General features: G+C 34.2%; 53 protein-coding genes, 1 tRNA gene, 1 other RNA gene and 1 riboswitch (2 of these 56 running past the window's edge). Of the genes, 15 read left to right on the top strand and 40 right to left on the bottom strand.

Going from position 1 to position 57,671, the window contains the following annotated elements; all coding sequences use genetic code 11:
• Window positions 1–200, bottom strand: the start of a protein-coding gene (locus CACET_RS07075; protein WP_044823680.1) for a hypothetical protein. The gene continues 637 nt to the left of window position 1, outside the view; 200 of the gene's 837 nt are visible here — the first part of the coding sequence; its start codon is at window positions 198–200; the stop codon falls past the left edge of the window.
• 189 nt (window positions 201–389) lie between these two features.
• Between CACET_RS07075 and CACET_RS07070 the strand changes: the two genes are divergently transcribed.
• Window positions 390–674 (top strand): hypothetical protein, encoded by a 285-nt coding sequence (locus tag CACET_RS07070; RefSeq protein WP_044823679.1) that lies wholly within the window; start codon window positions 390–392, stop codon window positions 672–674.
• A gap of 29 nt (window positions 675–703) precedes the next feature.
• On the opposite strand, the gene hutH is transcribed toward CACET_RS07070, so the two are convergent.
• From hutH to CACET_RS07040, 6 genes are all read right to left on the bottom strand, one after another.
• Complete coding sequence (hutH, locus tag CACET_RS07065; protein ID WP_479722658.1) at window positions 704–2,236, bottom strand: histidine ammonia-lyase; 1,533 nt, start codon at window positions 2,234–2,236, stop codon at window positions 704–706.
• Window positions 2,237–2,453: 217 nt separating this feature from the next.
• A complete protein-coding gene (locus tag CACET_RS07060; protein WP_044823677.1) occupies window positions 2,454–2,696 on the bottom strand; it encodes a YkuS family protein in 243 nt (80 codons plus the stop codon).
• Between the two features lie 64 nt (window positions 2,697–2,760).
• A complete protein-coding gene (locus CACET_RS07055) occupies window positions 2,761–8,157 on the bottom strand; it encodes a diguanylate cyclase (RefSeq protein WP_044823676.1) in 5,397 nt (1,798 codons plus the stop codon).
• A 348-nt stretch (window positions 8,158–8,505) separates the two neighbouring features.
• Entirely contained in the window at window positions 8,506–9,396 is an 891-nt protein-coding gene (locus tag CACET_RS07050) for a diacylglycerol/lipid kinase family protein (protein WP_044823675.1), read from the bottom strand.
• 53 nt (window positions 9,397–9,449) lie between these two features.
• On the bottom strand, window positions 9,450–10,925 hold the full coding sequence (gene pdxR, locus CACET_RS07045; RefSeq protein WP_044823674.1) for a MocR-like pyridoxine biosynthesis transcription factor PdxR: 1,476 nt from the start codon (window positions 10,923–10,925) through the stop codon (window positions 9,450–9,452).
• A 114-nt stretch (window positions 10,926–11,039) separates the two neighbouring features.
• Window positions 11,040–11,231 (bottom strand): hypothetical protein, encoded by a 192-nt coding sequence (locus CACET_RS07040; RefSeq protein WP_044823673.1) that lies wholly within the window; start codon window positions 11,229–11,231, stop codon window positions 11,040–11,042.
• Between the two features lie 365 nt (window positions 11,232–11,596).
• Here CACET_RS07040 and CACET_RS07035 point away from each other — a divergent pair, with 365 nt between their 5' ends.
• The 4 genes from CACET_RS07035 to CACET_RS07020 all read left to right on the top strand — a co-directional run bounded on the left by CACET_RS07035 (window position 11,597) and on the right by CACET_RS07020 (window position 17,658).
• Window positions 11,597–13,345, top strand: a complete 1,749-nt coding sequence (locus tag CACET_RS07035; protein ID WP_044823672.1) for an ABC transporter ATP-binding protein — start codon at window positions 11,597–11,599, stop codon at window positions 13,343–13,345.
• Between the two features lie 14 nt (window positions 13,346–13,359).
• A complete protein-coding gene (locus tag CACET_RS07030) occupies window positions 13,360–15,387 on the top strand; it encodes an ABC transporter ATP-binding protein (protein WP_044823671.1) in 2,028 nt (675 codons plus the stop codon).
• 165 nt (window positions 15,388–15,552) lie between these two features.
• The gene (gene arcA / locus CACET_RS07025) at window positions 15,553–16,770 is read left to right on the top strand and encodes an arginine deiminase (RefSeq protein ID WP_044823670.1); all 1,218 of its coding nucleotides are present in this window, start codon (window positions 15,553–15,555) and stop codon (window positions 16,768–16,770) included.
• 78 nt (window positions 16,771–16,848) lie between these two features.
• On the top strand, window positions 16,849–17,658 hold the full coding sequence (locus CACET_RS07020; RefSeq protein WP_242846884.1) for a histidinol-phosphatase HisJ family protein: 810 nt from the start codon (window positions 16,849–16,851) through the stop codon (window positions 17,656–17,658).
• A gap of 114 nt (window positions 17,659–17,772) precedes the next feature.
• Here CACET_RS07020 and CACET_RS07015 read toward each other — a convergent pair whose 3' ends face one another.
• The 3 genes from CACET_RS07015 to CACET_RS07005 form a co-directional block, all read right to left on the bottom strand.
• On the bottom strand, window positions 17,773–18,465 hold the full coding sequence (locus CACET_RS07015; protein ID WP_242846883.1) for a beta/alpha barrel domain-containing protein: 693 nt from the start codon (window positions 18,463–18,465) through the stop codon (window positions 17,773–17,775).
• Window positions 18,466–18,579: 114 nt separating this feature from the next.
• Window positions 18,580–18,822 (bottom strand): hypothetical protein, encoded by a 243-nt coding sequence (locus tag CACET_RS07010; RefSeq protein WP_044823668.1) that lies wholly within the window; start codon window positions 18,820–18,822, stop codon window positions 18,580–18,582.
• A 142-nt stretch (window positions 18,823–18,964) separates the two neighbouring features.
• Window positions 18,965–19,591 (bottom strand): GGDEF domain-containing protein, encoded by a 627-nt coding sequence (locus CACET_RS07005; protein ID WP_044823667.1) that lies wholly within the window; start codon window positions 19,589–19,591, stop codon window positions 18,965–18,967.
• A 173-nt stretch (window positions 19,592–19,764) separates the two neighbouring features.
• On the opposite strand from CACET_RS07005, the gene CACET_RS20405 reads away from it, so the two are divergent.
• Complete coding sequence (locus tag CACET_RS20405; RefSeq protein WP_158385995.1) at window positions 19,765–19,929, top strand: hypothetical protein; 165 nt, start codon at window positions 19,765–19,767, stop codon at window positions 19,927–19,929.
• Complete coding sequence (spoVB, locus tag CACET_RS07000; protein ID WP_052661247.1) at window positions 19,926–21,476, top strand: stage V sporulation protein B; 1,551 nt, start codon at window positions 19,926–19,928, stop codon at window positions 21,474–21,476. The genes CACET_RS20405 and spoVB overlap by 4 nt, the downstream gene beginning before the upstream one ends.
• Before the next feature lie 61 nt (window positions 21,477–21,537).
• On the opposite strand, the gene polX is transcribed toward spoVB, so the two are convergent.
• The 10 genes from polX to CACET_RS20395 form a co-directional block, all read right to left on the bottom strand.
• The gene (gene polX / locus CACET_RS06995; protein WP_044823665.1) at window positions 21,538–23,253 is read right to left on the bottom strand and encodes a DNA polymerase/3'-5' exonuclease PolX; all 1,716 of its coding nucleotides are present in this window, start codon (window positions 23,251–23,253) and stop codon (window positions 21,538–21,540) included.
• Window positions 23,254–23,450: 197 nt separating this feature from the next.
• Entirely contained in the window at window positions 23,451–23,885 is a 435-nt protein-coding gene (locus tag CACET_RS06990; RefSeq protein ID WP_044823664.1) for an MOSC domain-containing protein, read from the bottom strand.
• A 12-nt stretch (window positions 23,886–23,897) separates the two neighbouring features.
• Window positions 23,898–25,820 (bottom strand): molybdopterin biosynthesis protein, encoded by a 1,923-nt coding sequence (locus CACET_RS06985; RefSeq protein WP_044823663.1) that lies wholly within the window; start codon window positions 25,818–25,820, stop codon window positions 23,898–23,900.
• Between the two features lie 16 nt (window positions 25,821–25,836).
• Window positions 25,837–27,063 carry a molybdopterin molybdotransferase MoeA gene (locus CACET_RS06980; protein WP_044823662.1) on the bottom strand — a complete coding sequence of 409 codons (1,227 nt, stop codon included), beginning with the start codon at window positions 27,061–27,063 and terminating at the stop codon, window positions 25,837–25,839.
• Window positions 27,064–27,140: 77 nt separating this feature from the next.
• A riboswitch (molybdenum cofactor riboswitch) is annotated at window positions 27,141–27,259 on the bottom strand.
• A 107-nt stretch (window positions 27,260–27,366) separates the two neighbouring features.
• Window positions 27,367–27,546: non-coding RNA, 6S RNA (gene ssrS, locus CACET_RS19805), on the bottom strand.
• Between the two features lie 214 nt (window positions 27,547–27,760).
• Window positions 27,761–29,536, bottom strand: coding sequence for an ATP-dependent metallopeptidase FtsH/Yme1/Tma family protein (locus tag CACET_RS06975; protein ID WP_044823661.1), 1,776 nt, complete (start codon window positions 29,534–29,536; stop codon window positions 27,761–27,763).
• A 215-nt stretch (window positions 29,537–29,751) separates the two neighbouring features.
• Window positions 29,752–30,099 carry a hypothetical protein gene (locus CACET_RS06970; RefSeq protein WP_044823660.1) on the bottom strand — a complete coding sequence of 116 codons (348 nt, stop codon included), beginning with the start codon at window positions 30,097–30,099 and terminating at the stop codon, window positions 29,752–29,754.
• Between the two features lie 64 nt (window positions 30,100–30,163).
• The gene (locus CACET_RS06965; protein WP_044823659.1) at window positions 30,164–30,364 is read right to left on the bottom strand and encodes a hypothetical protein; all 201 of its coding nucleotides are present in this window, start codon (window positions 30,362–30,364) and stop codon (window positions 30,164–30,166) included.
• A 393-nt stretch (window positions 30,365–30,757) separates the two neighbouring features.
• A complete protein-coding gene (locus CACET_RS20400) occupies window positions 30,758–30,904 on the bottom strand; it encodes a hypothetical protein (protein ID WP_158385993.1) in 147 nt (48 codons plus the stop codon).
• Between the two features lie 76 nt (window positions 30,905–30,980).
• Window positions 30,981–31,121, bottom strand: coding sequence for a hypothetical protein (locus CACET_RS20395; protein WP_158385991.1), 141 nt, complete (start codon window positions 31,119–31,121; stop codon window positions 30,981–30,983).
• Window positions 31,122–31,328: 207 nt separating this feature from the next.
• On the opposite strand from CACET_RS20395, the gene CACET_RS06960 reads away from it, so the two are divergent.
• Window positions 31,329–31,404 (top strand) — tRNA-Ala (locus CACET_RS06960).
• A gap of 69 nt (window positions 31,405–31,473) precedes the next feature.
• Here CACET_RS06960 and CACET_RS06955 read toward each other — a convergent pair.
• On the bottom strand, window positions 31,474–32,385 hold the full coding sequence (locus CACET_RS06955; protein WP_044823658.1) for an RluA family pseudouridine synthase: 912 nt from the start codon (window positions 32,383–32,385) through the stop codon (window positions 31,474–31,476).
• A 266-nt stretch (window positions 32,386–32,651) separates the two neighbouring features.
• Here CACET_RS06955 and CACET_RS06950 point away from each other — a divergent pair, with 266 nt between their 5' ends.
• Complete coding sequence (locus CACET_RS06950) at window positions 32,652–33,458, top strand: NAD(+)/NADH kinase (protein ID WP_044823657.1); 807 nt, start codon at window positions 32,652–32,654, stop codon at window positions 33,456–33,458.
• A 57-nt stretch (window positions 33,459–33,515) separates the two neighbouring features.
• On the opposite strand, the gene CACET_RS06945 is transcribed toward CACET_RS06950, so the two are convergent.
• A complete protein-coding gene (locus CACET_RS06945) occupies window positions 33,516–34,664 on the bottom strand; it encodes a dicarboxylate/amino acid:cation symporter (protein WP_044823656.1) in 1,149 nt (382 codons plus the stop codon).
• 372 nt (window positions 34,665–35,036) lie between these two features.
• Window positions 35,037–35,516, bottom strand: coding sequence for a YbaK/EbsC family protein (locus CACET_RS06940; protein ID WP_044823655.1), 480 nt, complete (start codon window positions 35,514–35,516; stop codon window positions 35,037–35,039).
• Between the two features lie 407 nt (window positions 35,517–35,923).
• On the opposite strand from CACET_RS06940, the gene trhA reads away from it, so the two are divergent.
• Together trhA and cspD are read left to right on the top strand one after the other, a co-directional pair.
• On the top strand, window positions 35,924–36,574 hold the full coding sequence (trhA, locus tag CACET_RS06935; protein ID WP_044823654.1) for a PAQR family membrane homeostasis protein TrhA: 651 nt from the start codon (window positions 35,924–35,926) through the stop codon (window positions 36,572–36,574).
• 218 nt (window positions 36,575–36,792) lie between these two features.
• Window positions 36,793–36,993: a cold-shock protein CspD gene (gene cspD, locus CACET_RS06930; RefSeq protein WP_044823653.1), complete on the top strand. Its 201-nt coding sequence runs from the start codon at window positions 36,793–36,795 to the stop codon at window positions 36,991–36,993.
• Between the two features lie 173 nt (window positions 36,994–37,166).
• Here cspD and CACET_RS06925 read toward each other — a convergent pair whose 3' ends face one another.
• From CACET_RS06925 to CACET_RS06850, 16 genes are all read right to left on the bottom strand, one after another.
• Window positions 37,167–37,610, bottom strand: a complete 444-nt coding sequence (locus CACET_RS06925) for a PPC domain-containing DNA-binding protein (RefSeq protein WP_044823652.1) — start codon at window positions 37,608–37,610, stop codon at window positions 37,167–37,169.
• The gene (locus tag CACET_RS06920; RefSeq protein WP_044823651.1) at window positions 37,607–37,957 is read right to left on the bottom strand and encodes a cupin domain-containing protein; all 351 of its coding nucleotides are present in this window, start codon (window positions 37,955–37,957) and stop codon (window positions 37,607–37,609) included. Before CACET_RS06920 ends, CACET_RS06925 begins: the two co-directional genes overlap by 4 nt.
• A gap of 118 nt (window positions 37,958–38,075) precedes the next feature.
• Window positions 38,076–39,860 carry a methyl-accepting chemotaxis protein gene (locus CACET_RS06915; RefSeq protein WP_044823650.1) on the bottom strand — a complete coding sequence of 595 codons (1,785 nt, stop codon included), beginning with the start codon at window positions 39,858–39,860 and terminating at the stop codon, window positions 38,076–38,078.
• A gap of 306 nt (window positions 39,861–40,166) precedes the next feature.
• Window positions 40,167–40,868, bottom strand: a complete 702-nt coding sequence (locus CACET_RS06910) for an ATP-binding cassette domain-containing protein (protein WP_044823649.1) — start codon at window positions 40,866–40,868, stop codon at window positions 40,167–40,169.
• The gene (gene modB / locus CACET_RS06905; protein ID WP_044823648.1) at window positions 40,865–41,545 is read right to left on the bottom strand and encodes a molybdate ABC transporter permease subunit; all 681 of its coding nucleotides are present in this window, start codon (window positions 41,543–41,545) and stop codon (window positions 40,865–40,867) included. The genes CACET_RS06910 and modB overlap by 4 nt, the downstream gene beginning before the upstream one ends.
• Window positions 41,546–41,592: 47 nt before the next feature.
• Window positions 41,593–42,375, bottom strand: coding sequence for a molybdate ABC transporter substrate-binding protein (gene modA / locus CACET_RS06900; RefSeq protein ID WP_044823647.1), 783 nt, complete (start codon window positions 42,373–42,375; stop codon window positions 41,593–41,595).
• Window positions 42,376–42,510: 135 nt separating this feature from the next.
• Entirely contained in the window at window positions 42,511–42,819 is a 309-nt protein-coding gene (locus tag CACET_RS06895; protein ID WP_044823646.1) for a 2Fe-2S ferredoxin, read from the bottom strand.
• A 23-nt stretch (window positions 42,820–42,842) separates the two neighbouring features.
• On the bottom strand, window positions 42,843–44,084 hold the full coding sequence (nifB, locus tag CACET_RS21220; protein ID WP_044823645.1) for a nitrogenase cofactor biosynthesis protein NifB: 1,242 nt from the start codon (window positions 44,082–44,084) through the stop codon (window positions 42,843–42,845).
• Window positions 44,085–44,120: 36 nt separating this feature from the next.
• On the bottom strand, window positions 44,121–45,488 hold the full coding sequence (locus CACET_RS21215) for a nitrogenase component 1 (protein WP_044823644.1): 1,368 nt from the start codon (window positions 45,486–45,488) through the stop codon (window positions 44,121–44,123).
• Window positions 45,485–46,849, bottom strand: a complete 1,365-nt coding sequence (gene nifE, locus CACET_RS06880; protein WP_044823643.1) for a nitrogenase iron-molybdenum cofactor biosynthesis protein NifE — start codon at window positions 46,847–46,849, stop codon at window positions 45,485–45,487. Before nifE ends, CACET_RS21215 begins: the two co-directional genes overlap by 4 nt.
• Before the next feature lie 68 nt (window positions 46,850–46,917).
• Complete coding sequence (gene nifK / locus CACET_RS06875) at window positions 46,918–48,282, bottom strand: nitrogenase molybdenum-iron protein subunit beta (protein WP_044823642.1); 1,365 nt, start codon at window positions 48,280–48,282, stop codon at window positions 46,918–46,920.
• Window positions 48,276–49,883, bottom strand: coding sequence for a nitrogenase molybdenum-iron protein alpha chain (nifD, locus tag CACET_RS06870; protein ID WP_044823641.1), 1,608 nt, complete (start codon window positions 49,881–49,883; stop codon window positions 48,276–48,278). Before nifD ends, nifK begins: the two co-directional genes overlap by 7 nt.
• A 21-nt stretch (window positions 49,884–49,904) precedes the next feature.
• The gene (locus CACET_RS06865) at window positions 49,905–50,291 is read right to left on the bottom strand and encodes a P-II family nitrogen regulator (protein WP_044823640.1); all 387 of its coding nucleotides are present in this window, start codon (window positions 50,289–50,291) and stop codon (window positions 49,905–49,907) included.
• A 15-nt stretch (window positions 50,292–50,306) separates the two neighbouring features.
• Window positions 50,307–50,633: a P-II family nitrogen regulator gene (locus tag CACET_RS06860; RefSeq protein ID WP_044823639.1), complete on the bottom strand. Its 327-nt coding sequence runs from the start codon at window positions 50,631–50,633 to the stop codon at window positions 50,307–50,309.
• Between the two features lie 99 nt (window positions 50,634–50,732).
• Window positions 50,733–51,587, bottom strand: coding sequence for a nitrogenase iron protein (gene nifH, locus CACET_RS06855; RefSeq protein WP_144414736.1), 855 nt, complete (start codon window positions 51,585–51,587; stop codon window positions 50,733–50,735).
• A gap of 522 nt (window positions 51,588–52,109) precedes the next feature.
• Window positions 52,110–53,072, bottom strand: a complete 963-nt coding sequence (locus CACET_RS06850; protein ID WP_044823637.1) for an AEC family transporter — start codon at window positions 53,070–53,072, stop codon at window positions 52,110–52,112.
• Between the two features lie 228 nt (window positions 53,073–53,300).
• Between CACET_RS06850 and CACET_RS06845 the strand changes: the two genes are divergently transcribed.
• From CACET_RS06845 to CACET_RS06835, 3 genes are all read left to right on the top strand, one after another.
• On the top strand, window positions 53,301–53,597 hold the full coding sequence (locus CACET_RS06845; RefSeq protein ID WP_044823636.1) for a DUF1292 domain-containing protein: 297 nt from the start codon (window positions 53,301–53,303) through the stop codon (window positions 53,595–53,597).
• Window positions 53,598–54,130: 533 nt separating this feature from the next.
• A complete protein-coding gene (locus CACET_RS06840; protein WP_044823635.1) occupies window positions 54,131–54,595 on the top strand; it encodes a C-GCAxxG-C-C family (seleno)protein in 465 nt (154 codons plus the stop codon).
• 12 nt (window positions 54,596–54,607) lie between these two features.
• Window positions 54,608–55,555, top strand: a complete 948-nt coding sequence (locus tag CACET_RS06835) for a TDT family transporter (RefSeq protein WP_044823634.1) — start codon at window positions 54,608–54,610, stop codon at window positions 55,553–55,555.
• 81 nt (window positions 55,556–55,636) lie between these two features.
• Here CACET_RS06835 and larE read toward each other — a convergent pair whose 3' ends face one another.
• Window positions 55,637–56,458, bottom strand: coding sequence for an ATP-dependent sacrificial sulfur transferase LarE (gene larE, locus CACET_RS06830; RefSeq protein ID WP_044823633.1), 822 nt, complete (start codon window positions 56,456–56,458; stop codon window positions 55,637–55,639).
• Window positions 56,459–56,936: 478 nt separating this feature from the next.
• On the opposite strand from larE, the gene CACET_RS06825 reads away from it, so the two are divergent.
• Window positions 56,937–57,671, top strand: partial view of an MFS transporter gene (locus CACET_RS06825; protein WP_242846882.1) — the 5' portion only. It continues 471 nt past the right edge of the window; the window shows 735 of its 1,206 coding nt (coding positions 1–735); it begins with the start codon at window positions 56,937–56,939; its stop codon lies beyond the right edge, outside the window.

Genomic DNA, 57,671 nt, shown 5'->3' with positions numbered 1-57,671 from the left:
TTATTCATATACCCTTTAATTCTATTAAGTAGTCTACACTTTTTTTCTAATTCTATATCATTCAGTTCCGTCAAGCTAAATTTGTTGGTAGCTTTTTTTGTAGAAGTTAATAAAAAAAATAAAAACATCAGACCTAAAAGTTTTATATGTCCTTCACTTAGTGTAAGATTTATCTTCTCCCTATTATTCGACTTTTCCATCCTCTACCTCCTCATTATATTCATTCTAATATTAATATATATTCACTGCTTATAAAATTATTAAGATTTTAAACGGTTTTAATAAAATTCCTATGATATTAGTGGCAAAAACAGTCTTATATGCATAGTTTATATAGATAGAAAAATTGGTATGGCAAAGTCAATCCATAAAAATCAGGAGGGAGAATAATGGATCAAAAAAAATTAAATGAGCTTCTTGAAGCTGCTAAAAAAGGAGACTATTCAAAGCTCGAGGAAGTTAAAAATATGATTTCTGAAGAAGATTATCAAAAAGCACTTAACATTTTTAATCAATATAGTCAAAAATCTGAAGAAGAAATACTAAGAGAGCTAGGGCGACTTAAGGACATCATTCCTAATCAACAAGAAATCATTGACCAAATGCTGCCTTTTTTAGATGAAGAGCAGAAGGCTAAACTAGATAAGATTTTAGAAATTTTGGATCAATACTAAAAAATGAGAGGAATGTCCTCTCATTTTTTTTAGTATAATTCTACATGTTTTTCAACTGCTTCAACAATTTGATGACTTGTTATTAGTTCTGCACTTTTATTAATATCCACATACATCACTCGATCCTCTTGAAGCGTAGATATATTCTTTCTTATCAATTCGTAGGCTTCTCTAGTTCCTTTTCCAAGTGTAAAGTCTTTATAAAAATCTATCCCTTGAGCTGCTGCCATCAACTCAACAGCTAAAACATTTACAGTGTTATGGTAGATCTCTCTGGCTTTTCTTGCAGCAATGGTTCCCATAGAAACATGATCCTCTTGATTTGCAGAAGATGGGATAGAATCTACGCTGGCAGGATGTGCTAATACTTTGTTTTCAGACACCAAAGCTGCTGCTGCATATTGAACAATCATAAAACCTGAATGCAGCCCTCCTTTTGCTGTTAAAAAGGCTGGCAATCCACTTAATTGAGGGTTTACTAACCTTTCTATTCTCCTTTCAGAAACATTAGCAAGTTCTGCAATAGCTATGCCTAGAAAATCAAAAGGTAGTGCCATTGGTTGACCATGAAAATTTCCTCCAGATATTACTTCCTCTTCATCAGGGAAAATTAATGGATTATCTGTAGCAGCGTTGATTTCTATGTTGACTTTTGACTCTACATAGGCAAAGGCATCTCTACTAGCTCCATGAATCTGAGGAATACACCTTAAAGTATAGGCATCTTGTACCCTTATTTCTCCTTGTCTTGTGGTATAGGTACTACCTTGTAATAAACTCAATAAATTTTTCGCAGTTTGCTGTTGTCCTAAATGAGGTCTTACATGATGAAGCTTCCAGTCATAAGCGTCAACAATTCCTCTTTGTGCTTCCACAGTAAGGGCTGCTGCAATATCTGCAAGTTTTAATAATTGTTTACAATCATATATGGTTAAAGCACCTATTGCCGTCATTACCTGCGTTCCATTGATAAGGGCTAATCCTTCTTTGGAGGTTAGCTGAATCGTTGGTATACCGGCTGCCTCCATGGCCTCTTTCCCGGTCATTTTCTTTCCATTATATAGTGCTTCCCCTTCTCCAATCATTACTAATACCATATGAGATAGAGGAGTTAAGTCTCCGCTAGCTCCTAAAGACCCTTTTTCAGGGATAATAGGGTGTACTCTTTTGTTTAACATTTCTATCAGAGTTTTTATGGTGCTTAAGCGAATTCCAGAATGACCTTTAGCTAAAGCATTGGCTCTTAATAGCATGATCCCCCTAACGATTTCTTCTTCTAAAGGTTTTCCTACACCGCAAGCATGACTAATAATTAAGTTTCTCTGAAGTTCTGCTGTTTCATCTTTAGAAATAGCAACATCACTAAACTTTCCAAAGCCTGTAGTGATACCATATACAATTTTTTCACTTTCTACAAAATGATCTACTAGTCCTCTTGTTTTATTTATTTTTTCAATTGCCATGGGTGTTAAATCTACTTCATAATAGTTTCTTGCCACCTCAACAATAGCTTCTAGTGTTAAACTGTTTCCATCAATCAAAACTGTAGCCAATCTACTCACTCCTTTATGCTAGAATTATATAAATATAATGATGCTTATAAAAAAGATTTATTCTACTTATATTATACTTTTTTTACAATTTTTTTGCAACTCTTCCAATTTATTTAGCAGTCTAACTTTTTAATTCGCTAAAGTTATGCAGTTGTACTTGATTATATAAACAATATGTTCTTTCTATGCTATCAAAAAACCCTGTAATTCTACAGGGTTTTTAGTTTTATTTTATTCTATTTTGAAGTTGCTGATATATTTCTTCTGCTGACTGGCCCCTTGCTGAAATGATTGGAGACTTTGTCACGGCATTTTCCATGCCTAACACATTGCTATCCTGACCAGTTACAATAATTGCATCATAGTTGTTTAGATTATCATTTTTTAAACCTTCGACTTCATAACCTTTTTCCTGTAAATAATTCCTCACATCCGCTAACCCATCTTCAACAGCAATTTTTTTCTTCATTTTTTATAGATACCTCCTAAAAATTCAATAACATCATTGTTATTATTTGAGTTTATAAAAGATATTATTCTATATCTATGCTATTTAGTATAGGTGCAATGATACTACTAGCTGCTTTTGCAAGGTTATAAAGTTGAAAATCAAACTCCTTCTCCATCAAGGGTACCGAAAGATACAAGATACCAGTTATTTCTCCGCAAAATAAAGTAGGTGTTATAATAATGGACTTCCAATTTGGCGTCCCCGTTAAGGCATTGGTAGTTTTTATGTCCTGCCAATCAATCAGATATTCTCCTTTTCCCGTAGACAGTACTTTCTTTATTAAATCTTTATTATAACTAATATCATCTACCCATCCACTGTTAAAGCGCCTTCTACCAAAACACCCTGTTATTTTTGATTTTTTCACCTTAAATAAAATACCTTCCTCTGCTTCTAGTGTTTCTATCAACCTTCCCAATAAAGTAGATATTTTACTTGTATTTTCTTCAGTACTTCCTATTAACTCTATTGCCTCCATAAGCACCAAAACATTTCGCTGATCTTCTACAATATTCCCCTTAACAATCCCGGCTAGCTTGTCAATTCTTTTGTCTATAAATCCTATGCCTACTTCCCAAATTACTGTTTGATTACGTCCTTTTTCTTTAGCAGCATATAAAGCTTGATCAGCCTTTTCAATAATATCTTCTTTGTTCAAACCTTCCTCCATATAAGAAGCAATACCAAAACTTAAAGTAATCTTATCCTTATTCTCCAGTATCTCTAATACTTCAATTTCTTTTCTTATCTTTTCCGCTACTTTATAGGCTTGTTTTTTTGTAGTATCTGGTAGCATTATGATAAATTCTTCTCCTCCATACCTCCCCACCAGATCTGTTTTACGGACATTTTCTATAAGCACTTTTCCTACCTTTGTTAGTATGAAGTCTCCTCGTTGGTGACCATAGGTATCATTTATTTTTTTAAAATGATCGATGTCGCACATGATGATAGAAAAAGTACCTCCTTGATTCTTTACCTTCTCCATCTCTTCTAGCAACATATGCTCGAAATACTTTCTAGTATATACTCCAGTCAACTTATCCACAAAAGAAGAGATTTTTAAATAATAATTGTCTAATAAAATTGAAGCCAAGGGTAAGAGTTTTTCACAAGTCTTGTACCCTTCTAAAGTAAAGTTGTGAAATACTTCATCGGTTTCCATATATAAGTAACCTAATATTTTTTTTACTTTTTCTTCTCTTAAATCATTTTCTACTCTTTTATTTTGCTCTCCCTTCTGAAAGATAGGCAAACAAATAAATGTTTTTCTCTCGTAGTGAAGAAATTCCTTATCATTTTCTATAAAGTTTTTAATATTATCAATAAATAATCCATCTTGTTTTTTAGAAACACTTTCAAAGATATGAGCTACTTTCTCTATATCAACTTTTTCTCCAAAACTTACAACTTCTTCTTGCTGATTATACGCACTAATCAACATCGCCTTTTTAGCTAATACTTTTTTTGCCGCTAATTTCAACAATAAATCTAAATTTTGTTTTGTATGATATACAAGTTGACTTAATAATTCTTCTATATTATCAATACCTACTGGAAAGTTTTTTTCATATTCTTCCGCGGCATACCTATAAAAATCGGGATTTTTAAATAGTTCCTGTAGATGACCTATTTTAAAGTAACTTTCCATGTCAATTTTATCATTCTTTAAATCAGGCTTAGATTGTTTTTTTATAGAGGCTTCTATAATAGCTAACTTTCTTTTTATACCATACTTTTCTTCATCTAATAAATATTTTTCTTTAAGTTCCTCTGGCACCTTCAAAAATATCGTCTTTATGGTATATAACGCCTTTAAATAGTAGTATACAGCGTAATAGTAGTCCTTCAACACATAATAAGCTCTTCCTAATTCACTATAAAACCTCCATTTTAACTCCTTACAATCATCTAAAGATTTTTTAAGCACTATATTCTCTAAAAGTTTTATTTTTTCTTTCGGACACTCTGTTAATAGTGCTTTTATGTAGGTATCCTTTAAAAAAGAGTGTTGCATATGAATAACTGTCTTCAGCTCATCCTCTTTTTGCTGTAGTTTTCGTGCTTTAGCAAGATCTTTTTTATTGAAGTAGTATAAGGAGGAGTAAAACAAAAGCTCTTTTATGTCTTTTATATAAAAAGTTTGCTTATACGCTTCTATTAGATCAAGCAATACTTCATCATTAACTTCTTGATTAAGATAATAAGAAGAAAAAAAATTAATCATTTTCATTTTTAACTGTCTTTTGAGATGAGATCTCTCAAACTTCTGAAAAAAAGCAGTAGTACTATCTAAGGCTTCCTCATATGCCCCTATGACCATATATAGTTGTGCCTCTACCTCATAGTACATTTCAAAGTATAAAATTTCCTCTGGATAGGATCTCAGTTCTTCTTTTGCTTTTAGTAAATAACTATAGGCTTTACTATATTCTGCAATATGCAGATAACACTGGGCAAAGTAGATATACAAAGGAAATCTATTGGCATGGTCTGGAAAATTTATACAGAAAGCAGCGTTTTTATTTAATAATTCTATTGCTTTTTGATATTCTTCCTCTAACATATAGGAAATAGCTATACCATTATAGATTTTTATCATCATTTCAAAGTCATTATACTGTTGAGCAATTTTTAGTGCTCTTTCGTAATACTTCCTAGCATTCCCGCTATTTTGAAAATGTTCTACAAAAACATTTCCTATATTGTTTAATGTTCCAGCGATTTCTTGGGTTTTCCCATCCTGCTCAAAGTAGCGTATGCTTTCTTTAAAAAAGCCAATTGCTTTTAACGCATCACTTTTTAAATGTTCAATAACACCCTTTTGACTTAAAAATAAGCCTATATATTCCAAGTTATTATAGCTATAAGCTAAATTTAGATGTGCATTACAAAGCAATTCTGCACTTTTGATTCTTCGCATATTTATATATGCCCTGCTTAGAAAATACCCTGCCTCCAATGAACCACTAAAATAGTAGTGCTTTCCTGCCATCTCTATACTTTCTTGTAAACATTTGATAGCTTCCTCTAATTGATTCTTTAACAAATAAATATATCCTATCTTATTTTTTATGTCTATCAATGTTTTATGAGCGCCTTCTGCTTCAGCCAAGCAAACCGCTTCTTTATAATAGTCAATAGCCTTTTCACTTTTACTCTGCTTTTGGTAAGTATTTCCTAGTTTCACTAAAATCTTTACTTTTCTGGAGTCATTTTCTTCTAGCAGTGCATATGCATTTTCATAAAAAGTCAATGCTTCTGTATAGATACGCAACCGACTCATGCCATCTCCAGCTTCTATACAGTAATGTATTGCTTTATCCCGTTGATTGGACTGTAGTAAGTGATAAATGAGTTCCTCTTTATTTTCTCTGTCTTCTTTTTTATACAACTTCTCTAATATTTCGCTTATAAGAATATGTAACTTTCTTTTCTCTTCTTTATCAATATTATAGTATATATGGTACTTTAACTGCTTACTATGAAAACTATAGGCATAGCCCCAATCCTCTAACTTTTCATCTAAAATTTTCAATTCTACTAATCGATCGATATAAGTAGTATAATTTTCACTATCTCCTAGAAGCTTCGTAATAATTTCTAAAGATACAGAAGTTTTAAAGACAGCTACAATTTCTAGTACTTTTTTCTGTAGATAATTGATTCCATCTATTTGTCTAAAAAGTGCTTGATCAAAGTTTGTTGATAACTTTATCTTTGAATAATCGTCTTCCGTAACTCTCCACAAACATCCCTTATGCACATTATAGTAGTCTACAGTTAATAAGTTTTGAGCATACAGTTCCTCTAGTAGTTCTTCTATAGCACCAGGATTTCCCTCTGTATCCTTCATCATCTCCGTAGCAAAATCCAAGGGCTCCTCGCTGCAGCCTAATATATGCTTTATTAGTTTTGCTGTTTCCTCAACTGTAAGTCTTCCTAGTTTGATATCTATGGTATGCTGACGCTTCATCCATTTTTTTATATATTCTTCTATCTCCTTATAACCATGACTTTCTTTGTTGAAGGTTAGAATCATTGTCACCGGAGCTTTTTTTATGATATTGATGCTATGGAAATAATCTATAAACTTGAGAATCGTTGCATCTGCTAAATGCAAATCATCGAAAGCAATAGTGATAGGGTGTTTTAAAGATACATCTATAATAAAATTAGTGACCCGATCATATAGTCTTAATATTTCTTTTTCTTTTGATAGTTCTTTGTCATAAACTATTTTCTTATTGATCCCGATTTCAGGCGTCAATCTAAGCAGTTCAATATAATACTTTTCTATAGTGTTTGAAGGAGCTAAACTTAACATCTGCCTTATAATTTTTGATACTACATTATAAAAGTCTTGATCTTCTGATAAAATATTGGTACTAAAGGTCTTGTATTTCCCTAACTTTACTCTATAAAGAACCTCTTTTACTAGTCTGGTTTTTCCTATCCCTCCACCACCATGAATTAACACCAAATTTTTATAGCTTTCCCCTTGATGATCCTTCACCATAGTATGTATAGAAAGTATTTGCTTTAACTCTTTATCCCTTCCTATTATAGGGGTTTTAAAATTTAATTTTTCTAATTGCTTTGGGTTTTCTAATTTTTCTTCTAAGTTATATAACTTTACAATTCCTTCATTTACCTGATAAATCGTATGAAGACGGTCATTCAGGTCTGTGCGAATCATTTTTTGTATTAATTTAAAAAAGTTTACTTCCCAACGTTTTTCATAATTTCCATGAAACCAATTAATATTTTGCACCAACTTATTAAAATTCATGATTTCTAATGTATAAAAATAGCACAAAACTCTTCCTAGCGAATAAATATCCGTATAGTTTCCTAGTGTAAGGTCGGAGATAACCTCTGGAGCTATAAAGGAGTCACTAGAAAGCCCGCTATACTTCTTTTCAATCTCTTTTCTTTTAATGGTAATTAAGTCTAAAAGCTTTATTGTAAGACCTTCCTGATCTTCTTGTATAAACAGTGTATCTAAACTAAGAAACTTATAAATGATTCCATGAAAATGCAAAAACTCTATCCCCTTAGAAAGTTGTCGATATAGTACTAATATTTGGGTTGGACTAAAAGGCGCTTCCATTTTTAAGCTTTTTTCTCTATCAATATACTCTGTTGTATAATAGTACTTTGCTTTTTTTGTAGGTTGATCATCAATCGTTTCTATAATATCAAAATGATAGATTGAAAGAATATTAGGATGAGTTAGAGAAGAAATTTCATGGAAATAGTTTATACAATAATTGATAAATCCCCTATTAAGCCTATTGTCATCAATAATATATAGTAAAATTTTTTGTTCTCCTTTAAATAAGTCTATTGCAACATACTGCTTTTGACTTTTTTCTAAAGGTTCTATAATTTTATATCTATTGTTAATCAGCTCCATAGCATCCCATCCCCAAAAAACATTTTTTTCTTCCTAAAATAAATTTATTATTATATAATAATCTTTTGCATTCTTAGCTTGAAGAGTTGTACCATCAGTAAAGTCTTCTTTAATATATTGTATATCAATTCTTATGAAAAGCATTAATAAATATACTGGTTTTTTAGAAGTATATTGTGCAATAATAAATTATATAAGATCTTTTATCAATAAAAATTAACCTTCTCTGCTTCTATGAAAAGTTTTCTATTAAAACGAAGAAAGGTTAAAGTTATTTTAGTCTATATAACTTATATGTTTACATATGAAAAACTGGTTTAAGATTGAAGTATCCAACCTTAAACCTCTTTATTTTGGTATCACTATATCTAGCCCTTGCTTTACCACAGTAAAACTCGAGGGTAGTTGCCCTCCTAACTCCCCATCTAAATCTAAATCAACTGCATCATCACTATGGATAGAAAAATCTTGTACCTGTAAATATCTTAGTGCTGGGTGGTTAGCATGTCCCCCTGTAAGAACTTTTAGAAATATGGTTGCTATATCCTTTAAATGAGCATGTTCAACAATCAATAAATCTAGTTGACCATCATCTATTTTAGCCTGAGGTGCCATATATTTAAACCCTCCTACGGAGGGGCTATTGGCAATAATAAAAAACAATATTTCTTTTTCTTCTTCATATCCATTTGTTTGAAATCTTATTTTTATTGGCTTAAACATTTGTTTTGAAAATTCCCTAATTCCCTCTATGTAATAAGCAAATTTTCCCATCACTGTTTTAGCCTCCGAGGAAACCTTGTGAGCAACCTCTGGCAATAGACCAGCTGCAGCTACATTTAAAAAATAACGTTCTCCTCCTCGTCCAACATCTACTTTCATGATGTTTTCCCCAAGAATCATTTGACTAAAGTCATCTATAGGTCGAGGAATTTTTAAATAATTACCAAAATCGTTAACCGTCCCTGCGGGATAGATGGCTAAAGCAGGTTTAGTATCACTTTCCATAATACCATTTACTACTTCATTTACTGTACCGTCTCCCCCCACTGCAATCATTAGATCGTATCTATCAGAATTTTCAATCGCTAGCTTTTTTGCATGCAGATGTTCCATAGTATAAACCACATCTACATCCTTTTTTCCGTTTTTTTTCAAACAGTCTACTAACTTAGGAATATTTTTCTGCACTATCTGTCTTCCGGCATTAGGGTTGCAAATAATTTGAATTTTCTCCATAGGATCCCCTTCCCATTCCCTTAGCAACTTTTTTCTATGTATAATATATCATATTATAATATAGGTGTATAGCCATTTGTCTGATCGCTATGATGATTCTGTTTTCTTATAAGTTCATTAATTAAACCACTAAGTTTTTTTATCCCATATTCAATTTCACTAACAGTTACTGCGGCAGTACTTAACCGAAAATAAGACCCTTCTTTGCTACTTAAAAAAAATAAGTGTCCTGGAGCAAAAACAATTTGTTGCTTTACAGCTATCTCATATAATTCCTTAGAAGATAAAGGTTCCGGTAGCTTAAACCAAAAATTCACGCCTCCCGTTGGCAAACTATACTGTACTTCTTGAGGCATGTATTTTTCAAGACTTTCTACCATTACTTCAAATCTTTCCATGTACTGAGTACTCATGTATTTAATATGTTGCTGCCATATACCTCTTTTTAGATATAGTTCTAAGGCTCTTTGTAAAAGTCCAGAGGTAGAAATATCTGTAGTATGTTTTGCTAATAATACCTCTTTGTAAATAAGCTTTGGCACGATTAAAAAGCCAAGCCTTAACCCCGGCATAAAGATTTTAGAAAAACTCTTTATATATATTACCAAATCTTTATGATCTAAACTTTTTAATGTGATATTTTCATCATTACAAAAATTTAAATCGCTTAAATAGTCATCCTCTACAATTAGCAGGTTATATTTTTCTGCAATCTTTAATATTTTCTTCTTTTTTTCTAAACTATAAGAAATTCCAGTTGGATTTTGAAAATTAGGCATAATATATAAAAATTTCGGTTGATAAGCAATAATCTTCTTTTCTAAATCCTGTAGGCTCAATCCATCCTTTTCCAAAGGGATATCTATAATCTTTGCACCTCTTGACTCAAAAACTGCCATAGCTCCCCTATAGGAAGGACCTTCGATCATCACATAATCACCATGATTTAAGAGCCCTTTAGCAATAATATCAATCCCCTGCTGTGCTCCCGAGATAATCTGAATATTACTTATCTCCGTGACAATCTTATAAGTGGCTACATATTCCTTGATGGCCACCCTAAGGGGATAGTATCCTTGACTTTCCTGATAACCAAATGCAGAACCTTTATCTCGGTCTAATACCTCGTTTAACACTTTTTTAAAGTCATCCACAGGAAACAGATCTGTAGATGGTGTAGCGCTGGCAAAGTTTATAGCATTTTCTTCCAATTGAATGTGTCCTTGATCTATTAAAGGCGTCTTCTGTTCTTGAAAAAAGTTTTCATGATTTTGAAAATTAAGTGCTACATAAGTACCACTACCTACTTTTTTATATACTAATTTCTCTTCCTCCAACATTCTATAGCTGGTTACTATAGTAACATTGTTTACTTTTAATAGTTCCGATAACTTTCTAATAGGAGGAAGCCTGTCCCCCTTTTTTAACTTCCCCTCCATAATTAAAGCCTTTAACACTTTGTACAACTGTATATATAAATGTTCTGAAGATCCATCTTTATCTAGCTTGATTTCGTCAAAAATCTTCATCCTTCATCACCATCACTTTAAATGTTTCCATACAATTTCATTACATTATACCATATATTTGTATTTCATACAAAAGCAATGGAAAGTAATTGAGGCACGAAATCGTGCCTGCTTTTAGTCTCTTTTATACTTATCTACCAGCTTTTGAAGAGTTCTAGCCTGCATCCCAGCTTCCTCTGCTAAGTTTTTAAAAGTTTCTGCTACATCTTTGTCGTTCGTATGCTTTGAGAACATTTCATAGTCTCTTACCATTTCCTGTGCATCTAATAACTTTTTTGTAATCATATCCTTTGTCTCAAGGTTCATCCTAATAACACTCCTTTTAATTTTAATGTTGTTGCTATGATTAGTTTTACAAATTAAAATATCAATTATGTATCAAAAAATAATTTTTAATATCTTCTCTTATAGATAAGCAAGTTCAAATTTTAATTTTGATATACACGGTCTACGGTTTCGCCCCAAAACCGTGGGCTGCAAATGTAGCCCTTAGTATATCAAAATTAAGTACTGATGTTGTTTATCTATATAATAAAAACAAAATATTGCATTTGAAGATTCTTGTCGATAATCTAATGGTCTTTTTCTTTTAAAAATCAATAGTTTGATGTATGGCATCCTCTGGTATAAAATATAATAAATTTATAAAGGCTATATAAGAGGTGAACTATATGTATAATTTTAAAACATTGAAACCTTTTCTTTTTAAGAATAAATGGCCCTATATTTTAGGGATTCTATGGTTATTAGTGGTGGATTTATTACAACTTTTCATACCAGAAGTGCTAAGAAGCATCACCAATCAGTTACAGAACAACCAATTAACTTATCAGGATATATTTCGCTATAGTCTTTACATTTTCTTGATCGGTATTGGCATTGGTTTTTTTCGTTTTTTATGGCGAATGCTCATTATAGGAGCTTCTAGAGAACTAGAATATCACTTAAGAAACAAACTATTTTCCCACTTATTAACATTATCTACCAGCTACTATCATCGACATAAGACAGGGGACTTAATGGCACATCTTACAAATGATATTCATGCTGTCAGAATGGCTTTTGGTCCAGGGATTGTTGCCATGACAGACGCCATTTTTTTAAATATCACTGCCACTACTATGATGGCTTTAACAACAAATTTCAGATTAACAATTTATGCTTTGCTGCCTATGCCTCTTTTAATACTATGTATGACAAGATTTGGTGAACTTATTCATGCTAAATTTAAAACTGTACAGGAGGCCTTTGCCACCGTGACAGATCAAACACAGGAAAACTTGGCAGGAGTTCGAGTTATTAAAGCTTTTGTTCAAGAAGATACTGAGATTACGCAATTTAATGAAAAGAGTCAGGCACTTTTCGATAGAAATATGGAATTGGCCAAACTTTTTGGCATTTTTCATCCTCTTGTACAGTTTTTATCCTCTTTAAGTTTTATTATTGCTATTTGGTATGGGGGCAGACTGGTAATTGAAGGGGGGATGTCTCTAGGAGACTTTGTAGCTTTTATTACTTATCTAGGTTTACTGGTATCTTCTATTTCTGCCATTGGATGGGTAATTAATGTCATGCAGCGAGGAAGTGCCTCTATGGAAAGATTGAATAAAATTTTAGAGGAAAAGCCTGAAATCCAAGATGCTCCTGATGCTATAAAACAGCTTGAAATAAAAGGTGCTATTGCTTTTCAACAAGTTTTTTTTACATACCCCAATAGTCAGTATAATGCCCTAACCAATTTTTCTTTAGAAATCCTCAAAACAGCTAAAATAGGTGTTATAGGCAGAACTGGTAGTGGAAAAACTACTATCGCAAATTTATTGTTAAGACTTTATGAGGCCAACCAAGGAAGTATTACTTTAGACGGCTATCCTATTGAAAAAATTCCTTTAGAGACTTTAAGAAAGTATATTGCCTTTGTGGACCAAGACAGTTTTTTATTTTCAGCTACAATAATGGAAAATATAGGTTTTGGAGTAGATAATTATACCCTTGAAGATATTCAGCGAGTTGCTAAAATCGCAGGATTACACGAAGATGTTATCTCCTTTCCGAAGGGTTACGACACAATAGTGGGAGAAAAAGGTGTTACCTTATCGGGGGGACAAAGACAGAGGGTTTCTATTGCAAGAGCCTTACTGAAAAATAGCAAGGTTCTTATCTTGGACGATTGCCTATCGGCAGTAGACACCCATACAGAAGAAAAAATCTTAACAGCTCTGAAGGATCAAGCAAAAGATCAGACCACCATCATCATTGCACATCGTGTTTCAACTTTAAAGCATTGTGATAAGATCATTGTTTTAGATAATGGAATGATTTTAGAAGAAGGCAATCATGAAGAGCTATTAGCATTACAAGGTTTATATTATGACTTCTATGAAAAGCAGTTATTAGAAGAAAAGATAAATATGGAATAGAAATAGGTGATTATATGAAAAATTTCCATCGTTTTAATGAAGCAACTGCAGGTAAAACTTATGATAGTAAGTTGATGGCACGCCTTTTGAAATATGCTAAGGATTACTGGCTGCTCTTAACGACATCAGTTCTACTATTGACTTTAATTGCCGGTATTGATATAGCTCGTCCCTACATTATTAAAATAGCTATAGATGACTATATGAGAGTTTATGACCGCCCTATTACCGAATACGAGAATACCATTGATTTTGCCTTCATACCTTCTTCTGCTTTGCAGCTGGTGCGTTATGAGGGAACCTCTTACTTAATTAATGGCACCTTTAACAGCAATGACACAAATTATAAAATTGATAAAATCGATCATCTGTATCAATTAGTTACCGATAATGAGATTTTCGAAGCACAAAGTTTGTCTGCCGAAGAAGTAAGATCTTTTCGTAGAAACGATGTTCATGCCCTTGGACTGCTGAGTATCCTTTACTTCCTATTGATTTCGCTAGGGGTACTTTTTAACTATATACAGGTATACCTGCTGAATTATACCAGCAATAAAATTGTACTAAAGATTCGTAATCAGCTATTTGCACATCTTCAAAAAATGCCCCTTAGTTTTTTTGATACAAATTCTGTTGGACAATTGGTAACAAGAGTTACCAACGATACTGAAACCCTTCATGAAATGTATACGGGGGTTTTAGTAAACTTATTTAAAGATATCTTTGTACTGTGTGGCATTATATTTATTATGCTAAAAATGAACATTTCATTGGCCCTTTTATCCTTTAGTGTGGTGCCTATTATTCTTATTTCAGCTGGATTCTTCCGTACTAAAGTTAGGATTATATACAGAGAAGTAAGAACGAAATTAGGGGCTGTGAACGCTCTGCTGAACGCAAACTTTTCTGGCATAAAAACCATACATGTTTTTAATAGGGAAGATCAACAGTTCAAAGAATTCGATAAAAACAATCAAGAGCTTCTTATTGCCCATAAAAAGCAAAACTTTATTTTTGCTATTTTTAGACCCTCTATGGAAGTGATTCATTCGTTGGGAATTGCCATCATTTTATGGTATGGTGGGGGCCAGGTCCTTCGCCAAAGCATCGAATTTGGTGTGCTCTTTGCTTTTATAAATTACATGAAGCAATTTTTTCAACCGATCAATGATTTAACAGAAAAATATAACATTCTTCAATCCGCTATGGCCTCCTCTGAAAGAATTTTCGCATTGTTAGATGAAGAACCTGCTATCAAAGATACCGAGTCTGTGATAAAAGGTCATTCTTTTTTAGGAGAAATCGAATTCAGAAATGTTTGGTTTGCCTATCATGATGAAGATTGGGTTTTAAAGGATATCAGTTTTAAAATTCATCCTGGGGAATCCATCGCCTTTGTAGGAGCTACAGGAGCAGGGAAATCTTCTATCATACAGCTCATTGGTCGTTTTTATGATATACAAAAAGGAGAGATTTTAATAGATGGTATGAATATTAAAAGTATTCCCTTAAAAGATCTCCGAGAAAACATTGGTATTCTTTTACAAGAAGTGTTTATGTTTACTGGCACCATTAAAGATAATATTGTCTTAAACAATAAAAATTTTACCGAAGAAGAGATCATCAAAGTTGCAAAATATGTCAATGTCCATAATTTTATTGAAAAATTGCCAAAGAAGTATGATGAACCGGTTGTAGAAAAGGGCAACAATTTTTCTACAGGACAACGGCAACTGCTGGCTTTTGCCAGAGCATTGATTTTTAACCCTTCTATTTTCATTTTGGATGAAGCTACTTCTAATATTGATACAGAAACAGAAGGTTTAATTCAAGATACCATAAAAAAGGTTATCAGAGACAAAACTACTATTGCTATTGCCCATCGTTTATCTACAATACAAAATTGCGATAAAATTATTGTACTGCACAAAGGACAGATTCGAGAAACTGGTAATCATCAACAACTCCTCCAACACAAAGGGATTTATTATCATCTTTACCAGCTTCAGTATAAAGAAGATATTGATTTAGCACAAAATTAATGGAAAGATTCTCTTTTCTATGATATTTTTTATATATTCTATGATATTTTTCTTTTATCTCTGCTTATAATCCTACTATAAATTTGTAACACTATACGTAATATAAGTAAACTTTAAATATAATGTTTGAGAGCAAAATAAGTGTATGGAAAGGATAGAATAGTCATGGGAAATCACGAAGGAATTTCTGTTTATAATGAAATAGGCCAATTAAAGAGTGTATTGCTTCATTGTCCTGGGGAAGAAATTGAAAACATTGTACCAGATTACTTAAGAAGGTTGCTATTTGACGAAATTGCTTACTTAAAGCAAGCTTGCAAAGAACATGATCAGTTTGCAGGTATCTTAAGGCAGGAGGGGACAGAGGTTTTATATCTTACAGAATTGATGGCAGAAATATTAGAATCTCAAGAAGTTCGAGATGGTTTTTTAGAGGATTTTATGGATGAAGGTCCCGTTGGAACAGAAGGTATTCGGGAAGCTTTAAGAGAATTTTTTTCTACTATGTCTCCTCTTGAAATGGTTCGAAAATGTATTGCTGGGGTACGAACAGAGGAACTAGCTGCTATCAAACCCAAGTCTTTAGGGGATATGGTAAGAAATCCTTATCCATTTTATCTAGATCCAATTCCTAACTTATATTTTCAAAGAGACCCCTTTGCTTCTATCGGTGAAGGCGTTACTTTAAACGTTATGCATAGCAAAACCAGAAATAGGGAAACCTTATTTGCAAAATATTTATTCGATCATCATCCACGATTTCAAAATATTCCTCGCTGGTACAACCGGGATAAGAGTCACCCTATCGAAGGTGGGGATTTATTAGTGCTCTCTGAAAAAATAGTTGCTGTGGGTATCAGTGAGCGGACAGATGCTGTTGCCATTGAAAAAATGGCAAAGAGTATTTTTAACTCTAACGAGCCTTTTGATACTGTTCTTGCCTTTGACATCCCTAAAACCCGCGCCTATATGCATCTAGATACAGTTTTTACTATGGTAGATCATGATAAATTTACAATTTACCCAGGCATTGTATCTCCTTTGGATGTCTATAGCATATCTAAAGGAACAGAACTCAAGATTACCTATGAAGCTAGTGAACTTTCTTCTATATTGAAAAAATATTTGAATCTTCCTGCTGTAGACTTGATTCCATGTGGAAATGGCGATGTCATTGCTGCCAGTAGGGAACAATGGAGCGATGGCAGCAATACCTTAGCAATTTCTCCTGGGAAAGTTATTTGCTACGATCGTAATCATGTCACTAATGCCGCTTTAAGAAAGCATGGGGTTGAGGTTCTAGAGTTTGAATCCTATGAACTGTCCCGTGGCCGTGGAGGCCCTCGTTGTATGAGCATGCCTCTGAAAAGAGAAAAGCTATAGATGCCTTTGACTTCATCACTAGATAGAGATAAAATAAAGTGTGATGATAAACTATAAATAGTTAGGGAGGCAATCTTAATGTACGATTTTCACATCCACAGCAACTTTTCCCCAGATGGATTCATGCAAATGGAAGAAGCTGTTGAATCTGCAATCCAGAAGGGTTTGAAGGAAATTTGTTTTACAGATCATATGGACTATGACTATGATGGTAATGGTAACGACTATAAATTTGACTATCGTGAGTACTTTTTATCAATACAAGCTTGTCAGGATAAATATGCTGGTAAAATTATTATAAATAAAGGGATAGAAATGGGGGTGCAACCCCATATTCTAGACAGATGCAAAGAAGATGTAGAAAAATATGATTTTGACTTCGTTATTGCTTCTATACATTCTGTTGAAAAGTCAGAATTATTTCTAAACAACTTTTTTGATGGAAAAACCCAAGAAAAAGCTTACGAAATTTATTTCAATGAATTAGAGGATGTAGTAAATAATTATGATGGTTACAGCGTACTGGGACATCTAGATATTATCAAACGCTACGGAGGCTTTGATCTTCCTCTTCAGTTGGAAGCTTATGAGGTATTTACAACTGCTATTTTGAAAAAGCTTATTGAAAAGGGTAAAGGTATTGAAGTAAATACCTCTGGTATTCGTTATAACTTAGGGAACTATCATCCTTCCATTGATATTATAGAATTATATCATCGTCTTGGAGGAGAAATTATCACTTTAGGTTCTGATGCCCATTATCCTCATCATGTAGCCTTTGATTTTCATGATGCTTTAAACCAACTTAAAACAATAGGCTTTCAATATATTACTACTTTTAAAGAAATGAAGCCTCGTTTTCACAGTATCGATAAGTTGCTGATTTGAAAAAACCACCTACGCTAACGCTTAGGGGTGGGGATTTTAACCCTAAAAGAAAAAAGTTTAAATAAAAAAACAGCTAAGAAATTGATATGCTCCCTTCTAGCTGTTTTCTTTATTTTAGAGTTGTCCTCTATATTTTTTCATTGCTTCACTGAATATCTCCGCAGTTGAAGGTGGTGTATAAGTAATAGCATTTGCCCCAGCTTCAATGGTTCTTAAAATAGATTCTCTGCTATTACCGCCTGTAGCTATAATTGGTACAGTACTGCTGACTTCTCGAATTTTTTTTACGATTTCCGCTGTTTTACCCGCTCCAGAAACATTTAAAATATCTGCTCCTGCCTCAAGTCTTCCTTGAAAATCTTCATCCTCCGATACAACTGTAATGACTACAGGGACATCTATTGTATTTTTAAGCTCTGTTACGATTTCATTCGGAGTAGGTTTATTTAAAACAACACCTATGGCCCCTTGGAACTCCGCATGAAGTGCTATATTTATGCATCTTTTTCCTGTAGTTAATCCTCCTCCTACACCACAAAAAACAGGTACATCTGAAGCCAGCATTAAGGCCTGGGTAATCAGTAATTGTGGTGTAAAGGGATATACCGCAATTACCGCATCTGCATTGGTATTTTTAATGATAGCGACATCTGTACTAAATAAGATGGACTTCATTCTTTTACCAAAGATTTTTATACCACTAGCTTCTGCAATACAAGTAGGTAGCTCAATATAATTACTTCTTAAAACACCTTTAATTTCTGGTACATATTTTACTTTTTTGATTTGTTTGTTGTTTTCCTCCACTATACTACCCCCTTTGCATAGGATCAATAATACCATAAGCTATTCTTATTATATTCCTTCCTTCTTAATATTGCAATCAGTTATTCTCTGCCTGTTTTTTCTATGATGACACTTCTACATAAGAACTCTATCAATAGGAATTCTCTTGTCACGATGACATTGAGGGCAAGAAAATATATGAAGGCACTGAGCCTTTGAAACACCATCTAATTTTTGTGTAATTTCTTTATCTAAATAAGGACTATAGTCGTCAAAATAGTCTTGAACCGCTGCTTGAGCCTCCATACTGCTATCACAAAAAGGACACTTTACCACATAACTTGATAAACCATTGCATATAGGACAAACCATCTCCATACAGACAAAACCTCCTTTAATCTTGTGTTTAAGATTATTATCTGCTAATAAAGTATATTCAATGCTTATCCCATAAAAGTTTTTAATACCTTTCTTATAAATAAGCAAGTTCAAACTTAAACTTAACTTAAAATTCATTTCATTATTTACTGTATTTTACAAATAAATCGTCTAGTGCTTCTCTTAATAAAAAAGCCTCTGTTTTATCAGTCTTTTTGGATAACTCTCCTAATCGTTCTAACTGGGTTTTCGTAAAATAATTGGACTTTAAAACCATATTTTCATTTTCTGCTAAACACACCCTGTTTTTTCCCTCACGCTTTGCTCTAAAGAGCGCACTATCGGCGGCTCTAAAAAGTTCTATGGAGTTTTTAGCATCTCTAGGAAAATTGGCAATACCGGCACTTATTTTAATCCGCATATCCTGTTTACGATCACTCAGCTGAAAAGTATTCTCATCAAAATATCTCCTAATTTCCTCCATAATGATCAACCCTGTTTCTGCGTTAGTATTACTAAATAACACATAGAATTCATCTTTATTATATCTACCTACCAAATCATTAGACCTAAGATTCTGTTTCAACACAGAGGCTATTTTCTGTATCACTTTATCTCCTATTGTTTCACCATAATAACTATTTACTGTTTCAAAGTTATCAATATCTATCATAGCAAGGGTAAAAGTTTCTGAAGCATCTTTTATTTTTTCTTCTACGCTTTTATCAAATTCTTCCTTCATCATGATTCCTTGAATTTTATCAATCATATAGCACCTCCATCAGTCTCCCTTTTATATAGACATATACCTTTATGCACTTCAATATGCTAAAAGCTATATTCGCAGCACTTGTCTCACTCCTTGACCAAAGACAAGATCATAGATCGTGTATATTAAGATTCATTTTTAAAGATATACACCTATATTTTATATAAATATATATGTCTATTGGTGAACATACATCCCCCCACAACCTTCTTAACCGTCTAGAAAACCATCTCTTTCTCTTTGTTTTAAAAATATACTTTATATTTCCTGTAATAATCGTTGCTGATGAAGAATATTTATTGAATATCATCATGAATTTATTTATTGAGGTGGTATGACCTTGAAGAAATCATCCTTTATTTTTGGTACAATTTTATTGGCATTAGTTAACGTAGTCGTCCGGTCTCTTGGTTTTATTTACAAAATTTTTCTCTCAAGAATGATTGGTGCTACAGCTATTGGCTTATATCAGATGGTTTTCCCCTTTCTTATGGTAATCATCACCATACCAACTGCTGGAATCCCCATTGCTGTTTCCAAATTAGTAGCTAAAGAAAAGTCCGTCCATAATCGAGAAGGTATTTATAAGGTATTGTTTCTTTCCTTGTTGTTAGGGGGATTAGCTGCCTTAGGACTTTCAGTTTTTGTATCTCTAAAAATTGATTTCATTGTTCATAAGCTGCTGAAAAACCCAACCCTCTATTATCCTGTTCTATGGACAATTCCTGCCATTGGCATCATCACTTTTGCCAGCATTTTAAGAGGATTTTTCTATGGATTAAAAGAAATCGCACCGGCTGCTACTGCTCAAATCATCGAGCAAATTTGCCGTATTGCCTTTGTGTTGTCTTACCTTTATTACAAAACCCCTTCAAATCCTATGGCGGCAGCTACCATTGCCATTATTGGTATTTCAATAGGAGAAATTTTTGGTCTTCTTTATTTGGTGTTTAGATTTAATTTTAAAAAAATAGCAACGAAATCTCATTTTTTAAAGGTTTATAGTGATTCTTCTGTTGAAATATTGAATCACCTGATGTACGTTGCTGTTCCTATTACCTTAAGCCGATTAATTGCAGTAGGAATGCAAACAGTAAACTCCATCCTTATTCCTCAAAGACTACAGGTAGCCGGTTATTCTTCAACAGCTGCCATCGAAACCTTTGGAAAAATATCAGGAATGGCGATGCCTTTATTGTTTTTGCCCTTTACTGTGACCACTGCATTGGTGATCAATATCATTCCTAATATTTCAGAACAGTTAGCAGTGAATAACTTCAAAGATGTAGAATACAAGTCCAGCTTAGCCCTTAGGATTACTTTATTGATTGCTATCCCTACTACAATTGTTTATGTGATTTTCGGCAACCACCTTGCTGAATTGGTCTACAACCATGAAGATGTAGGTAAATATCTTTCTCTCATCAGCTATGGTACCGTCTTCCTCTGCATGCAGCATACATTATCAGGTATTTTACACGGTATGGGAAAACAAGTAATTACCACCATTAATTACTTGTTAGGTATGTTATTACAGCTTTATTGTACTTACTTTTTAATCCCTAATCCTAAATACGGTATCTATGGTTTTTTTATAGGTTTTTTACTATCTACTTTTACTATTTTCGCCTTAAATCTTATTACGCTAATGAAATATATTAAAATCGATTTGCCTTTGATACAATCTATATTGAAGCCAGCTTTGGCATCTATTTTAATGATTATTTCTATGGTCTATAGTTATAAAGCTTTTTATATCTTTTCACACAGCAATGGACTGAGTACAATTATCTCCTCTTTAGTAGGGGCCAGCTTGTACCTTATACTACTACTTATAACCAAAACCTTTGATTTAAAACATTTAATAGAAAGCATCAAAGATTAAAACAAGAACCCAGCACACGCTTAATTACCTTTGTATGTGCTGGCTTTCTATGTAGTAAAGCCTATTTATTAAATAGTTTACTCACTTCTTCTGCCTCTTTACAGTTTAAAACATCCTTCGCCTCCAGCCAACCTTTTCTTGCGATACCGATGCCATAGACAACATCGTCAAAACCAGAAATTCTGTGGGCATCTGGTTCAATCACCAGTCTTACCCCTTTTTCCTTAGCATATTTGCACATTCTCCAGTCTAAGTCCAATCTATGGGGATTGCTGTTAATTTCAATGGCAACCTTATTGATGCTACAAGCTTCGATGATAGCTTCTATATCCAGGTCATAGGCTTTCCTAGACAGCAACAACCTTCCTGTTGGATGGCCTAAAATGGTTAAATATTTGTTTTCTACAGCCCTTTTCATCCGATTGGTCATAGCTTCTCTATCCATATTAAAGTGAGAGTGGATGGAACCAATAATATAATCAAAGCTGGACAATATTTCATCATCATAGTCCAAGGACCCATCTGGAAGAATATCTGATTCAATCCCTTTAAATATTTTAATTTGCGGATATTTTTCTCTTAACTGCTGAATCTCTTCATGCTGTTTTTCTATGGCTTTTTCCTTGAGTCCATTAGCATAGACAGCTGTTTTACTATGATCTGATATACCGACGTATTGAAATCCTTTATCTATAGCTACCTTTACTAGCTCTTCAATAGAATTTACTCCATCACTATAACTGCTATGTACATGAAATACTCCCTTAACATCTTTCAAGTCAATTAATTCAGGGATCTGGCCTGCTTCTGCTGCCTTTATTTCTCCATCATTTTCCCTCAGTTCTGGGGGAATATATTGCAGCTGCAATACCTGAAAGAAACTTTCCTCATCCTGTACCTTTATTCTATCATCATCCCGAAAAATACCGTATTCATTTACCTTTAGCCCTAAATTTTTTGCTCTATGTCGTATGGCTGTATTGTGTTCTTTGCTGCCGGTAAAGTGATGTAGTGCTGTGGGATATTCCTCATCCTCCACTAGCCTTAAATCTACATTGATCCCCGAGGTTAAAAGTACACTGGATTTCGTATTTCCCTTAGTTATTACCCTTTCTATTTCTTCAAAGGAAGTAAAATCCTCCATGATCTCTTCTCTTTTGTCTTGCAGACAACTGCCAATGATATCAATATCTTTAATCAATTCTTTTTTTCTTCTTATGCTTCCTGCTACACTTACCCTTATGATTTCTTTGTGGTTTTGTAGTTTTTCTAAAATTGGTTTGCTAAAAAGCATCCCTGTAGATACTAAATGTTGACCTCTATATTTTTTTAAGTGGTCAATCCCCTCTAGCATCTTATTTTGTGTCTTTTCTCCGAAACCCTTTAGATGAAGAAGACGATTTTCTAAGCATGCATACTCTAGCTCTCCCAAGTTTTTGATAGCTAATTCGCTATATAAAAGCTTTACTTTTTTAGGCCCCAGACCTGGTACTTTAAGCAAATCAAATACACCTTCAGGAATTTGTGATTTTAATTCCTCATAGTATTGCAGCCTGCCTGTCATGACAAGTTCTGATATTTTTTCCTGCAAAGCCTTTCCTATACCCTTGATCTCCCCTAGTCTGTTTTCTTCTACTAAAATTTTTATATCCTCTCGTAGAAGCTCTATTATTCTAGCACCATTAAAATATGCTCTCGTCTTAAAGGGATTTTCTCCTTGTATTTCTAGTAAAATACCTATTTCTTCTAAAACTTTACTGACTTCTTTTTTATCCATATATAAACACCTCTACTTGTTTGTATCTTCTCTATACAATTATACCCTCTTGTAGACTTGTAATTCTACCATTAGATACTATATAAATTACAATAAAACTTTTACAACTCAGTGTGAAATAGAGGAATCATGGGGACGGTTTGTAAATATACTAAAAGCTCTGCATAATTTTACGCAGAGCTTTTAGTACACGCTTCTTAATCTATAACTTCTATGCTGTCCCCAGCAGCTACTACCCCACCCTTTAGAACTTTAGTAAAAATCCCTTCTCGAGGCATAACACAGTCTCCAACTTGATGATAAATAGCACAGTGTTGATGACATTCCTTACCGATTTGAGTAACTTCCTGTATCGTTTCACCGATCCTTAGCTTTGTACCAATAGGAAGTTTACTTACCTCGATGCCATGTGTGGTGATATTTTCAGCAAAATCACCTTCTTTAATCTCTGGCATACCTGCTGCTCTGATTTTATCAGCACTTTCCTCAGCTAAAAGACTTACTTGCCTATGCCAGTCTCCTGCATGAGCATCTCCTTCTATACCAAAATTTTCAATAAATACTGCCTTTTCAACGGGAATTTTCTTCTCTCCCTTTTTTTGACTGATGTTAATCGCTACTACTTTTGCCATCATAACCCCTCCTTAGATTGTTACTATCTCACCTGTATTTTTTGTATCATAGCCTCCCAGTTCCTCAACCAGCTTTAAGAAATCTTCGCTCTTCATTACCTCAATAAGCTTAAGAATCTCCTTGCTTTTTAGCTCTTTTTGAGGAATAAGCAAATCATAGTCTTCCCAATCAATAGGAATAAAATCCACATCCATAGATTTTGCCGCAGAATATACACCTAAGCCACAATCTGCAGAACCACTGGCCACCGCTGCCGCCACCGCCATATGGGTAGTCATTTCTCTATCATAGCCATTGACCTTTGAAGCTTCTATACCTCTTTTATTTAAATAATAGTCTAAAAGTATTCTTGTTCCAGCACCTCTTTGCCTGTTAACAAACTGAACCTCTTCTCTTGTCAAATCATCTATTCCTTGAATATTTTTAGGATTACCTTTTTGCACCATTAATCCTTGGCTTCTCTTTACAAATTTAATCAAAGCCATATCTTCACCCTTTAAATAACGTTCCACATAGGCTGCATTATACTCTCCTGTGCTTTCCTCCAGCAAGTGTATAGGTGCCATATGTCCTTCTCCTTTTTTCATGGACATAATCCCCCCCATACTACCTACATGGGCTGAAGATAAAAATATCTCAGGGTTTTCTTTATGAAGCTTGTTTGCCAGCAAGTCCATCACAAGATCATGACTGCCTATAGATACAATGGTATGATGAATTTCTTCCTGAGGTTTCAGCAAAGTAACCTCCACCTCTGTACCAGCTTCATAGCCCTCTGTCTGCTGAGGTACCACTAATATACCATCTGCCTTTACTAAAGACATGGTAACACCAGCTCCCCGCTCCAGTGGTGTTGCTATCATCTTATCTTTTACCTTTCCTAGTTTTAGACGAATATATTCTTCATGCTTTAAGGAAGAAACAATTCTTCTAGTCAAAGTTGCTTTTATTTTTTGACCCTCTGATAAGGTTTGTCTATTGTATCTAAAAAGTAGTGGTTTTAAGAAAAATTCAAAAACAAAATAGGCAGATACTGGGTATCCGGGAATACCAATCACTGGTTTTCCATCTACTATAGCTAAAATAACTGGTTTCCCTGGCTTTGTAGCTACCCCATGGATTACTACTTCGCCGATTTCTCTAAGAACATTTACTGTATAGTCCTCAGAACCAGCAGAAGATCCAGCATTGATAATCACAATATCATTTTCCTTTGCAGCACTACGAATTGTTTCCTTAATTAAATCATAGTCATCCCTTACAATAGAATATCTGTTTGGCGCCCCCCCATACTGCTCTACCATAGCAGCAAACATCCTAGAGTTGGACTCGATAATTTTTCCTATTTGAAGTTCTTGAGATACCTCTATGATCTCTGAGCCAGTAGGTATGATACCTACCATCGGTTTTTTGTATACTTCTACCTCTGGAAGCTGTCCAGCTAAAAGTGCTCCAATATCCATAGGTCTGATTTTATGGTTTGCTGAAAGAATCATCTCACCTTCAACAATATCCTCTCCTATAGGTCGAACATGTTGCCAAGGCTTTGCCGCAGCATATATTTCAATGGTATCTTTATCGATTTCCACAATATCTTCAATCATAATCACCGCATCATAGGGATCTCTTAAACAGCCTCCTGTATTAGTAAAAACAAAATCCTCCCCTAACTTCAACTGTGCAGGAGCACTTTCAGTAGCACCATAGGTTTTTTCTGCAATTACAGCTACCCCATCCATAGCAGCAGCATTATAGCTAGGGGAAGATTTTTTAGCAAACAGAGGCTTTACCGTTACGCGATCCAGTGCCTCTATTACTGGCACTACTTCGGTTTTAGTAAAAACCTTATCCATTTCAAAGTGTGTAAAATATTGTTTCTGTGCTTCCTCTAAAGGAATGTTGGTTAAATAAATATTTCTTGTATCTTTTCCCATATTTGCACCCCATTCATTAGAATAAATAAACCTTAACGTTTTCCCCTTTTAACAGTCCCTCTTGATTTGTATCAATTTTTACATACCCCATAGATTTTGTCATCATAGTTAGCATACCTGATTTTCCATGAACAGGTGATACGATTGTTTTTCCATCTTCCTCACAAACTCTTACCATCACATAATGTTCCCTTCCAGGAGCAGATGCAATATTTACCGCCAACTCCCCTGTTATGTAAGGAACAGGACCTTTATCTCCATAAAGATTTTTAATTAAGTAAGTTACTAAGGTTTGATACACAACTAAAGCTGACACAGGTTGTCCCGGTAGTCCAAAAACTGCTTTACTCTTTACTTTTCCTACAATAGTAGGTTTTCCTGGCTTTACAGCCAAGCCATGGATAAACACTCCCGGATCTCCAATAGCATTGATGGCATCCTTTGTGACATCCTTTGTTCCCATAGAACTTCCACCAGAAATCAATACAATATCACTTGTTTCTAAAAACTCCTCTATTTTTTCCTTTAATTGCTCTAAATCATCCTTCACAACCGCCATACCCATCACTTCACAATGGTCCTTCATGGCAGCCGTAGCTATACTATATGTATTCATGTCCTTAATCTGACCTAGTTGTGCTTCTTCCTCTGGTGCAACGATTTCATCCCCTGTAGAGATAATACTCACTCTAGGTTTTTTATAGACATTTACCTTGGTAATACCCATTCCTGCTAAAACACCTATATCCTGTGGTCTTAATTTATGTCCTTTTTGAAAAATTACTTGTCCTTTGCTGACATCTTCTCCAAATTGCAAAATATTTTCCTTTGGAGCAACAGCACTTTGAACACATACAGTATTATCTTCCAATACCTCTGTATATTCTATCATCACTACAGCATCACTATTTTGGGGCAACATTCCTCCAGTAGGCACATAACAACATTGACCAGATTGAAGAACAAGCTCTGTAGGTTTACCCATAGCTACTTCACCAATGCTGGTTAAAAAGCTAGGCAGAGCATCGCTGGCTCCATAAGTATCCTTTGCAATAACAGCATAACCATCAACTGTTGACCTATTAAATTCAGGAACATTGATGGTAGCTTTGATATCTTCATAAATAATACAATTCAAAGCTTCTAAAATAGGAATTTCTTCCATCATTAAAACTAAATCTGCAAAAACCTCCTTGATCTTCTCGCGGGCTTCCTTCATCGTTAATGTACTTAATAGTTCCATTATTTTTTCCCCTTCGCATAAACGTAGTATTTAGTAATATTACTATAAAATAATAGCCAATCTACTTGGATTGGCTTATTTGTTAAGACAAATTTCCTTTCCGAAGTGGGAGGCAAATAAATTTCTTTATTTACCCATTGGTAAAAAATCTTAGTTAAAAAACCTTAGATTATTTCACTCGAAAATTTGACAGGTAATACTTTGCTTACTGAAATTTGTTTTAATCGTACCATATTTTAATAAATTGTTCAAGTTTTTAGAAATCATCGACAAAATAAAAACCCCCAAGTTTCCTTAGAGGTTTTTTTATCCAAGATGTCGTCAACTGCAAAATTCACACCCGCCACTCACTCAAAGTGGGTGACACATTTTATTCTTCTGAAGTCCACCTAAAGTGGCGTTTCATAGGAATAAAAAATATGTTCTCCCGGATGTTATTTGTCGGTTGAATTTCGCTAAAGTCAACGTGCATCCTCGATGATCTTAAAATCATTATACAACAAAGCAAACAAAAGATAAAATGTATTTTTTGTCAAAATTTTTTATTATTACGTAAGAACTAATGTCTTTTTCTATTAGTTCTTTATAGCTTAATTTTTCAGATGTACTTCTAACTTGACAGTAATTAAGCTTCTACTTCTTTAGGAAACCTATTACATCATTTAAATTTTATATCGTAGAAAAACAACAAGACAGCCTAAGCTACCTTGTTGTTTTCAATGATTTTATTAATTTCTTCTTCTTTTAATGTTTCCCTTGCCATCAGTTCTTCTGTAACTGCATGTACTAAATGAATGTTTTTTTCTATCAGTACTTTTGTCTCTTCATACAGCCTCTTCATTTCCTTGTTACATATCTCAGCCAATCTCTGGTCAACCCCTCCAGGCTGCCCCAACAGGATATCATAGTTGATCATACCTACTTCGTCATTCATACCAAATTGTTTAATCATAGCCACTAAGATTTCTGTAGCTTTTTGAATATCATTACTTGCCCCTGTAGTAATATTTTCTTCTCCGAAAATAATCTCTTCTACAGCACGGCCAGCAAGGGCAATTTTAATGCTATGAAACATATCCTTTTTCTTGTGATACATACTATCAGGAGGAATATTCATACTGAATCCTCCTGCCCCCTTAGTACTTGGTATAATGGTTACCTTCGTCACCTTGTTTTCAGGGCATAGTAGTTTCGTAGCAATGGTGTGACCTGCTTCATGATAGGCTGTAATTCTTCGCTCACTTTCCTTTATGTTACTTCTATCTTTTTTCTCCTCACCAGCAACTACTGTATAAAAGGCCTTATCAACATGTTTTTCTGAGATAAAGCTTGCATTTTCTCTAGCTGCATAAATTGCTGCCTCATTCATTAGATTTTCTAGTTTTGCTCCACTGAAATAAACTGTTTGTTGAGCAATTCTTTCAATACTAATCGTAGTTGCTATAGGTCTATTTTGTGTGTATAGTTTCAAAATATCTTGTCTCGCCTTTAAATCTGGTAAACCTACCTCTATTTGCCTATCGAAACGCCCAGGTCTTAAAAGTGCTTCGTCTAAAATATCTAGTCGATTAGTAGCAGCCATAATAATAATTCCTTCACTTCCTTTGAATCCTGACATTTCTGTCAACAAAGCATTTAAAGTTCTGTCGGATTCATCACTGCCTCCAAGACCACCACGGTCTCGTTTTTTTCCTATGGCATCAATCTCATCAATGAAGATTACGCATTTTCCTTTTTCTCTAGCATTTTTAAAGAGATTTCTAATTCTTCCAGCCCCAAGACCTGCATAAACCTGCACGAAGTCTGAACCTGAAACAGCTAAGAAATCAACGCCAGCTTCACTTGCTAAAGCTTTTGCCATCAAAGTCTTACCGGTACCGGGAGGCCCGTATAAAATTACCCCTTTAGGCATCCTAGCACCATACCGTTGATATTTTTGTGGGTTTTTTAGAAAGTCTACCAATTCCATAACATTTTCCTTTGCTTCTTCATTTCCTGCAATATTAGCAAAGGTAATCGTCGATTCTTTTTGTGTTGAAAACTCTACGGAAGACATTTTGTCGTATTCCTTTGAAGCTTGCTTTGAACCTTGCTTAGAAAGGATAAAGGCCATACCTGCCAATGCCCCAATCACTATAATGAAAGTGATGACTTGAACAACAGAATGTTGCTCACCTACCTCTACAACTATAACATCTGCTGTTAGTAACATTTCTTTTAAATTATCTGTCCTAGGATGATCTGTAATAAATTCTTGTCCATCCTTAAGTTCTCCCTTAATTTTAGGACTATCCATTAGAAATACCTTATTAATCTGATTTTCTTCAATTTTTTCTAGGAATTCTCCATAAGACACTTCTATTGGATTCTCGGAATAAAAATATTGCCTATAAATTCCAAAGGATATAATAGACAATATAACAACGAACATACCTATCGCTAGCATTAGCTTTTTTTTGCTTATTTTTTTCATGAGTAAAACCTCCTCTATTATATACTTAAAAATTGGTATGTAATCAGAGGTTTACATAATATTTTAGCATAACTTTTACTAAAAGTAAAGTTTTTGTTGCAAAAACAAAAAACCTTCTTCTATAAAGATGCTTTAAAGCATAGCTTGAAGAATGGTTTTTTAGAGTACGCTAGGAAAAACTATAACTTATTAATTGTTTTTTTTCATTTATCTTTTCATTCATTTATTTTTTTATCCATTATTTCATGTGTTTGTGCACTTAATTCTTTAATTGCTCTTCGTTTTGTTTTAGTAGTAAGAATCTCATAATTTCCCATAGCAGCAGCGGCTACTATAAAAGAATTTAAAAAACTTAAATATACTGTTTTTAAAGTAATGGCACCAAAAACAAACTGATTAGTGAACATAATAAAAGCCGCTACAAATAATGTCACAATTTTTTTATCTAAAAATTCTGGGGTATAATCTTTAATAAAATGTGTGATGATATTGGTAGCTATTACCGCTCCTGTAAAGCTCCTTAAAAATTCAGCGGTGATTAAGTCAAACCCTTCATATATCATATTATTCCCCCTTTTACTCTTTACCTATATAATATGATTTATTAGGGTTTTCGTAGCCTTTTTATTATTGACTTTTTCTTTTGTTCTCCAAATAATTTAAAAACCTTTCCTTTACCTCTACATGTTGCTTATACTGGTGATCATTAATAATTCCTTTAGCTTTATATTCCTTTAATATGTTAATCAACTGGACAGACAATGATTCTAGATCCGATTCGATGGTCTTTAAGTCCTCTTCTTTATATTGTTGCTGCTTATTCACCATTCATCTCCTCCTAATTTGTCATATTTCTATGATATACATATCATCCTACTGGATGGTATATGGAAAGTAGTGTTGAAATATTCAGTTTTAGTCATTAGTATGGCGTTTTATTTATGCAGATCTTCTTCAATTAAATTAAAGCATTAAATTAAAGTATTTTGTTAATTATTTCCTGTTATTTTAAATATTCTATAAAAACTAATGAAATCCTTCTAATTTTTAAAATAAATTTAAGTTTTAATAAACTAATTGAAAAATTAGTTGTTAATAATCATTTTTAATAACTAATTTTTCAATTAATGTTTGGATTTAACTTTACCTTCAACATTAACTACCTGAAATTTTTTATTATCAGTATCAACAAAACCTACTTCCTCTAACAACCTTTTTATATTATAGCTTTCTTTCCTCCATTAGTACATTCAAATGTTTTAGCGAGTTTTTCTCTCCTTTAAAGGCCCCTCCTACCATCAAGCTAAGAGACCCTTCATCCTTATGCGTTTTACCAAGGAATCCATCTGCATTTTTATCAATAAACAAAAATCCTTAAAACATCTTCTATAGAAGATTTTTTAAGGATTTTACATTACTATGAGCTAAACGTTTTCCTATAACTCTACCTCAAAGACCAATTGCCTCTAGTTGTTGTAATAATTCTCATATGGGTTGCTAATAATCGGTGACCTAATTCGTTTTTTTCTTTGTTTTTATCTGAAACTTTCCATTTAATAGATAAAACTTTCCATATGCCTTTCATTGGACCACCTCTTTAATATTTGTCGATATATTATTTTATCATTATTCAATTAATTTTGTATAATAGTAAATAATGCATTACTGTTAAACCTTATCCACCTAAGAGAAAATCTGGAATTTACAAAGTCAAGGATAAATTTATTTGAAAAATATTTACAAAATATATTTTTTATTGTATACTATTAATGTTATATAGCAAAATGCACAAGGGGGTATGGCGCAGCTGGGAGCGCGCTTGACTGGCAGTCAAGAGGCCAGGGGTTCGAATCCCCTTATCTCCACCAAAACAAAACGTTAAAAAATACAGCTTTCCGCCATAATTGGAAAGCTGTATTTTTTTATACCAGATTATTTTATTCTTTAAGTTGATACTGTAATTGTTTTAAGTCTTCAGGTAAATCTCCTTTAATTTCAACAACTTCTCTATATCTAGGTTGAAGGAATTTCAAATAGTTACTATGTAATGCTTGTCGATGGATGAAAGTGGAAGTAGTTCCATAAAGGCTGTCTCCTATTAAAGGGTGTCCTAAATGTGTCATATGTACTCGAATTTGATGAGTCCTACCAGTAAGTAGCTGTACTTCAACCATGGTAGCCTTCTTATATCTTTCCAATACCCTATACTTTGTAATAGATTTTTGACCCCGTTCATCTACCACCCGCTTAATGGATTCAAAAGTAGGTCTATATATAGGTTGAATAATAGTGTCAAAATCCTTTTCTATTACTCCTTCTACAAAGGCGATATACTTTTTTTCCACTTGATCCTGCTGCATCTGCTCTGATAGTACATGATGTGCATAGGGATTTTTAGCGATAATTAATAATCCAGAGGTATCCATGTCTAGTCGATTGACAAACCTAATCCTGCAATTTATCTCCTTCCTGTTTAAGTAATATTGTGCTGCATTAGCAATCGTACCAGTTGGATGGCTTTTAGTGGGATGCGTAACAATTCCCGGTTGTTTGTTAACAACAATAATATCTACATCCTCATAAATAACAGAAAATGGGATAGCTTCTTCTTCAAATTGGCTGGGTTCCTCCTTCATAGAGATCTTGATGACGTCTCCAGATTTTACTAGTTCATGATACTTCACATAATGATTATTTAAAAATATGGACTCATTCTTTTTTAACTTGCTTAACAGTCGACTTGATACTTGTAACCGTTTTTTTAAAATCTCTTTTACCACTTGTTGATCATCTTTTTCTTCAACTTCATAAACAATAGTATCTTCCCTTTGTTGTCCTTCTATAATCATATTTTCACCTACTTATCTTTTTTCCTTAGCCACGAATATTATATTCCATACACCCTTGACGATCAAGTAAATTTTCATCTTTAAAGTTTTAAAAAGTTTTAAACTGAGAATATATACGCTAGAATAGAGGTACCATAAGTTTATTGCCAATAATACTTTTTAAAGAAATATTAATATTATCATTACCAAAGTATAGTATAATACATGTATGCTAAAATATTTTTTTACTGGAAGCAATAATTTTTTCTATATAAGGAGAATGTGGTATGGATACTAGAAGGATTATCAACATTTTACATAGTGACACAAAATTTTCTATGGACACAGCAAAATATTTGAAAAGCAAACTTATTAAGCTTGGTTATCATGTTCCTAACAGTTTTGACTTTGAAGCTGAGTTGATTATTTGTATCGGTGGAGATGGGTCCTTTCTAAGAGCCATTCATCAATATGACTTTCCCGATATCCCAATAATAGGTATCAATACTGGTCATCTAGGCTTTTTTGCGGAGGTAAACCCAGATGAAATTGACAACTTTTTAGACAAGTATACTGCTGGAGATTACTTTATTGAAGAAATTAATCCCCTAGAAGCTACTATATGTACCAGAACTAATTGTATTGAGACAAGAGGAATCAACGAGATTGTCATTAAAGGAGATAAATCTAGAACAGTTCACCTGGATATTTTTGTAAACAATCATCTTATACAACGTTTTAGCGGTGATGGTATATTAGTAGCTACTTCTACAGGTAGTACTGCCTATAATTATTCTATAGGGGGGAGTCTTGTTGACCCTAAGCTAAATGTAGTACAGGTTACACCGCTAGCTCCTATTAATACCAATGCTTATCGTTCTTTTACCTCTAGCGTTATTTTTCCCGCTGAGACAATTATTAAAGTCAACCCAGAGTATAGATTTGAGAACTCTATTGTCATCGTTAGTGATGGTAATGAACATAGATATGCGGGAATTTCAGAAGTAGTGTTGCAATTGTCTGAGCTTGATATAAAACTACTCCGTTTAGCAAATTATAACTTTTGGGGTAGAGTTATTAATAAGTTTTTATAATAATAAAACCCTCTCCAATCTTAATGGAAGGGGTTTTATTATTAAATGCACATTATCTTATGATTTTCTGGCAAACTTATTAACCATTAATGCAATAGCACCATCACCAGTTACATTGGCCGCAGTCCCAAAACTATCTTGTGCAATGTATAGTGCCATCATTAAAGCTAATTGGCCGTCTGTAAATCCTAACATTGTTTCTAATAATCCTACTGCCGCCATAATAGCTCCTCCAGGAACTCCGGGAGCTGCTACCATTGTAACTCCTAGCATCAAAATAAAGGGAAGTACTTGTCCAAAGGTTAGTGACATACCTTCTATTGCCATTACCGCAATAGCACACATAGTCAAACTAATAGTGCTCCCTGCCAAGTGAATGGTAGCACATAAAGGTATTACGAACTCTGCTACTTCATCCGATATATTATTATTTTTTGTACTTCTCACTGTAACTGGAATCGTTGCTGCCGAAGATTGTGTACCAATAGCAGTGAAATACGCCGGCATCATGTTTTTAATAGCTCTAAATGGATTTGTTCCTGTGATAGAACCAGCAACTAAGTATTGTGCAATAATGTAAATGATGTGAATAGCAATAACTAGTACGAAAACTCTACCAAATACAGCTAATGTTTGTGCTACTTCTCCTGAATAAGCCATTCTTGCAAATATACCAGCTATATGTACTGGCAATAGTGGAATAATAATATTCTCAATAACTTTTTGGATAATTTCTTGAAACTCCTGCATAAAGTGCAACATAGTATCGCCATTAATAGCCGCCATACCTAGTCCTAAAAGGAAGGCAGTTACAAGGGCTGTCATAACCCCCATAATAGCTGGCATCTGAATCTCAAAATAAGGGCTGGCTACTAATCCCTCCGCTGCCGCCTCTCCTCCTGCTGCAATAATATTAGGTAAAATTAAACTAGCTGCAAGAAAAGCCAATATTCCAGCTACTACTGTTGATACATAGGCTATACCCGCTGTGATTCCTAGAAGTTTTCCAGCTTTTCCACCTAACTCAGCAATCCCCGGGGCCACAAAACCAATAATGAGTAGAGGAATAACATAACCTAAAAAGTTGCCAAAAATTCCACTAAAGGTAACTAACAGTCTTGTTAAAAATTCAATTCTAGTGGAACCAATAAGAATACCAATGATAATACCAATGATTAATTTTGGCAGTAAACCTAATTTTTTCATCTTAACTTACTCCTTTACATAATTTTTTTCTCTTTACTTTTTATTAGATGCATATAATATAACATTATTAAGACTATGCTATACAACATCCTTATTATTAAGTATAGATAATACTTTCATTGATTTTAATACAGCAAAACTACCTTTATGGGTGTTAGCTACCTCCTTTACTAAAGTCCAACCTGCAATTCATAAATATTTAAATCTAAATAATTGAGAATTTTTTTAGTTTTCCTTAGGATGATCAAAATATGTAGGCAAAACTTAAAAGGACTAAAAAGACCATGAAACTATTATTTAGTGTATCCTTAGAAGGAATTATTATTCATTTTCCTATTGAGTGACTGCATTTGTAGGAAACTAGGATATTGCTTAGTTTCTGGAGGGAAAGAAATACATTACTTTATTATCAATTTTTTTCAATAATTTGCTAAAATCAGCTGTAGTAATTTCAACAGTTTTCATTGGAACCCCTGGTGAAAATATTAGCTTATCATACTGAAATATTTCACTATCTACAATTAAAGAAATCTCCTTTGCATAGCCAAACGGAGCAACACATCCTGGAAAACATCCAGTGTATAAGAGGATTTCTTCTGAAGAAGCCATTGCTATCCTTTCATTTAATAATTTCTTTATTATGCTTGGATATAGCTTTTTTGCTTCTATCGTAGTAAATGCATATAAATCTTCTCTTTTTGTTTTTAATAATAAGGTTTTGGTCTCTATTCCCTCTAACGAAAATATTTTTTTGACTTTTGCTGCCTTATGGTCATGAAAAATCACTTCATGTTTAATCTCCTTATAATTAACACCGATTTTTTTTAATATATCTATAGTTTTTTCATACATTTCCCCTCCTCCTTTTATGCAATAGCAACTATATCATATCATATTTTTAAGTGTTTTGTAACTTATACCAAATATGTTAATATTATAGTATAGTTTTTCAGTAAATTGCTTCCAATAAACTAAGAAACCCTCTCTAAGCTGGCACTTACTGAGGACATCTTAGTTATTTAAAAATAAAGTCATACTAAATGATTATTAATAAGACTTGAGTTGACAATTATTTAGTGCAGTAGTGAAAACAATTGTACAGTTCGATTAATAAAATAATTTTTTTCAGATATTTTTTTGTTTTTTAGCTTGTAAGTAGTATATAATATTAGTAAAAGTTACTATATAATCATTTATAGGTTTAATTTAATCATAAATGGTTATAATTTTATTATAAAGATGGGAGTGAATGTAAAGACATGGCTTCTGATAAGTTAGTCAACAGGTACACTATTAAGGAAGAAATTTTCAATAGTATAAGTCACGGTATTGGTGCACTGCTTAGTATTGCAGCATTAGTAGTTCTTGTCGCCTTTGGCAGTATTCGTGGAGATGTTTGGCGGATTGTTAGTTTTAGCATATATGGATTTACATTGTTTTTTCTATATATGTCTTCTACCCTCTATCATAGTATTTTCCATGAAAAGAGCAAAAGGGTATTGAGGATTCTCGATCATGTTTCTATTTATTTGCTTATCGCTGGAAGCTACACACCTATTGCTCTTGTATCTATGAGGGGTGCATGGGGTTGGAGTATTTTTGGTGTAATCTGGTCCTTAGCAATTATTGGAATCATCTTAAAGGTACTCTCTATAAATAAGATCAAGTACCTGTCTACCATCATTTATGTCATTATGGGTTGGTTAATCATTATTGCTGTCAAACCTATGCTCAGCATGGCTCCTCCAGGACTATTTCTTTGGTTACTGGCTGGAGGATTGATTTATACTTTAGGGGTGATATTTTATGCATGCAAAAGAATCCCCTTCAACCATGGAATCTGGCACTTGTTTGTTTTAGGTGGTAGTATCGTACATTACTTAGGGATCCTATTTTACTTAGCTCTCTAGGATTTTTGTAGGCAGAAAAAAATTAAAACTTTTTTAAATTTTATTGTTGACAATAATTTTTAAAAATGGTATTATTAAGATATTGTGTAGATGGAGTTTATAATTCGCATATTATAAAGAGTTATCACTTCACCAAAAATATCACTCTTTATAATATGCGAATTTTTTTCTCCTTACATATGAGAAAAATTATAAAAATTATTTGGAGGTTTTTTTTAATGAAAACAGGAAAAGTTAAATGGTTTAACGCTGAAAAAGGATTTGGATTTATTGAAGTAGAAGGTGGAGACGATGTATTCGTTCATTTCACTGCAATTACTGGTGACGGTTTTAAAACTTTAGAAGAAGGTCAAAGTGTTGAATTTGACGTTGTTCAAGGAAATCGTGGACCACAAGCTGAGAACGTTGTAAAATTATAAATTATAGCGAATTAACTGCCCTTATGGGCAGTTTTTTATAACATTTTATAACATATAGTAAACAATATGTTTTTTAAGATCGTAGTTAGATTATAATTTTGTAATGAGCTTTAAATCAAAGTCATCCTTTAAATTTTTCAAAGGATGACTTTATTTTTTATCTACACTTCCATTTATACTTCCAAAAGTTCAAAGCCAGTTCGAGGGTCTATTTTTCTTTCAGCAGAGTGGTTTATTAATTCTAAGATAATCACCTCACCAATATGCCAAATCTTTACTCCTTCTCTTGTACAGCCTGTAACTGTATCCCTACCACGACCAAATGCTGCATGCAAATGAAGCTTTGGGATTTTCTCTTGATTAACAAACAGTGTCCCAACCCCCACTGATTCACTTACCCCTGATAGATTTGTAAGCGTAGCAACAATTTTTTCTGCCCCACCTTCCTCTGGCCCAACCACAACCTTACTATCTTTTTCAGCACCACCCAGAAAGAATACAGTAGCTGACTGAATTTTATGTTGAAGGGCAAAGGCTTCAATTGTATCTGGCAGCTGATCTCCATGCTCTAAACGCAAAATAAATACTCTACCTATACTCGCTTGCGAACACTTCATTTCGTCATCTCCTCATATGTCTTTTGTGGTAAGTAGTCCTCTCTTACTGGTGCAAACACTTCCACAGCAATCGTATCTTCAATTGCTTCTGCACTATGCTGAAGTCCATCAAGAATACACCAACTATCTCCAGGATGAACATCATAGGTTTTTCCATCGATTGATAAAATCATATGTCCACTAATCAAGTAACCTGTTTGTTCATAAGGATGGCTATGTTTAGGTAACACACTTCCTTTTTTAAACTTAAATTCTACCATTAATGTTTTATCTCCATATACCAAGGTCTTTTGTTCAGTATCTTTTAAGTTGGATATATACCCTTCACCACTCAGCTTGTTAAACATGTTAAAACGCCCCCTCTGGTATTTTTTTTCATTTCTATGAATATTCTACATAAAAGACAATCCTCCTGCTAATACCGATATAAAACCACATTAACCTAATGACTAATGTGGTTTGAGATTATATTTTAAATTTGCTTATAAATAGTTTTAGTTTCTCTGCATTTTCTAGATTACTAGAAGCATTTTCTTTAATATCTATAATACTCTCTAAGATAGTAGATGTCTGCTGTGTCACACCTTCTATACTATCAACACTTTTATTAATTAACTCTGCCACTTGACCTGCTCTATTAGATACTTCATTAGTAGAGGCACCTATTTCCTCAGAGGTGGCACTTAGTTCTGTCATAACACTATTGATTTGCTGTGCATCATTAAAATATTGCTCTCCTGCTTGTACTAAGCTATCATAGTTGGTTAGCACGTCTTTGTCAATAAAGTTTAAAACATCTCTTGTATTATTTACCAAGTTATCTACAGAATTCACGATAATGCTGGATAAAGATTCAATATTTTTTACAGTGGCAGCAGTACTTTCAGATAATTTTCTTATTTCTTCCGCTACTACTGCAAAACCTCGGCCTGCCTCACCAGCTCTTGCACTTTCAATAGCAGCATTTAATGCCAGTAAATTCGTATGTTCTGCTATCTCGTTGATCTGATGTAATAGCTTTACAATATCTTCTACCTTTTTTACTTCTTGTATGGCAACTTCTACATTATCCTTTGCCACGTTGTACATGTTCTTCGCTCTTTCTTTAGACTCAATAGAATACTCTTGTAATGTCTTAGCCCTATTGCTTACCTCATTAGACGAATTTGCTCCTTCTTCGGTTCTTCTTGCAATGGAATTGATGGCTTGGTCAATCTCCTCCATAGTGGTAGTAATCTCATTTGTTGATGTTGCAATATATTCCATATGTTGACTTACATCAGAAGTATTGGTAGCTGTTACTTCAACATTACCTTCTACTTTTTCAGCTAAAGCGTTTAGAGAATCTACGCTGTTGGATAAATCCTCTACACTGGTCATAGCACTATTGATAAAACTGCTGACCTGTAAAGCAAACTCGTTAAGGGTATTTGCTAAAGTACCTACTTCATCCCGCACATTCACTTTTATTTCCTGAATGTGTATCTTCCCCTCCTCATCTTTTTCAAAAGACTTGACTATTTTTAAGATAGGTTTAGATATGGTTTTGCTGATAAATATAGCCAAAATAGCAAAACCCCCTAAGAATACTATCATAAATCCTCCCAAAGCAGTTATATTTCTATGAAGGTTTCTTGTTAATTCTTCACGGTTTTCTTCAACTAAGTCATGTAAATGATCTACATAATTTCCCGTGCTTACTACCCAACCCCAGGGTTTAAAAAGCTGGGAATAGGCTCTTTTAGGAGATAATTTTCCAGTATCAACATCTTGAGGTTTCTCCCACATATAGTTTGTAAATCCATGATTTTTATTATCTTTCGCCGCCTCAATGATTTCCTTAATTAGTTCTACGCCATTTGGATCCTGCGTGTTTATCCTATTTGTCCCCTCCTGCTGGGGAACCATGGGGTGAGCTATTAAACTTCCTTCTAAATTATCAATCCAAAAATATCCTTCTTCCCCATACCTCAGGGCCTTTACTGCTGCTTTTGCACTTTCTTGAGCTTCTTCTTCAGAAAGTTGTCCCTCTTGATACAGTCCATAGTATAATTCAACAACGCTCGTGGCAGTTTCTACTTGCTGTGTAGTATTCATATCATAGTCATTAAAAAGCACTTCCTGGATTGTTGCTATTTGACTTTCGTTTAATTTTACAAGATTCATAACATTGTAAAAACCTAAAGCTGATGTGAGAACAAAACAAGGAACTAAAAAAGCTAATAATATTTTTATCCGTATACTCTTCATTGACATTCCCCTTCGTTTGCATTATTTACCATTATCAGCTATTATACTATTCCAATGTTAATTTGCATAGAACTTTATGTTATTTTTTATAATTTTTCACATTTTTACTTTGAAATTCATCAGTTTTGGTCTTAGCTAAGTTTTTTTATAAAAGTTCTTTTAGAAAATCATCTATAAGTTTTGACACTTTTCATTAGATTTCTCTTTAAGATTCCTTATTAATAAAATACTCCTATCTACGGACGTCAATGTAGATAAAACCCTAAGATCCGATGGAGCAAGGTTTCCACTCAATTTCCTAATGCTTTAGTATGTTAAGCCGACCTTGCTTTCATGAAAAGCATTGGTGCAATTTTTTAACATTTCTTCTAATACTCTTCCATTTCTCAATCTTAATCTTCGATCACCTAACAGTTTAGCCTCCTCTTCATCATGGGTAATAAGGATGATGGGAATATTCCAGTTACTCTTTATCATCATAAATTCATTATACAACACTTTTTTAGTACCATAGTCTAATGCACAAAAAGGTTCATCCAGCAGCAATATTCTAGGTTTCAACACTAACGTTCTAACTAACGCCACCCTTTGCTTTTCACCACCAGATAGTTGATAAGGATATTTATTTTTTAAGTGAGAAATCTTAAAGCTCTCCATAAGATATTGTGGATCAAAACGCTCCTCTCCCTTTAAAAAAGGATAATTTTTCAATCCATAACGAATGTTTTTATCTACTGTCATGTGTGGAAATAGACCATAGGATTGAAAAACATAACCCACTCGCCTTTGAAATACAGGCATATTTATATTTTTTTCTGAATCAAAAAAAATAAAATCCTCTGAAAAAATTTTCCCTGCATCTGGGTAAACCATTCCAGCAATGCAGTTTAAGATTGTGCTTTTCCCAGCACCAGAGGAACCCAAGATTACTAAAACTTCATTATAGGCCTTAAAATTTACCTCTAATTGAAAACCATTATATTGTTTTTTTATCTCTATATTTATCATTTTTCTGCCCTCATCATTTCTATATAATGTTTTTTCTTCACCCAGTGGTTTGTTACACCAATGATAAAAAAACTAAAAAGAATCATAAATAACATCAATTGATTAGCAGTAATATAGTCCCCTGTTTCTACTGCAAAATAAATCGCTAAAGGGATGGTTTGAGTCTTTCCTGGAATATTTCCTGCAATCATTAATGTAGCACCAAACTCTCCCAATGCTCTAGCAAATGCTAACATCACTCCCCCTACAATCCCCGTCCAAGAGAGAGGAAGAGTAACGGTTAAAAAAACCTTCAGCTTACCTGAACCAAGACTCTCAGCAACCCTTTCATAAACTGGATCAACATTAGAAAAAGCTGCCTTTACACTTTGGACCATTAAAGGCAGCGAAACTATGGTTGCTGCAATAACCGCCCCAGCAGCAGTAAAAACAATTTGGACACCAAAATAATCATACAGCCTTTTTCCAATAAAGCCACTTCGTCCAAATAGAATCAGCAGACCATAGCCCACCACTGAGGGGGGTAGCACCATTGGTAATGTTAATAAAGTTTCTAACTGCGCTTTTCCGATAAAATCTTTTTTAATCAACAAATAAGAGATTGCTGTGCCAAGAATAAAAGTAATAAAAGTAGCTATAAATGCAATTTTTAAAGAAAGCAAGATCGTACTTAACAATTAACTCCCCTCCTTCTGATAATAAAACTGATGATAAAAGTTTAATTTTAAAGAATAAAACCATATTTCATAAAAATTGCTTTAGTATCTTCCTTTTTTAAATAAGACAAAAACGCCTTTGCCTCTTGTGAGCTATTACTTGATTGTAGAACTACAGCAGGATAAATAATAGATTGATGAGCTTTTTCCTGGACTTCAAAAAGCACTTCCCCACTTTGCAACTGCTGGCTATCTGTTAAGTAGACCAAACCTATATCTACATTAGAGGTATCTACATAGACTAGGGTTTGTTTTACATCCTTCGTGAAGACATATTTTTCCTCTAGCACCTCCCATAGACCGTAGAAACGCAAAGACTCTTCAGTATATTTTCCCGATGGAACAGTTGCAGGGTTTCCAAAGGCAATCTTCTTTACCTGAGGATCTGTAAAATCTTCTATTTTGTTAATAACCCCCTTCATTTCCCTCCTCCCTATTGCCACTAACTTATTTTGTAACAAATCAACGCTATCTTCTTTTATAATCAATCCTTGCTCCTCCAATATATCTATTTGATCTGAGCCTGCAGAGATAAAAAGATCTGCTGGTGCTCCTTCTTGAATTTGCTTTTGTAAAGTGCCGGAACCAGCAAAGTTATAAAGAATTGTTATATCCGAATATTGTTTTTCATAGTCTTCTTTGACTTCCTGCAAAACTTCCATAAGGCTAGCAGCAGCAAAAACAATCACTTGTTTTTTATCTTTTAAAGAATAACTAGATTGCTGTTCTCCACAGCCAAATAAAAATAAAATGATTATTGCAATAAAACTTATTAAAAATCCCCTTTTCATTTTTAGTCCCTCCTCTCTCATTGCAGAATATGTTTTAACGTGGTATATAAAGATTACACCAGTACTTGATTTACCTGGTGTAATCTTTGTTATAACCTTCTGTCTTCAAGGAATTTCCTCCTATACTTTTTTTCCTTAGAGGGCTAACCGAGATACGATTTCTCCACCCTCTATGTGGGAATCCATAATTTCTTCTACATCTTCTGGCGTTACGCTGCCGTACCAAACCCCCTCTGGGTAGACCACCACTATAGGTCCTTTGCTACAGATACCAAAACATCCTGTATTGGTCACCATCACCTCCCCATCTAACTCACGCTCCTGGATTTCCTCCATAAAATTGTTGACAATCTCTACAGCACCTTTTTGAAGACAAAATCCTTTTTGTTCTCCATTGATTCGAGAACTAGAACAGACAAAAATATGAAACTTTGGTTTATGCATTTCTTCCACACCCCTTTTATCATTTATGAAACAGCTTTTAATTCTCTTACAGCCTTCAGAATACCCTTTTCAATTTCTTCATAGATCTCAACAATATGGATATTATTGGCTTCTAGATTTTTTCTTGGTGCGTTGCCAATACGAAGACATAGTACAAGATTACAATCTCCAAGGACCTTCATGATTTTTTCTATTTTGGTTTCTGTGTCCTCACAGTCCTCCTCACCTCTACAGTATTGATCTACTAAACGCTTTTCTATGAACTCCACCCTATCATTGCTATACTTATAAATGAAGAATTCCTTTACATGCCCAAAATGTTGGTCAATGAGCCTCCCGGTTTTGGAAGCAATTGCAATAGTATATTCTTGTTGTGTTGTTGGTTGATCCATCTTATGGCCACAAGCCCCCTTTCTGAAGTCTAAGGAAACATCTTCTCCTAAAATTCCGATGGCATCTGCTCTGCACTGTCTACAATGATACATTTGCTTTAAGTCAATAGAGCATTTTTTTCTTAGAGCATTTAGTTCTCCATTGCTGACCAATTTCATATCCTCAAATTTACTACCCTTTGCAGGAATCAGCGGCATAATATTACTCATATAAACCCCTAGTTCCCTCACTTTTTTTACTACCTTTTCTATATGATGATCATTCACCCCTTTGATCATAACCATATTCACCTTACACACGATCCCCTTCTCCTGCATCAACTTTAGTCCAACTAACTGCTTTTCGATCAAGAGTTTTCCTGCCTCTTCTCCTGTATAAATTTTATCCTTATAACAAATTTTGCTATAGATTTTAGCCGCAATCTTAGGATCAATAGCATTAATGGTCACAGTGATATGGGTGATGCCAAGATGATGGATTTCATCTGCATATTCCGGCAGCATCAGACCATTGGTGGATAAACAAAAAGTTACATTTGGATCATGCTTTTTAATGAGTTCGATCGATTTTTTTGTCTCCTGAAAGTTGGCTAAAGCATCCCCAGGTCCTGCAATACCTACCACCATTAAATTTTCCAGTTTTTCCTTTACTGCTTTATACTTCTCCAGTGCCTCCTCTGGTTTTAAAACCTCACTGGTGACCCCTGGCCGACTTTCATTTAAGCAATCATATTTACGGTTACAGTAGTTACATTGAATGTTGCACTTTGGTGCAACAGGAATATGCATTCTAGCATATTTATGGGCGGTATCACAGTAGCAGGGATGCTTTTCAGTTTTTTCCCTGACTTCAGTGGTCCATTTTTCTTCCATCATGATCCCTCCCTTTACAGAATATTCGGATAATTTTTAACCTTTTTGATAATATTTTTCATACATATTTTCACGATAATGACTATATTTTTCCTCTATAAGGGTATTGGTGATTTCATCTAAAAATTGCATAGAACCTTCGTAAGCAGTATAAGTCCTTCTTTGTGCTCCTACTCGATCATGTATTGGAAACCCAATACGAACCAAAGGTACACCATCTCTTTCTGTGATGAACTTTCCTTCAGATGTCCCTATTAAAATATTAGCACCTAATTCTTTAACATAATGACGAATAGTTTCTAGGTCTGTATCATCGAGAATCATACAGCCTTCATCCTGTTTCTTTAAGTCTAATTCTAATAACCTCTTTAATTTTGTTGCTTTTGTACCTGTTGAAATCAGTAGAGGTTGTATGCCGTTCTCTAAACATAGCTTTGTCACAGCATAGACCGTATCTGGTTCACCAAAGATAGCAGCACGACCTTCAGCATTATGCTTGTGGGAATCTATCATCCCATCCAACATTCTTCCTCGATCTTCCTTTAATTTTTCTGGCATCTCTTTTCCAGTAATTTTTTCAAGAATTTCTATAAAATCGTCGGTATTTTTTAGACCAATCGGTAAAGGACATCGATAAAGAGGAATACCATAGGTTTCTTCTAAGTACTTCCCAGGAGAAAGGTCTTCAGAAATCAACATCCCCATTTCTATGGTGATAGAAGCTCCTGCCATTTTTTCTATATCCTTTATTTTTGTTCCCTCAGAAGATAGTTTTTGATAATCCGTAGTAAAGGGAGCATCTAAGGTTTTGCTGACATCCGGCAAAATCGTATAACGAATATCAAAGAGGTTTAGTATTTCTTTGATTTTTCTAATATCTGCAGGGGTAAGATTTCCAGCAATAATATTGATACTATCTGTAGGCGTAGTATCCACCGCAATTGTCTCTAGAATTTTTCGCAGGGTAAAGTAAAATCCTTCGTAGTTGGTGCCCCCATACCCTGGTGTTGATACTGGTACAAATACTCTATCCCTGTAAAGAGGTTCTTCCTCCTTAAACTCTGTGATAATTCTTTGCAGATCTTCTCCGATGGTCTCTGCCAAGCAAGTTGTGGAGATTCCTATCATTTTTGGATTATATAGTCGAAGTGTATTCTTCAAACCTTTTTTTAAATTTTCAGCACCACCATGAATCGTTTCCTTTTCATTTAGAGAAGAAGATGCAATATCTATCGGTTCATTGTAGTGGCCGGCCATATGTCTTCGAATATAAGTGCTGCATCCCTGAGAACCGTGAAGTAATACCATTGTGCTTTCGATACCCTTAAAGGCAATGGATGCTCCCATTGGCATACAACACTTGCAGGGATTTACATTTAGATTGACAAAATTTCTATTTTTCATTTACAGCCCCCCTGCTCTCTTTTAATAATTTTCCATACGGGACTATTGATAGAAGCATGTATTTCCTGAGCAAAGTTAATAGCTCCTTCAAATCCATTTAGAGGATGCTTTCGTTCATGGTTGTGATCACAGAAAGCTACACCTAATTTATAGGCAAGAGGTCTTTCCTTTACCCCCCCTACCAAAATGTCTGCTCCTTTTTCCTTCATGAATTTTTCCAGCTCTGTTGGGTTGCTATCATCTAAGATAACCGTTCCCTCCTGTGCCAAGTCACGAATCACTTCATATTCCTCTGCTCTTCCAGTTTGCGTACCTACCATTACTGTCTCCATACCTAAATCTCGGAATTGTTTAATTAAAGAAATTGCTTTAAATCCACCACCTACATAGATGGCTGCCTTCTTTCCCTCCAGTTTTTTTCGGTAATATTCTAGAGCTTCATGGGTTTTCTTTAACTCACTTTCAATTAAAGCTTCTGTCTTCAAAAGAACCTGTTGATCCTTTAGGGTAGAAGCAATTTTTCTAAGGGATGTCACTGTGTCTTCTAAACCATAAAAGCTTACATTAATAAAAGGGATGTCGTAACGTTCTTCCATCTGCTTAGCTAAATAAGTCATGGAACCAGCACATTGTACAATGTTCAATTTTGCTCTAGGTGCTTTTTTCAGTTCTTTATAAGAAGCATCCCCTGTCATTTTTGAAATTAAAGAGATACCCATTCTTTCAAAATAGGATTGATTGATCCACATCTCTCCTGCAAGATTGAAGTCACCTAAAAAGTTAATGCCCTCTTCCTTTTTTTGCACTTCTTCCCCCATTAGGTTTAGTAGAGCATGACAAGCTGCCTTATAGCCGGCGTTTTTGTTACCGGCAAATCCTGAGGATTGTATAGGAATCACAGGAATCTTGTATTTTTTTTCTGCAGCTCTTGCTACACCCTCTAGATCATCACCAATAACCCCTACCACACAGGTAGAATAGATAAATATTAGTTTTGGATCATTCTGTTCTACAATTTCATCAATGGCAGCTGTTAATTTTCTTTCTCCTCCAAAAATAATATCTCGCTCCCTCAAATCAGTGGAAAAACTGTTGCGATAAACTTCTTCCCCACTACTTAAGCTGCCTCGAATGTCAAAGGTATAGCTGGCACAGCCAATGGGACCATGGACAATATGATAAGCATCTGTAATAGGGTTTAGTACAACCCTTGCACCACAGTAAACACAAGCTCGCTGACTGACAGCTCCTGCCACACTATTCTGATCACAGCTAATCTTTTGCTGCTTGTCATTTTTTGATTTTTCTAATATAGAATTACTTCTTTCTTCTAATGCTCCCAAACATCTTTTTGTTCCCATAGCCAATCACTCCATTTATATGAGAGGAATGTAGTTGTATTTAACCACATCCCCTCTCAATCCATTTATTAAAGTACCAATTCAAAGTCTTCATCCAGTGCATCTCTATCAACACGGTCTAGTAAAGCATTTCCAATCATTTCAATCAGACGCATAGCCCCTTTGTACCCTACTATTGGAAAATAACTGTGTACCGTACGATCCATGTTGGGGAAACCAAATCGTACTAGAGGAATATCCTCTGCACGAGCAATATATTTTCCATAGGTATTTCCAATCAAAAGATCTACTGGTTCATTTTTAATCCACTGATGCAGTTCAAATAAATCTCCAGAGCTCTTTACAATACCTTCTACATTAGCACTTTCTAGCATAGGTTTTACTTGTTTTTCAAAAGCTCCTCCAGGAGTTCCTGTAACTACATAAATTGGTTTCATTCCCAGACTTAAAGTGAATTCTGTCATGGCGATAACATGATCTGGATCTCCAAAAATAGCCACCTTTTTTCCATGATAGTGATGATGGGTATCCGTCATAATATCTACCAACTGCCCCCTTTCTTCCTCTAGCTCATAGGGAACGTCTTTTCCAGTGATTTTTACTAACTCCATAATGAATTCATCTGTAGCCTTTATACCAATTGGTAAATTTAATGCATGAGGACCTACCTTGCATTTTTTTTCTAGTTCATTAGCAGCTGCCTCTGAAGCAAATCTTCCTAAGGCCACTGTCGCCATAGAATTTCCAGTATCGATTAATTCTCCTACCTTTGTGCCGCCCTTTGGATACATTCTATATTTTCCTGTCATGGGAGAGTCTACTACACCGCTGGTATCTGGAAAAAGAATCGTTGGAATATCCAATAGTTTAGCAATTCTTTTTAGTTCCCTCATATCTCCTGGTTCTGTATAGCCTGGAATGATATTTACTTTTTTATTGCTTCCATCCCCTTTGCCTTCAGAAAAATAGCTTACCATTGCCTTTACCATATTAGAAAAACCAGTAACATGAGACCCCACATAGCTAGGAGTATTGGCATGAATGACATATTTTCCTTTAGGTACTTCTGAATCCTTGATGGTTGTAGGTAAATCATCACCAATCGTCTCAGAAAGACATGTGGTGCTTACCGCAATGACATCAGGATTATAGATAGAAAATACATTTTTTATAGAAGTTTTTAAATTTGCTCCTCCACCAAAAACTGAGGCCCCTTCTGTAAAGGAACTGGTGGAAGCAACGATAGGATCTCTAAAATGTCTCGTCAAATGCATTCTGTGAAAAGAACAACATCCTTGAGAACCGTGGCTATGGGGTAAACAATTATGAATTCCCAAGGCCGCATACATAGCTCCTATCGGTTGACATGTCTTAGTCGGGTTGATAACCAATGCTTTTCTTTCGTGAACTTCCTTTGTTGTATGATCTAACATGTTGCCACCTCCTCTACAACTTTTCCCTCCAACAGAGGTTCCTTCTTCCAAGGGGGTGTAATAAAGCCCCAAGTTGGCGTATTCATACCCATTGAAACATCTTTTGCAAAGATCACTGCCCCTCTAAATCCTGCATAAGGACCACTGTAATCATAGGAATGAAGCTGTTTTGAAAATATCCCCATTTTTTGTGCTACATATTTATCCTTAATACCAGAACAGAAGAGACTAGGTTTTATACTTTTTAATAATTCCTCTGTTTCAAAATGGTTTAAATCATCAATAACAAAGCTGCCATCCTTCATTTCCTTAATCATGCCATCATATCTATTTAAAGGCATTTCCTTTTTTAATTTCTCCAGCTTTTCCGGAGATAAATATAATTTATAACTACTTTCATCCTTCTCCACATGGATTTCTGGAATATTTCTACTATCAGCATCCATTTTAATGTAAGGAATTACATCTCTACCTTCGTAGTCATCTCTGTGACCAAATTCATATCCCGCCATAACCGTTTCTATCCCCAGTTCCTTTAATAATCCTTGATAGTGGTGGGCTCTAGAGCCTCCTACAAAGAGTAATGCGGTTTTTCCCTCACACATTTTCTTATATATCTCCAAAGGCTTTTGAAGGGCTTCAAGTTCTTCTTTGATGACTTCTTCAGTTTTCTTAATCAGTGTTTCATCACCAAAATACTTTGCCATATTTCTTAAACTATCAATTGTCCCTTGAATCCCTATAAAATTCACCTTCAACCATGGTGTACCATATTTCGTTTCAATCATTTCTGCTATATAGTTGATGGAACGATGACATTGTACTAAGTTTAAATCCGCTTTATGAGCACTTTTTAATTCTTTATAGGTACCGTCTCCTGTCATAACAGAAACAATATGATAACCTATTTTTCCTAATATTCTGGAAATTTCCCATCCATCTCCACCGATATTGTACTCACCCATGATATTAATAGCATAGGGCTTCGTTTCTGCATCCCCTGTACCGATAACATCCTTCATCAATACATTATTTGCAATATGGTGACCTGCAGATTGACTAACACCCTTATACCCTTCACAGTCAAAAGCCAATACTTGAATCCCAAACTCTTCTTGAGCTTCCCTTGCTACAGCATGAATATCGTCACCTATAAGACCTACTGGACAGGTAGAGGAAATGGTGATGGCTTCAGGTTTAAAAATTTCATAAGCTTCCTTGACTGCCTGCTTTAATCGCTTCTCACCACCAAAGACAATGTCACTTTCCTGCATATCTGTTGAAAAACAGTAGCTTAAAAAGTTATCTTCTCCCTTTTCTGATCTTCCCTTATGCCTTCTGGTTCCCCATGTATAATAGGAACATCCTATGGGACCGTGTACGATGTGTACTACATCTCTAAGGGGTCCCAACACAACTCCTTTACAACCTGCAAAACAACAACCTCTATTGGTGATAATTCCAGGAACAGTACGGGTGTTGGCTTGAATTTCTTGCTCTTCCTTAGAATCCTTTAACAAAATATGTTTGGCACGATTTTTCTTGACTTTTGGAGGGTATTTTTCTAAAATACTATCCATTTTTTTCTTAGATATCGCCATATCTCCATCACTCCTTCACTTTTAAACGATTGCTGAGTCTCCTGCTTCACCGGTTCTTATTCGAATGGCTTCCTCCATTGGCAAAACAAATATTTTTCCATCTCCTGGATGCCCTGTTTGGTTCACATTGATAATAACATCTACCACCTTAGCAACATCTTCCTCTGGTACCGTAATGGAAATCCATCGTTTTGGCAACAATCTGTGTTCTTCTGAAATGGATTCTGCCACTGCTGTAGAAATATTTTCTCCAGCTAAAAAACCTTCTTCAATGATTTGATAATGCATTTGTTTTTTCCCTCTGCCAGAAACCTTGGCACAAGTAAATGCGGGAAATCCTTCTGCTGCTAAGGCAGCTTTTGTTTTATTTACCATACTCATCCGAATAATCGACATAATCTCCTTCATATAAGATGCCTCCTTTTACAGTTTTCTTTCTCCACTACTGATGGTGTAGACGTCTTCTACCTCACTGACAAAGATTTTACCATCACCAAAAGCACCTTTTTCTCCTGTTTTAGCTTTACGCTTTATTACCTCTAGGACATGATCCTTGTACTCATCTTCACAGACAAACATCAATAGGTTTTTGGGAATCTCATCGTAAGAGATATCTCCTACTTTAATTCCTCTTTGCTTTCCTCGCCCTACTACTTCTGCTTTGGTTACCGCTGGAAATCCAGCATCATTCAACTCTGCCAGCACGCCAGCTACCTTTTCTGGTCGAATAATCGCTCTAATTAGTTTCATCTATATTCCCTCCTGTAGATAAAATTTTTATTTTCTCCTAAGATTTTTACTGTTAAATAAAAATCTTTTTTTGTTAAGGCAGAGAAGTACCTTACCCCACTACCCTAAAATACCAAATTCCATCATTAATTCTTCTAGTCTATCTGTATGCATTGGCTTTGGCACTACAAACATGTCATTGCCATCGATATTTCTTGCTAATGTTCTATACTCATCTGCTTGATCACATTTACCATCAAACTCAATAACAGTCTTTTTGTTGATTTCTGCTCTTTGAACGATGTTATCCCTTGGTACGAAGTGAATTAATTGACTACCTAACTCACTTGCAAAAGCATTTAATAATTCATATTCATTGTCTACCTTTCTACTATTACATATAATTCCACCTAGACGAGTCCCCCCGGTTTTAGCATATTTTTGAATCCCTTTTGAAATATTATTAGCAGCATATAAAGCCATTAGCTCACCACTGGCAACAATGTAGATTTCTTGTGCTTTTCCTTCACGGATAGGCATCGCAAATCCTCCACAAACAACATCTCCTAGTACATCGTAAAAAACATAATCCAAGTCAGCTTCATAGGCTCCTAAACTTTCCAACATATTAATAGAAGTAATAATCCCTCTACCAGCACATCCTACCCCTGGCTCTGGTCCACCAGACTCAACACACTTGATTCCTGAAAAACCTGGTAATAAGATATCCTCTAAATCAATATCTTCGCCTTCCTCTCTTAAGGTATCCATAACTGTTTTTTGAGATAGACCCCCTAGTATTAATCTAGTAGAATCCGCCTTTGGGTCACATCCCACTATCATGATTTTTTTCCCTGCCTCTGCTAAAGCTGATGTTAAGTTTTGGGTTGTTGTTGATTTCCCAATCCCACCTTTTCCATAAATCGCAATTTGTCTCATCATGTTTCCCCCTTTTGAAATTAGTTTTATATTCATTCGGCAGTGATAAATAACCACCAAAACTGAAAACAATTTTTGCTCTAAGTATATTGTATACTTTTTGTTTTTTAAAAAAATAAAAGGCATACTGCTCTTGTATGCAGTATACCTTCGTTGGTACAATTCATTTTCACTTATTTTTTTGAATTAACTCATAAAATATATTTTGTTTAATGAATATATGCCTCCATTAGTATATATCCTTTAGCCAAAATGTATATTATTTATTATTTATTACTCAAATTTCACTACTTGTTTTTACTTCATTTTTATTCTTTTCTAGTAATCTACAGCTTATTGTTTTGGTGTTGCTTTGTTTTAAATAATATATCACAGAATAAATTGCTTTTCAATACCTTTTTTTTAGATTTTTTTAGATTTTTTTAAATTTTTTCAATATTTAGAAATTTATTTTAAGAAGAATATTGGTTTTTGCAAAATGGTAATGTTTTCAAATTTTTTAAATTTTTTTATACTTTTTTAGCTAAAAACACAGTAAAAAGCTTTTTACATATGGATTTATATAGGAAAAAAAATTCTTGCTATATAAATCACGCCAGCAAGACTGACTGCACTTGATAATGTAGTAAACATTACTGTCTGCGAAGAAAAGTCTGGAAAATTATCGTATTCTACTGCAATAAGTGCAACATTTACTCCTGTAGGCAGTGCTGATGAAATCATGATCACCTGTGCAATGATACCCTCCATATGAAATAGATAAATAATTAGCAGTGCCAACAGTGGTCCTATAACGAGTCTTATAACTGTAGCAAGATATACGTCTTTATTTTTGAGCTCAAAGGCTGTACGTGAAAGCTGTACCCCTAAGGTGATAAGTGCGATAGATACTAAAGCATCTCTAGCATATTCAAGAGCAGGCCAGATAGGCAATTGTGTCATATCATAGGGTATGGCTTTTAGTAAAAATGCTAAAGGAATAGCATAAATGGTTGGCATTTTTAAGACCTTATAGATACACTCTTTCCAATGGGTAGTAGCACGGCCTGCATTTAAAAATCCAAAAGTATTTGTGGTAATGTTTTGTACTACTAAAACCATAATCTGTGCAGTAAGAGCAATATTTAAATAAGGTGTTTCACCATTAATCACAAAGGGTTGGCTACTAAAAACCAATGTCACTAAAGGTATCCCTATATTACCTGTGTTATAAAATAATACACAATTACTAAAAGCATTTTTCATACCTTCACTATAATCACATGCTTTTGCAACCAGTTTGACAACAAATATATTCATCACCATGAGAAAAATAACCGCCATCAATACCTTTGTCATCTCCAGAGGAATTTTGGTAGTATATAAACTTACAAAGGTAAAACAAGGAAGAAAGGCATAAAAATTCAATTTGGTTAAGGTATGTATATTCAAATCGAATTTTTTCGTCAAAAAATACCCTAATGCTATAAGGGCAAATATAGGTATGATATTATTGATTAAAATAAATAAAAATACACTCATTAATATGTCTGTTCCTTTCCCAGTAAAATAATTTTAAATATTATTATACACTTAATCCTACTTCGTGGCAAATCATATTATTCCATAAATTCCATTATCATGAAATCCCATCACCTTTTTAACACGGTATCGATAGATTTAGCTGCTAACATCTTTAAAGTACTTATAATTCTTTCTTTCTTTGTCAATAATTTAAAAAATATATCTTTATAAAGGAGAAAAGTACTCATGGGAAATTGTCTAAATAATTGTGGATGTAACGATTCATCTAATAAGCACTTGCAACATAAAAAAATCTACTTAACCCTTGCAGATCATACAGAAGTCACATGTGATGTATTGGATATCTTTGAAGTTAGTGGTCAAAACTATATTGCTGTACTACCTGAAAATTCTGAAACAGCATTGTTGTATAGGCTTATAGAAAATGAAGGTAATCCAGAACTAAGCAATATTGAAAGTGATGAAGAATATGAATTAGCATCAAAAACTTTCTTAGCTGGCATCCAGCAGGATATGCAATAAAAGAACCTCTATGCTATATATGGCATAGAGGTTCTTTTATTGATAGGACCAATCTATAAAACCTTTCTTCCATTGCCCCTCCCACCATTACCTTGTGTGACTCTTATATTTCTCTATTGAATTTTACATCCTTTTATTTCTTTAACACATAAGAATTCTTTGCATTTTCCTTGTTCCAAGACGCTAAATTATTTCTTCTATTTTTATTCCAATAATTTCTTATAGATTATTCATAAGCGTTAACTTAATACAATTATTACTAAAATTCTCTCGAACTGTCATCCTGAGCGTAACGAAGAATTTTCCTAACACTAAGATCCTTCCACTCCGCTTTGCTCCACTCAGGATGACAAATTATGGCTTAAGTTAACGCTTAATGATAGATTATTTTAATTCTCTTTATATTTAGTATTGAATAATTCGATTAGTAATTAAACGTGTTTATGTTATACTTTAATTGATAATTTTTGTTTATATATTATTTTTCTTTTTTAAAAATAACTATCATTTAAAATCTAAAGGGGGCTTTACTCATGAGAAAACAAGTAAGTATTAAAAAAATTAAAAATGATGCTGAAGAACTATACAGAAAAGGAGACTTTTTCTGTTCAGAAGCTATTGTTAGTTCAATTAAAGAGAATTTTGAAATCGATATGCCAGAAGAAATCATCGCTATGGCTTCAGGGTTTCCTGTAGGTATAGGAAGATCTAAGTGTGTCTGTGGTGCGGTATCCGGTGGAATCATGATGCTGGGATACTTTTTTGGAAGAACAAAGGGAGGAGACCCAAAGGTTCAAAAAACCCTTGAGTTGGCCAACGAGTTACAAGAAAGCTTCAAAAGCAATCATAAACACTTATGTTGTAAAATCCTAACCCATGGGATGGATATGGCATCAGGAGAGCATAAAAATCAATGTGTTGGTTTTACAGGAGAGATCGCCGAGAAGCTGGCCTCTATGATTGTAAGAGAACTACAGCTTGTCAATATTGATGAATAGCGGGGTGAAGAAATGAGTCAAATGATTAAAAAAGTTCCTATTCCTATGGCAGGTCTGATGCTGGCTTTAGCAGCAACAGGAAACTTGGTTTTATCCTATGGTAGTATTTACCGAAACGTTTTTGGAGCAATCTCTGCAATTATATTGGTATTTCTTATAACAAAAATTTTTACTCAGCCCAAATCTTTGGCTGAAGGCTTTGAAAACCCTGTGGTAGCCAGTGTAACCCCCACTTTTTCTATGGGAGTGATGATTTTATCTACCTATATTAGACCTTATTTACCTTCAGCAGCCTTTGCTGTTTGGATTGTTGGTCTACTCATTCACTGCTTTTTAATCCTTTATTTTACCAAGAAATATCTTTTGAACTTTAATATCAAAAAGGTTTTTCCAAGTTATTTTGTAGTATATGTTGGAATTGTTGTGGGGAGTGTAACATCACCAGTATATGGATTGACTAATTTAGGACAGTTGATTTTCTGGTTTGGCTTTATTTCTTATTTGGTATTACTACCTTTAGTAGCCTATAGGGTATTTGTGATCAAAGAAATCCCTGAGGCAGCTTTGCCAACCATGATCATTTTTGCTGCCCCTGCTAGTCTTTGTTTAGCTGGTTATTTAAATGCATTTCAAGAAAAAAATATGATGATGGTAATCTTTTTAGCTTCCTTAGCACTGCTCATGCTGTTTTCTACGCTACTATATATGCCTAAGATGTTGAAACTGAAATTTTATCCTAGTTATTCTGCTTTTACTTTTCCCTTTGTCATTAGTGGCATTGCTATGAAGGGTACCAATGCTTTCTTCTTGAATACAGGAAGAGAAATAGAAATACTGGGTTATTTAGTGAAGTTTTTAGAGTTTTGGTCTATTGCTATGGTGCTTTATGTATTAGTAAGGTATATGATCTTTATTGCTCCTAGCCAAGAAGCTGCTAGTCCTGCTACCAGCAAAAATTAAGTATAGTCTTATCTATTTTAGCTATAGGTTAAATTTACAAGAATCCCCCATCTAGCTTTACCAAAACTAGATGGGGGAGCTTTAATTTTTTTCCTCTTCTGTCAACACTTCATTCATGCTTCCTGTTCTATAACCTAAAGCATCTATAGTAACGTAATGAAAACCTATTTCCTTGAGTTTGTTACCGATTTCATCCATTAGTTGTAAATCAAAGAATCTTTCTCTCTCCGTTTTCTCTACTTCTATTCTAGCAATTTCTCCATGATGTCTTACTCTTACTTGTCTGAAACCTTTGTCTAATAAAAATTGTTCTGCTAATTCCACCATGCCTAACTTCTCTCTATTAATTTCATGTCCATAGGGGAATCTTGAAGAAAGACAGGCAAAAGAGGGTTTATTCCACGTAGGTACATCCATCTCTTTAGAAAGAATACGTATATCCTCCTTTGTCAATGTCGCTTCCTTTAAAGGACTTACTACTTTAAGTTCTTTTGCTGCCTGCATACCAGGACGATAATCTCCTATATCATCATAATTGGAACCGTCTAAAACATAGTTTATATTATGTTGTTTAGCTACTTCTTGTATTTTTGAAAAAAGCTCATGTTTACAATAGTAGCATCTATTGGTTGGATTTTTAGAAAAACCTTCTATCTCTAGTTCTTCTGATACAATCACAATATGTTTTGCTCCTATGTTTTCTGCGTATGTTTTTGCTTCTTTAAACTCTCTCTCTGGAAATGTAGAAGATCTTGCAGTAACTGCAATGACTTTTTCACCTAATACATCCTGTGCTACTTTTAATAAAAAGGTACTATCTACCCCTCCTGAGAAAGCAATTGCTACACTTTCAAGTCCCCTAAGGTTTTCCTTAAGGTTATGAAATTTTTCCTGTAACTTCATAAGCATTATCCTCCATTCTTTATAATTTCTATAAATTTTCTAAATGTATAAGTTGTAATAAATATGAATCATTAGCATTAACTTAAACCATAATTTGTCATCCTGAGGGGAGCAAAGCGGAGTCGAAGGATCTTATGTATTAGTAAAATTCTTTGTTATTCCAAGATCCTTCGCTACGCTCAGGATGACAGTTCGAGAGAATTGTGGTAATAATTGTGTTAAGTTAACGCCTATGATATATGAATTATAATTTATCCCTTGTATCGGCACTTACCTAGCCTGTATAAATACTATTATTTTCATATGTGAATAGTAGGATTTAGTTTATCATAAATTATCTTGACAGTCAATTTATTATGAAAAAATTTGTTGTGTGAAAATTCTCATACTATTCTCGCTATGTTGACACTTTCTTAAAAATTCTTTATGCTTAATGTATTGGTAAATTTATGAAACTATTTATATGGAGGGGAATTTTGTGGAAAATGATTCTAAAAAATTTGCTCGAATGATACTTGTATTGGGCATGATGGGTTTTTTAGCAAATGGAGATAACTATGCAGTTGCTCCTTTATTAATTAATATTTCTAGTGACTTAGGCATCCCGATTACTAAAACAGCTTTGTCTGTAACATCCTATATGCTTTGTTTTGGATTTTTCACGATTTTCTTTGGCCCTTTAGGAGATCGCTATGGAAAAACAAGGATCATCAATATCGCGGCCTTTGGTACCGCTATTTTCAGCATCATGGGTGCCTTTTCTTTTAACTTAACTTCTTTGGTTATTTTTCGTGCTTTTAATGGGGCTTTTGGTGCAGGAATTTTTCCCGTCTCTATCGCTTTTATTGGAGAAAACGCTCAGGATACTAATAGACAAAAAATGCTTGGAAAGTTCTTTGGGATGATGTTTTTAGGAAGTGCCTCTGCAACTGCCATAGGAGGTGCTATAGCTTATTTTGCTTCATGGCGGGCAGTTTATTTTATTTATGGGGTTTTAGAGTTAATCATGGCATTTGTTATGCTGAAAATGTTAGAAAAAAAACCTGGTACAATTCAACATTTGGATCTTCGGAGGGTTTATGGAGAAGCCTTTAGCAATAAAGAATTGCTTAAGGTTGTAGGAACCATCTTTTTAATTGGATTCAGTGTCTTTGGTACCTTTACCTATTCAGGCCGATTTATTCAAAATCATACTGGATATAATCTTCTACAG

The sequence above is a fragment of the Clostridium aceticum genome, assembly GCF_001042715.1.
Classification (GTDB): Bacteria; Bacillota; Clostridia; order Peptostreptococcales; family Natronincolaceae; genus Andreesenella; species Andreesenella acetica.
This window is presented reverse-complemented; position numbering and strand designations above follow the sequence as displayed.

Bases quoted from the DNA above. Each gene is read 5' to 3' on its own strand.
- CACET_RS07070 (WP_044823679.1), top strand. From the start codon at position 390: ATGGATCAAAAAAAATTAAATGAGCTTCTTGAAGCTGCTAAAAAAGGA.
- CACET_RS07060 (WP_044823677.1), bottom strand. From the start codon at position 2,696: ATGAAGAAAAAAATTGCTGTTGAAGATGGGTTAGCGGATGTGAGGAAT.
- CACET_RS07055 (WP_044823676.1), bottom strand. From the start codon at position 8,157: ATGGAGCTGATTAACAATAGATATAAAATTATAGAACCTTTAGAAAAA.
- CACET_RS07050 (WP_044823675.1), bottom strand. From the start codon at position 9,396: ATGGAGAAAATTCAAATTATTTGCAACCCTAATGCCGGAAGACAGATA.
- pdxR (WP_044823674.1), bottom strand. From the start codon at position 10,925: ATGAAGATTTTTGACGAAATCAAGCTAGATAAAGATGGATCTTCAGAA.
- CACET_RS07040 (WP_044823673.1), bottom strand. From the start codon at position 11,231: ATGAACCTTGAGACAAAGGATATGATTACAAAAAAGTTATTAGATGCA.
- CACET_RS07035 (WP_044823672.1), top strand. From the start codon at position 11,597: ATGTATAATTTTAAAACATTGAAACCTTTTCTTTTTAAGAATAAATGG.
- CACET_RS07030 (WP_044823671.1), top strand. From the start codon at position 13,360: ATGAAAAATTTCCATCGTTTTAATGAAGCAACTGCAGGTAAAACTTAT.
- arcA (WP_044823670.1), top strand. From the start codon at position 15,553: ATGGGAAATCACGAAGGAATTTCTGTTTATAATGAAATAGGCCAATTA.
- CACET_RS07020 (WP_242846884.1), top strand. From the start codon at position 16,849: ATGTACGATTTTCACATCCACAGCAACTTTTCCCCAGATGGATTCATG.
- CACET_RS07010 (WP_044823668.1), bottom strand. From the start codon at position 18,822: ATGGAGATGGTTTGTCCTATATGCAATGGTTTATCAAGTTATGTGGTA.
- CACET_RS07005 (WP_044823667.1), bottom strand. From the start codon at position 19,591: ATGATTGATAAAATTCAAGGAATCATGATGAAGGAAGAATTTGATAAA.
- CACET_RS20405 (WP_158385995.1), top strand. From the start codon at position 19,765: ATGTCTATTGGTGAACATACATCCCCCCACAACCTTCTTAACCGTCTA.
- spoVB (WP_052661247.1), top strand. From the start codon at position 19,926: ATGACCTTGAAGAAATCATCCTTTATTTTTGGTACAATTTTATTGGCA.
- polX (WP_044823665.1), bottom strand. From the start codon at position 23,253: ATGGATAAAAAAGAAGTCAGTAAAGTTTTAGAAGAAATAGGTATTTTA.
- CACET_RS06990 (WP_044823664.1), bottom strand. From the start codon at position 23,885: ATGGCAAAAGTAGTAGCGATTAACATCAGTCAAAAAAAGGGAGAGAAG.
- CACET_RS06985 (WP_044823663.1), bottom strand. From the start codon at position 25,820: ATGGGAAAAGATACAAGAAATATTTATTTAACCAACATTCCTTTAGAG.
- CACET_RS06980 (WP_044823662.1), bottom strand. From the start codon at position 27,063: ATGGAACTATTAAGTACATTAACGATGAAGGAAGCCCGCGAGAAGATC.
- CACET_RS06975 (WP_044823661.1), bottom strand. From the start codon at position 29,536: ATGAAAAAAATAAGCAAAAAAAAGCTAATGCTAGCGATAGGTATGTTC.
- CACET_RS06970 (WP_044823660.1), bottom strand. From the start codon at position 30,099: ATGATATATGAAGGGTTTGACTTAATCACCGCTGAATTTTTAAGGAGC.
- CACET_RS06965 (WP_044823659.1), bottom strand. From the start codon at position 30,364: ATGGTGAATAAGCAGCAACAATATAAAGAAGAGGACTTAAAGACCATC.
- CACET_RS20395 (WP_158385991.1), bottom strand. From the start codon at position 31,121: ATGAAAGGCATATGGAAAGTTTTATCTATTAAATGGAAAGTTTCAGAT.
- CACET_RS06955 (WP_044823658.1), bottom strand. From the start codon at position 32,385: ATGATTATAGAAGGACAACAAAGGGAAGATACTATTGTTTATGAAGTT.
- CACET_RS06950 (WP_044823657.1), top strand. From the start codon at position 32,652: ATGGATACTAGAAGGATTATCAACATTTTACATAGTGACACAAAATTT.
- CACET_RS06945 (WP_044823656.1), bottom strand. From the start codon at position 34,664: ATGAAAAAATTAGGTTTACTGCCAAAATTAATCATTGGTATTATCATT.
- CACET_RS06940 (WP_044823655.1), bottom strand. From the start codon at position 35,516: ATGTATGAAAAAACTATAGATATATTAAAAAAAATCGGTGTTAATTAT.
- trhA (WP_044823654.1), top strand. From the start codon at position 35,924: ATGGCTTCTGATAAGTTAGTCAACAGGTACACTATTAAGGAAGAAATT.
- cspD (WP_044823653.1), top strand. From the start codon at position 36,793: ATGAAAACAGGAAAAGTTAAATGGTTTAACGCTGAAAAAGGATTTGGA.
- CACET_RS06925 (WP_044823652.1), bottom strand. From the start codon at position 37,610: ATGAAGTGTTCGCAAGCGAGTATAGGTAGAGTATTTATTTTGCGTTTA.
- CACET_RS06920 (WP_044823651.1), bottom strand. From the start codon at position 37,957: ATGTTTAACAAGCTGAGTGGTGAAGGGTATATATCCAACTTAAAAGAT.
- CACET_RS06915 (WP_044823650.1), bottom strand. From the start codon at position 39,860: ATGAAGAGTATACGGATAAAAATATTATTAGCTTTTTTAGTTCCTTGT.
- CACET_RS06910 (WP_044823649.1), bottom strand. From the start codon at position 40,868: ATGATAAATATAGAGATAAAAAAACAATATAATGGTTTTCAATTAGAG.
- modA (WP_044823647.1), bottom strand. From the start codon at position 42,375: ATGAAAAGGGGATTTTTAATAAGTTTTATTGCAATAATCATTTTATTT.
- CACET_RS06895 (WP_044823646.1), bottom strand. From the start codon at position 42,819: ATGCATAAACCAAAGTTTCATATTTTTGTCTGTTCTAGTTCTCGAATC.
- nifB (WP_044823645.1), bottom strand. From the start codon at position 44,084: ATGGAAGAAAAATGGACCACTGAAGTCAGGGAAAAAACTGAAAAGCAT.
- CACET_RS21215 (WP_044823644.1), bottom strand. From the start codon at position 45,488: ATGAAAAATAGAAATTTTGTCAATCTAAATGTAAATCCCTGCAAGTGT.
- nifE (WP_044823643.1), bottom strand. From the start codon at position 46,849: ATGGGAACAAAAAGATGTTTGGGAGCATTAGAAGAAAGAAGTAATTCT.
- nifK (WP_044823642.1), bottom strand. From the start codon at position 48,282: ATGTTAGATCATACAACAAAGGAAGTTCACGAAAGAAAAGCATTGGTT.
- nifD (WP_044823641.1), bottom strand. From the start codon at position 49,883: ATGGCGATATCTAAGAAAAAAATGGATAGTATTTTAGAAAAATACCCT.
- CACET_RS06865 (WP_044823640.1), bottom strand. From the start codon at position 50,291: ATGAAGGAGATTATGTCGATTATTCGGATGAGTATGGTAAATAAAACA.
- CACET_RS06860 (WP_044823639.1), bottom strand. From the start codon at position 50,633: ATGAAACTAATTAGAGCGATTATTCGACCAGAAAAGGTAGCTGGCGTG.
- nifH (WP_144414736.1), bottom strand. From the start codon at position 51,587: ATGAATATAAAACTAATTTCAAAAGGGGGAAACATGATGAGACAAATT.
- CACET_RS06850 (WP_044823637.1), bottom strand. From the start codon at position 53,072: ATGAGTGTATTTTTATTTATTTTAATCAATAATATCATACCTATATTT.
- CACET_RS06845 (WP_044823636.1), top strand. From the start codon at position 53,301: ATGGGAAATTGTCTAAATAATTGTGGATGTAACGATTCATCTAATAAG.
- CACET_RS06840 (WP_044823635.1), top strand. From the start codon at position 54,131: ATGAGAAAACAAGTAAGTATTAAAAAAATTAAAAATGATGCTGAAGAA.
- CACET_RS06835 (WP_044823634.1), top strand. From the start codon at position 54,608: ATGAGTCAAATGATTAAAAAAGTTCCTATTCCTATGGCAGGTCTGATG.
- larE (WP_044823633.1), bottom strand. From the start codon at position 56,458: ATGAAGTTACAGGAAAAATTTCATAACCTTAAGGAAAACCTTAGGGGA.